The sequence below is a fragment of the Vibrio sp. RW genome, assembly GCF_027587105.1.
Classification (GTDB): domain Bacteria; phylum Pseudomonadota; class Gammaproteobacteria; order Enterobacterales; family Vibrionaceae; genus Vibrio; species Vibrio toranzoniae.
Genome location: NZ_JAPPTM010000014.1, coordinates 1 through 57,671, shown reverse-complemented (window position 1 = coordinate 57,671; position 57,671 = coordinate 1). Strand labels below are relative to the sequence as shown.

50 protein-coding genes, 2 tRNA genes, 1 pseudogene and 1 riboswitch (1 of these 54 running past the window's edge) are annotated in these 57,671 nt (G+C 43.8%); of the genes and pseudogenes, 28 read left to right on the top strand and 25 right to left on the bottom strand.

Annotated features, from left to right (window positions below; genetic code table 11):
* On the top strand, positions 1–653 hold the 3' portion of the coding sequence (locus OCT63_RS13675; protein ID WP_269983883.1) for a histone deacetylase family protein. It extends 268 nt beyond the left edge of the window; the window shows 653 of its 921 coding nt (coding positions 269–921); its start codon lies off the left edge, out of view; the stop codon is at positions 651–653.
* A gap of 194 nt (positions 654–847) precedes the next feature.
* Complete coding sequence (locus OCT63_RS13670) at positions 848–2,974, top strand: methyl-accepting chemotaxis protein (RefSeq protein WP_269983882.1); 2,127 nt, start codon at positions 848–850, stop codon at positions 2,972–2,974.
* Positions 2,975–3,051: 77 nt separating this feature from the next.
* Here the strand turns inward: OCT63_RS13670 and OCT63_RS13665 are convergent.
* The 3 genes from OCT63_RS13665 to OCT63_RS13655 form a co-directional block, all read right to left on the bottom strand.
* A tRNA-Ser gene (locus OCT63_RS13665) sits at positions 3,052–3,142 on the bottom strand.
* Between the two features lie 138 nt (positions 3,143–3,280).
* Positions 3,281–5,083, bottom strand: coding sequence for a DUF3413 domain-containing protein (locus OCT63_RS13660; protein WP_269983881.1), 1,803 nt, complete (start codon positions 5,081–5,083; stop codon positions 3,281–3,283).
* Positions 5,084–5,111: 28 nt separating this feature from the next.
* Positions 5,112–5,339 (bottom strand): YejL family protein, encoded by a 228-nt coding sequence (locus OCT63_RS13655; RefSeq protein WP_017056482.1) that lies wholly within the window; start codon positions 5,337–5,339, stop codon positions 5,112–5,114.
* Positions 5,340–5,423: 84 nt separating this feature from the next.
* On the opposite strand from OCT63_RS13655, the gene yejK reads away from it, so the two are divergent.
* From yejK to OCT63_RS21560, 3 genes and pseudogenes are all read left to right on the top strand, one after another.
* Complete coding sequence (gene yejK / locus OCT63_RS13650; RefSeq protein WP_017056483.1) at positions 5,424–6,428, top strand: nucleoid-associated protein YejK; 1,005 nt, start codon at positions 5,424–5,426, stop codon at positions 6,426–6,428.
* 106 nt (positions 6,429–6,534) lie between these two features.
* On the top strand, positions 6,535–7,962 hold the full coding sequence (locus tag OCT63_RS13645; protein ID WP_269983880.1) for an Hpt domain-containing protein: 1,428 nt from the start codon (positions 6,535–6,537) through the stop codon (positions 7,960–7,962).
* An 83-nt stretch (positions 7,963–8,045) separates the two neighbouring features.
* Positions 8,046–8,186: pseudogene (locus OCT63_RS21560) on the top strand (chemotaxis protein); the annotation flags it as partial.
* A 100-nt stretch (positions 8,187–8,286) separates the two neighbouring features.
* On the opposite strand, the gene nhaC reads toward OCT63_RS21560, so the two are convergent.
* Positions 8,287–9,723, bottom strand: coding sequence for a Na+/H+ antiporter NhaC (nhaC, locus tag OCT63_RS13635; RefSeq protein WP_161687021.1), 1,437 nt, complete (start codon positions 9,721–9,723; stop codon positions 8,287–8,289).
* 509 nt (positions 9,724–10,232) lie between these two features.
* Between nhaC and asd the strand changes: the two genes are divergently transcribed.
* On the top strand, positions 10,233–11,351 hold the full coding sequence (gene asd / locus OCT63_RS13630) for an aspartate-semialdehyde dehydrogenase (RefSeq protein WP_060467317.1): 1,119 nt from the start codon (positions 10,233–10,235) through the stop codon (positions 11,349–11,351).
* Positions 11,352–11,429: 78 nt separating this feature from the next.
* Here the strand turns inward: asd and OCT63_RS13625 are convergent, their stop codons facing one another.
* Both OCT63_RS13625 and OCT63_RS13620 read right to left on the bottom strand, forming a co-directional pair.
* Positions 11,430–12,275: an ion transporter gene (locus tag OCT63_RS13625; protein ID WP_269983879.1), complete on the bottom strand. Its 846-nt coding sequence runs from the start codon at positions 12,273–12,275 to the stop codon at positions 11,430–11,432.
* A gap of 145 nt (positions 12,276–12,420) precedes the next feature.
* Complete coding sequence (locus tag OCT63_RS13620) at positions 12,421–13,059, bottom strand: YchE family NAAT transporter (RefSeq protein ID WP_060467319.1); 639 nt, start codon at positions 13,057–13,059, stop codon at positions 12,421–12,423.
* Between the two features lie 638 nt (positions 13,060–13,697).
* Between OCT63_RS13620 and adhE the strand changes: the two genes are divergently transcribed.
* Complete coding sequence (adhE, locus tag OCT63_RS13615) at positions 13,698–16,403, top strand: bifunctional acetaldehyde-CoA/alcohol dehydrogenase (protein WP_060467320.1); 2,706 nt, start codon at positions 13,698–13,700, stop codon at positions 16,401–16,403.
* A gap of 205 nt (positions 16,404–16,608) precedes the next feature.
* On the opposite strand, the gene OCT63_RS13610 is transcribed toward adhE, so the two are convergent.
* The 3 genes from OCT63_RS13610 to sodB all read right to left on the bottom strand — a co-directional run bounded on the left by OCT63_RS13610 (position 16,609) and on the right by sodB (position 18,904).
* Positions 16,609–17,292 carry an SDR family oxidoreductase gene (locus tag OCT63_RS13610; protein ID WP_269983878.1) on the bottom strand — a complete coding sequence of 228 codons (684 nt, stop codon included), beginning with the start codon at positions 17,290–17,292 and terminating at the stop codon, positions 16,609–16,611.
* Between the two features lie 275 nt (positions 17,293–17,567).
* A complete protein-coding gene (locus OCT63_RS13605; protein ID WP_269983877.1) occupies positions 17,568–18,071 on the bottom strand; it encodes a VC2046/SO_2500 family protein in 504 nt (167 codons plus the stop codon).
* 248 nt (positions 18,072–18,319) lie between these two features.
* Positions 18,320–18,904, bottom strand: a complete 585-nt coding sequence (sodB, locus tag OCT63_RS13600) for a superoxide dismutase [Fe] (RefSeq protein ID WP_004734050.1) — start codon at positions 18,902–18,904, stop codon at positions 18,320–18,322.
* Positions 18,905–19,173: 269 nt separating this feature from the next.
* Here sodB and OCT63_RS13595 point away from each other — a divergent pair, with 269 nt between their 5' ends.
* Together OCT63_RS13595 and OCT63_RS13590 are read left to right on the top strand one after the other, a co-directional pair.
* Complete coding sequence (locus OCT63_RS13595; RefSeq protein ID WP_017056493.1) at positions 19,174–19,512, top strand: Grx4 family monothiol glutaredoxin; 339 nt, start codon at positions 19,174–19,176, stop codon at positions 19,510–19,512.
* Between the two features lie 98 nt (positions 19,513–19,610).
* Positions 19,611–20,240 carry a DsbA family protein gene (locus tag OCT63_RS13590; protein ID WP_269983876.1) on the top strand — a complete coding sequence of 210 codons (630 nt, stop codon included), beginning with the start codon at positions 19,611–19,613 and terminating at the stop codon, positions 20,238–20,240.
* A 231-nt stretch (positions 20,241–20,471) separates the two neighbouring features.
* On the opposite strand, the gene OCT63_RS13585 is transcribed toward OCT63_RS13590, so the two are convergent.
* Complete coding sequence (locus OCT63_RS13585) at positions 20,472–21,797, bottom strand: Na+/H+ antiporter family protein (protein ID WP_060467324.1); 1,326 nt, start codon at positions 21,795–21,797, stop codon at positions 20,472–20,474.
* 65 nt (positions 21,798–21,862) lie between these two features.
* Positions 21,863–22,507: a ribonuclease T gene (rnt, locus tag OCT63_RS13580; protein WP_017061178.1), complete on the bottom strand. Its 645-nt coding sequence runs from the start codon at positions 22,505–22,507 to the stop codon at positions 21,863–21,865.
* A gap of 188 nt (positions 22,508–22,695) precedes the next feature.
* Between rnt and motY the strand changes: the two genes are divergently transcribed.
* Complete coding sequence (gene motY / locus OCT63_RS13575; protein WP_269983875.1) at positions 22,696–23,577, top strand: flagellar protein MotY; 882 nt, start codon at positions 22,696–22,698, stop codon at positions 23,575–23,577.
* 111 nt (positions 23,578–23,688) lie between these two features.
* Here motY and OCT63_RS13570 read toward each other — a convergent pair whose 3' ends face one another.
* The 10 genes from OCT63_RS13570 to OCT63_RS13525 all read right to left on the bottom strand — a co-directional run bounded on the left by OCT63_RS13570 (position 23,689) and on the right by OCT63_RS13525 (position 32,255).
* Complete coding sequence (locus OCT63_RS13570; protein WP_017056498.1) at positions 23,689–24,123, bottom strand: DUF2753 domain-containing protein; 435 nt, start codon at positions 24,121–24,123, stop codon at positions 23,689–23,691.
* 212 nt (positions 24,124–24,335) lie between these two features.
* A complete protein-coding gene (gene gloA / locus OCT63_RS13565) occupies positions 24,336–24,752 on the bottom strand; it encodes a lactoylglutathione lyase (protein WP_060467326.1) in 417 nt (138 codons plus the stop codon).
* Between the two features lie 109 nt (positions 24,753–24,861).
* On the bottom strand, positions 24,862–25,497 hold the full coding sequence (gene nth, locus OCT63_RS13560) for an endonuclease III (RefSeq protein WP_060467328.1): 636 nt from the start codon (positions 25,495–25,497) through the stop codon (positions 24,862–24,864).
* 178 nt (positions 25,498–25,675) lie between these two features.
* Positions 25,676–26,368, bottom strand: a complete 693-nt coding sequence (locus tag OCT63_RS13555) for an electron transport complex subunit E (protein ID WP_029626991.1) — start codon at positions 26,366–26,368, stop codon at positions 25,676–25,678.
* A complete protein-coding gene (gene rsxG / locus OCT63_RS13550; protein ID WP_161672258.1) occupies positions 26,368–26,997 on the bottom strand; it encodes an electron transport complex subunit RsxG in 630 nt (209 codons plus the stop codon). The genes OCT63_RS13555 and rsxG overlap by 1 nt, the downstream gene beginning before the upstream one ends.
* A 12-nt stretch (positions 26,998–27,009) precedes the next feature.
* Positions 27,010–28,056, bottom strand: coding sequence for an electron transport complex subunit RsxD (rsxD, locus tag OCT63_RS13545; protein WP_161687013.1), 1,047 nt, complete (start codon positions 28,054–28,056; stop codon positions 27,010–27,012).
* Positions 28,056–30,635 (bottom strand): electron transport complex subunit RsxC, encoded by a 2,580-nt coding sequence (gene rsxC / locus OCT63_RS13540; RefSeq protein WP_269983874.1) that lies wholly within the window; start codon positions 30,633–30,635, stop codon positions 28,056–28,058. Before rsxC ends, rsxD begins: the two co-directional genes overlap by 1 nt.
* Positions 30,636–30,642: 7 nt before the next feature.
* Complete coding sequence (rsxB, locus tag OCT63_RS13535; protein WP_060467332.1) at positions 30,643–31,236, bottom strand: electron transport complex subunit RsxB; 594 nt, start codon at positions 31,234–31,236, stop codon at positions 30,643–30,645.
* 2 nt (positions 31,237–31,238) lie between these two features.
* The gene (gene rsxA / locus OCT63_RS13530; RefSeq protein WP_046222689.1) at positions 31,239–31,817 is read right to left on the bottom strand and encodes an electron transport complex subunit RsxA; all 579 of its coding nucleotides are present in this window, start codon (positions 31,815–31,817) and stop codon (positions 31,239–31,241) included.
* Between the two features lie 362 nt (positions 31,818–32,179).
* Positions 32,180–32,255 (bottom strand) — tRNA-Asn (locus tag OCT63_RS13525).
* 509 nt (positions 32,256–32,764) lie between these two features.
* Between OCT63_RS13525 and uvrB the strand changes: the two genes are divergently transcribed.
* The 3 genes from uvrB to luxU all read left to right on the top strand — a co-directional run bounded on the left by uvrB (position 32,765) and on the right by luxU (position 36,853).
* Positions 32,765–34,795, top strand: a complete 2,031-nt coding sequence (gene uvrB, locus OCT63_RS13520; protein ID WP_060467333.1) for an excinuclease ABC subunit UvrB — start codon at positions 32,765–32,767, stop codon at positions 34,793–34,795.
* A 301-nt stretch (positions 34,796–35,096) separates the two neighbouring features.
* Positions 35,097–36,485, top strand: a complete 1,389-nt coding sequence (gene luxO / locus OCT63_RS13515; RefSeq protein ID WP_017056505.1) for a quorum-sensing sigma-54 dependent transcriptional regulator LuxO — start codon at positions 35,097–35,099, stop codon at positions 36,483–36,485.
* A 23-nt stretch (positions 36,486–36,508) separates the two neighbouring features.
* Entirely contained in the window at positions 36,509–36,853 is a 345-nt protein-coding gene (luxU, locus tag OCT63_RS13510; protein WP_017056506.1) for a quorum-sensing phosphorelay protein LuxU, read from the top strand.
* A 99-nt stretch (positions 36,854–36,952) separates the two neighbouring features.
* On the opposite strand, the gene OCT63_RS13505 is transcribed toward luxU, so the two are convergent.
* Positions 36,953–37,840, bottom strand: coding sequence for a YvcK family protein (locus OCT63_RS13505; protein WP_269983873.1), 888 nt, complete (start codon positions 37,838–37,840; stop codon positions 36,953–36,955).
* Positions 37,841–38,033: 193 nt separating this feature from the next.
* Positions 38,034–38,186, top strand: a riboswitch (molybdenum cofactor riboswitch).
* Between OCT63_RS13505 and moaA the strand changes: the two genes are divergently transcribed.
* The 11 genes from moaA (at position 38,175) to OCT63_RS13450 (ending at position 48,320) form a co-directional block, all read left to right on the top strand.
* Positions 38,175–39,164 (top strand): GTP 3',8-cyclase MoaA, encoded by a 990-nt coding sequence (gene moaA, locus OCT63_RS13500; protein WP_060467336.1) that lies wholly within the window; start codon positions 38,175–38,177, stop codon positions 39,162–39,164. It overlaps the preceding riboswitch by 12 nt.
* A gap of 90 nt (positions 39,165–39,254) precedes the next feature.
* On the top strand, positions 39,255–39,767 hold the full coding sequence (gene moaB / locus OCT63_RS13495; RefSeq protein WP_010437177.1) for a molybdenum cofactor biosynthesis protein B: 513 nt from the start codon (positions 39,255–39,257) through the stop codon (positions 39,765–39,767).
* A gap of 12 nt (positions 39,768–39,779) precedes the next feature.
* On the top strand, positions 39,780–40,259 hold the full coding sequence (moaC, locus tag OCT63_RS13490) for a cyclic pyranopterin monophosphate synthase MoaC (protein ID WP_060467337.1): 480 nt from the start codon (positions 39,780–39,782) through the stop codon (positions 40,257–40,259).
* Entirely contained in the window at positions 40,256–40,501 is a 246-nt protein-coding gene (moaD, locus tag OCT63_RS13485; RefSeq protein WP_055319720.1) for a molybdopterin synthase sulfur carrier subunit, read from the top strand. The genes moaC and moaD overlap by 4 nt, the downstream gene beginning before the upstream one ends.
* 2 nt (positions 40,502–40,503) lie before the next feature.
* A complete protein-coding gene (gene moaE, locus OCT63_RS13480; RefSeq protein ID WP_060467338.1) occupies positions 40,504–40,977 on the top strand; it encodes a molybdopterin synthase catalytic subunit MoaE in 474 nt (157 codons plus the stop codon).
* A gap of 637 nt (positions 40,978–41,614) precedes the next feature.
* Positions 41,615–43,246 (top strand): ABC transporter substrate-binding protein, encoded by a 1,632-nt coding sequence (locus tag OCT63_RS13475; protein WP_161687007.1) that lies wholly within the window; start codon positions 41,615–41,617, stop codon positions 43,244–43,246.
* A gap of 116 nt (positions 43,247–43,362) precedes the next feature.
* Positions 43,363–44,283: an oligopeptide ABC transporter permease OppB gene (oppB, locus tag OCT63_RS13470; RefSeq protein WP_017054957.1), complete on the top strand. Its 921-nt coding sequence runs from the start codon at positions 43,363–43,365 to the stop codon at positions 44,281–44,283.
* A gap of 15 nt (positions 44,284–44,298) precedes the next feature.
* Positions 44,299–45,201 carry an oligopeptide ABC transporter permease OppC gene (gene oppC, locus OCT63_RS13465; RefSeq protein WP_017054958.1) on the top strand — a complete coding sequence of 301 codons (903 nt, stop codon included), beginning with the start codon at positions 44,299–44,301 and terminating at the stop codon, positions 45,199–45,201.
* A gap of 42 nt (positions 45,202–45,243) precedes the next feature.
* Positions 45,244–46,215, top strand: a complete 972-nt coding sequence (locus OCT63_RS13460; protein ID WP_017054959.1) for an ABC transporter ATP-binding protein — start codon at positions 45,244–45,246, stop codon at positions 46,213–46,215.
* Positions 46,212–47,198 (top strand): murein tripeptide/oligopeptide ABC transporter ATP binding protein OppF, encoded by a 987-nt coding sequence (oppF, locus tag OCT63_RS13455; protein ID WP_017054960.1) that lies wholly within the window; start codon positions 46,212–46,214, stop codon positions 47,196–47,198. Before OCT63_RS13460 ends, oppF begins: the two co-directional genes overlap by 4 nt.
* A gap of 183 nt (positions 47,199–47,381) precedes the next feature.
* Positions 47,382–48,320 carry a glutathione S-transferase family protein gene (locus tag OCT63_RS13450; RefSeq protein ID WP_269983872.1) on the top strand — a complete coding sequence of 313 codons (939 nt, stop codon included), beginning with the start codon at positions 47,382–47,384 and terminating at the stop codon, positions 48,318–48,320.
* A 91-nt stretch (positions 48,321–48,411) separates the two neighbouring features.
* On the opposite strand, the gene pta is transcribed toward OCT63_RS13450, so the two are convergent.
* Together pta and OCT63_RS13440 are read right to left on the bottom strand one after the other, a co-directional pair.
* Entirely contained in the window at positions 48,412–50,577 is a 2,166-nt protein-coding gene (gene pta, locus OCT63_RS13445; RefSeq protein ID WP_161677957.1) for a phosphate acetyltransferase, read from the bottom strand.
* Positions 50,578–50,724: 147 nt separating this feature from the next.
* A complete protein-coding gene (locus OCT63_RS13440) occupies positions 50,725–51,921 on the bottom strand; it encodes an acetate kinase (protein ID WP_046222695.1) in 1,197 nt (398 codons plus the stop codon).
* Positions 51,922–52,263: 342 nt separating this feature from the next.
* On the opposite strand from OCT63_RS13440, the gene yfbV reads away from it, so the two are divergent.
* From yfbV to OCT63_RS13425, 3 genes are all read left to right on the top strand, one after another.
* A complete protein-coding gene (gene yfbV, locus OCT63_RS13435; protein ID WP_017054964.1) occupies positions 52,264–52,716 on the top strand; it encodes a terminus macrodomain insulation protein YfbV in 453 nt (150 codons plus the stop codon).
* Positions 52,717–52,983: 267 nt separating this feature from the next.
* Positions 52,984–53,949: an ABC transporter substrate-binding protein gene (locus OCT63_RS13430; protein ID WP_269983904.1), complete on the top strand. Its 966-nt coding sequence runs from the start codon at positions 52,984–52,986 to the stop codon at positions 53,947–53,949.
* A 254-nt stretch (positions 53,950–54,203) separates the two neighbouring features.
* Positions 54,204–55,676: a sensor domain-containing diguanylate cyclase gene (locus OCT63_RS13425; protein ID WP_269983871.1), complete on the top strand. Its 1,473-nt coding sequence runs from the start codon at positions 54,204–54,206 to the stop codon at positions 55,674–55,676.
* A gap of 122 nt (positions 55,677–55,798) precedes the next feature.
* Here the strand turns inward: OCT63_RS13425 and dusC are convergent, their stop codons facing one another.
* Positions 55,799–56,755 (bottom strand): tRNA dihydrouridine(16) synthase DusC, encoded by a 957-nt coding sequence (gene dusC / locus OCT63_RS13420; protein WP_082710318.1) that lies wholly within the window; start codon positions 56,753–56,755, stop codon positions 55,799–55,801.
* A 203-nt stretch (positions 56,756–56,958) separates the two neighbouring features.
* Between dusC and OCT63_RS13415 the strand changes: the two genes are divergently transcribed.
* Positions 56,959–57,579 carry a YecA/YgfB family protein gene (locus OCT63_RS13415; RefSeq protein ID WP_269983870.1) on the top strand — a complete coding sequence of 207 codons (621 nt, stop codon included), beginning with the start codon at positions 56,959–56,961 and terminating at the stop codon, positions 57,577–57,579.
* The last annotated feature ends 92 nt before the right edge of the window (positions 57,580–57,671 follow it).

The window sequence follows — 57,671 nt, the reverse complement described above, 5'->3', positions numbered from 1 at the left end:
GCGAACAGCTTATAGAAAGAACACTCTATTCAAGTGGTGGAACCTGCTTGGCTGCAGAAATGGCCATCGAGAGTGGTTTAGCGATTCATCTCAGCGGTGGCTATCATCATGCGCACCGAGATTTTGGAAGCGGCTTTTGTTTGTTGAACGATTTGGTGTTAGCAGCAAAGCACGCCTTGACCTTTGAGCACGTAGATAAGGTGCTGATCGTTGATAGTGACGTACACCACGGTGACGGCACAGCGACACTCTGCCAAGACTGCGATGAGATTGTTACTCTTTCTTTTCACTGTGATAAAAATTTTCCAGCTCGAAAGCCATTATCGGATTTAGATGTGCCACTAAGTCGCGAAACCGAAGATGAAGAATTTTTGCGTTGTTTCGAGCAAGTCACCAAGCTTGCGATTGCCCATCACCAACCTGACCTCATCATTTATGATGCGGGTATCGATATCCATCAAGACGATGAACTGGGCTATTTGAATGTGTCTACACAAGGGATCTTTGAACGTGACTGCTTGATGATTGGCCTAGCGAAATCAGAATCCATTCCGATGGCGTGTGTCGTTGGGGGAGGCTATCGAACACAGCATGAAGATTTGATGCCGATTCACATGCAATTATTGAAAGCGGCTCATCATGTTTACGATTAGCTTCTCAAATTAACCACTGAAATCTCATTAAAAAGGTGATAAAGAAGAAGCATCTATTGCACCAAAAAAGACACGACTTGCACCATTTTGATACGAAGAAAGTACTTTTTTATTAATTAGTTACGTATTCGTGTGATTAATTCTGGTCTGTAAATTGCTTTACCCATGTGAATATAAAAACACAAGGGATGTAAATGAACCTGACGGACAAGGAACGCAGTTGGCTTAAGTGGTTTGGCGCAACAGGGAAACTGGCAATGCGTAGAGCCTGTTTTCTAAATCGAAGTAGGACAGAAGAGCTTGAGCAAACATTTGAAAGTATCGCTCATACTCGGGTTCAACTTCTTCATCATTGGGTGAAGAACCAATGGGGCTTTTTAGAAGACTCTGCCGTTTATTTAGCAAGTAGAACAGAAGAGCAAGCTGAAGGTACATTGTCGAGTCTTCTTAAGCGCAGCACGGACTTTTCTGAGTTGGCGATTGTCGATTCGAAAGGCGTTGCGCAAGCATCGAGTTATCACGACCATATCGGAGCTACTCTCGCAGATAAGAAGGCTTTAGTCGAAGGGGCATCGAAGCGTTATCTACACGGGCCGTATATGGACCCACGCACGTTGAATGTAGGGGCATCGAGTTCATCGTTTCATGATCAAGTCACGCTGATGTTTTATGTCCCCTTTTCTCGGGACGAAGGGACACAGCAGTTTTTATGTGGTCGTGTTCCAAATGATGTCATTGGTGACATTATTCAGAGAGAAGCGGGGCATATTTATAGTGAGTCGGGTGATAACTATATCTTTATGGTCGACTCTATTCATGACCCTCAAATTCAACCAGGTGTTGCGCTCTCTCGCTCCCGCTTTGAAGATAATACCTTTTCACATGGCGAGAACTTAAAACAAGGGATTCATACTGATTGGGGAACGGTTAAGATCCAACATCACACTGAATTTGAGATACGTTTTACGGATCCTGCCACGAATCAACTTCATCCCGGCGTCAGAGAAACCATCAAAAATGGCAGTAATCTGTTTATCGGTTATCCGGGGTATTCCGACTATCGCCACATACCGGTTATCGGTAAAGGTATTACTTTTCAACTGGACGGTTCACCAGACACCTTTGGTATGATGTGTGAATCCGACTTAGAAGAGGTCTATAGAGACCGCAGTCTCAGTTACACCTTATCTAAACATTTTATCGGCTGCATGTTACTGCCTTTGTCTGTTCCATTGCTGCTTGCTAACTTTTATAAGTTAACTCCTCTTCTGCACGGCGGTGTCATGTTCGCTTGCGCGCTTCTTGCTCTCGGTTTATTTCGTCTAGTGAGTGCTAAACCACTAGCAAATAAGGTTCATGAAATGACCGGGGTGATGCAAACTTTAGCCGAAGGTGATGGCAATTTAAGTCGGAGACTCGACCCAACCACATTCAGTCATAATGAACTTGGTAATTTGGGGCGATGGACTAACAGCTTCATCGATAACTTAGATAGTACGGTGAGTGACTTGATTCATGCGAGCCACGAAGTTAGGGAAGTCTCGGAATCGATGTTTCGTCGCAGTGTTGTGATGAAGAAAACCAGTGATGATGCCTCACAGGCGCTGAGTAATATGTTGGATCTGAGTCAGTATCAGCAGAGTGAAATCACTCATGCGACCGTTTCGGCTACGCAAATGGATACAGTAATGAAGCAAGCCGTTCTCAATGCGGAGAAGGAATACAATCAGTCGGTTGAAGGCATGGAGGTTGTTCGGAATATTGTAGAAAGCTCAGCCCACAGCGTAAATGAGGTGAATAATGAAATGACCAAAGTGTCTGACATTATAGACATCATTACCGACATTACTGCGCAGACTAACCTTTTGGCATTGAACGCGGCCATAGAGTCTGCAAGAGCAGGTGAACATGGAAGAGGGTTTTCTGTGGTTGCCTCTGAAGTGAGAACTCTGGCTGACCGTACTTCACAAGCTGCCAACCATATTAGTGACCTAATGAAAGAGCTGCATACCAAGTCTCGCAGCGCAGTGGAGTCTATGGAGCGAGGTGTTGAGAACGTGAGTAAAGGTAATTTAACTGTCGACTCGAACGCCCGCAGTGAGCAAATTCAAGCAGCAGTGGCCGATCTCTTTACGACCATGTCAAACCTAGATGAGAACAGTCAGAAAAATGGACAAACGGCAGACAAAGCCCAACGTTCTATCTCTGACCTACAACTGTCGACGAAACAACTCGCACGCCGAGTCTCGTTAATGGGTAATGCATTGGGCCGCTTAGACCAACTGATAGGCCGCTTTGAAGTGAGCCGAAAGGTGGCGTAGTGAAAAGGCTGTGTAAGTCCGACACGTAAACTTCAGATACAAAAAAGCCGCTGATTTCTCAGCGGCTTTCTTTAATGTGGTGGAGGGATAGGGATTTGAACCCTAGAACCGCTATTAACGGTTGCCGGTTTTCAAGACCGGTGCTTTCGACCACTCAGCCATCCCTCCAGTGGCGTGAATAATATAAGGGGTAGAGGAACTTGTAAACCCTTAATTTTCATAATTTTGTTTGGTTGCTTATTTTCTAATCGTTCATGGTTATAAAAAAAGGAAGCGACTGGCTTCCCTTTTATAATTGACGATCATTTAATCATTTTTTGTGTAGAAACGCTGTAGCTCAGTAAGGCCTTGCATCAATACAGGTAAGCGAGGGCTGGTATCTTTTAGGCGGTTATAGTTTTGGTCGTATAACTTGTAGTTACCAAATTTATCTAACACCGTTGTTTGCTTGTCTGTGATTAGAGCTAGCTCACGAGAGTCGCCAGCTAAAATCCATTTTCTATTACGTTCATCAAACAGATTGCGACCGCTGCTGAAATCGGTGGGGTTCGAAGATACTCCCAGTAATTCTTGCATTAGCGTGACAGACACGTCCAGATGACTCGAGCGATGAGTGTACTCAGATGGTGACTTCCCCGGCCAGCTGATAAACAGAGGAACCTGTAGTTGGTAACGACTATAGTTAGAGTTTGCACCCCAGCTATTAGTTTTAGTCTCATTAAATTCTGTACCGTGATTTGAGGTAATGATAACCACAGTATTATCGCTAAGCTCTAAACGTTCTAGTTCAGCATAAATAGTAGACAACTGCTTGTCAGCTGCTTGTGCTGATTTTTTGTAGTCAGCAGCAAAGCGTTCTTCAGTGCTTAACCCAGAATCAGAATTTAAATCGTAGTTCGAAAAGTTATCAAGTGTAGTCAGCTCAATAAAGTTGAACCAAGGACCTTTGGTTTTTGGTGACTGAACCCAATCAGACCATGCTTGAATAGCACTCTGATCATTGAGAGTCGCTTGCTCTGGCGCCACTTCACGACCACGGAAAATAATTTCTGAATACAGTGGATCTTCAAAGTTATCACCACTGAACGCAGAAAATTTATAATTATGATGCTCTAACACATCTAATAGCACGGCGCTTGAGCCTTGTGCTTTGATGCTGCTTGAATAACTACTTGGCAGGCCGTAAAACAAGCCAAAAATACCAAACATATCGTTACTTGAGCTGTAATGATTTGTGAAGTTGATTGCTTGTTGAGAAAAGGTGTAGCTATTCGGCATTGCTGTTGCGTTTAATGCATCAGAGCGAAGGTTGTTTACACTTACCATCAGGATGTTTAGGTCATCACTGCGACGGTTGTATTGAATTTTTTCTAGCGGATAGCTAACTAAATTTACGCTTTCTTTGTTCTCTTCCAAGCGCTGTAGGTACTCTTCACGATCTAACAGACCATGTTTTTCCATAAAGCTTTTCGCTGTCATTGGGTAAGACAGTGGGAAGTTGGCTTTTTGGCTTGTTATCGGGTTATAGAAAAAGGCATCAGCCCACATATAAGTGAGGTGACTGCTGATGAAACATAAAAAGAAAACTGCCGCAATTGGTCGGCCGATGTGCTTGTGAGATAGTTTACGCTGTTTACGCCAAACCCATTCAGACAGACCTAGCTGTAATAAGAAGATAAGTGGCATAACAATGAAGAGGTGTTGCAAATCAGAAGTGAATGCAGACTCCTCTCCACTAAATAAAACCTCCCACACGACAGGTGTCAGGTGGAGGTTTATATTTTGATACGTTTGGGTATCAATTAGCAGGACAGTTAAACCTATGGTCGCGAAGCAAACGGCAACCAAACGTAATAACTTCCTCGACGGAAGAACAAAAGTGAGCGGAAACAGCACTAATAGATAGAGCGCGAAGACTAAAAAGCCAAAATGACCAACCCATGATGCAGCCAAATAAAATTGACCCAATAGGGTTTCTGGCCAAGCAGATTGAGTAATATAACGAGTACCGATCAACATCGCAGCAATGATGTTGAAAAATGCAAACCAGTGACCCCAACCAACCAGTCGAGATACGCGATCGCTATATGAGTTTGCGCTGTCTACCATTTATAATTCTTTTATCCGTCAATCAAACTTAGTGAGACTTTTTATCTTCAAGAGAAGAAATCAAAGCTTCGGCAAATTTTTCAGCAATTCCTTTGCGCTGTGAAGCAGCAACGTTCTGATTTAAGACATTGGTTGCGATATTTCCAGCGATCATCAGTGAAAGTTCTGGTGAAGCTTTGTGCTTAGATAACACAGCACCTACTTCAGCTAGGATTTTTTCAACTTGATCATCTGTGTATTTAGATGTAATCGGCATAAGGACTCTAATAATGATAGTAAAAGCGGCTTATGATAACCTACTATGCACAACAACTGAAACCTGAACGGTAATATTTTCACTATGAGCCTTCACCTTTCCAACGTAATTTTACATCAACTAAGCAAGAACGATCAGGAAGAGCTGATTGTTAACTATCGTGCTGAATCTCTAGAAAACGATGCTTCATCTGAAAGCCTAGTTGCTGAACTTCATCGAGTGTTCAACTCAAAAGCAGGCAAAGGGTTTGGTTCTTTCAAATCCGACAGCGAATTCCAGCAGTCGTTGCATGAATTTCGGGCGGGAGAGCAAAGTTTCTATGATTTTTCTCAGAAAAGTGCGCTACGTCTAAAAGATGAACTTTCAAAATACCCTTTTGCTGACGAAGGTACTTTGGTGTTAGCCGAATACCAATCACTGGCAACGGACTATCTTTTTATTGGTTTGTTGCCTTCGAATCAAAGTCTGAAAGTAACGGAAGGGCTAGACATTAGCGCGACTGACTACCTTGACATTTCAAAGATGGACATCGTCGCGCGTCTTGATCTTTCTACATACGATACAGATAAAGAATCGAACCGTTACCTTACTTATATTAAGGGGCGTGTTGGGCGAAAAGTTGCCGATTTCTTCCTCGACTTCCTTCAAGCCGAAGTGGGCTTAGATGCTAAGCAGCAAAACCAGGTACTGATGCAAGCGGTAGAAGATTTTGTGTCTGATTCTAAATTAGAGAAAGAAGAAGCGATTAGCTATAAAAAGCAGGTGGCGGATTACTGCAATGAACAGCTAAAAGCCGGTGATGAGGTTCAAGTTCGTGAGCTGTCTGGCGAATTACCAGCAAGCACTGATGGCACTAGCTTCTTTGACTATACTAGTGAACAAGGCTACGAGTTAGAAGATAGCTTTCCTGCAGATCGCGCAACTATGCGTAAACTAACAAAATTTGTTGGTGCGGGTGGTGGTTTGAATGTTAGTTTTGATAGTCTGCTTCTTGGTGAACGTGTTTTTTACGATCCGGAGACAGATACACTAACGATTAAAGGTACACCCCCGAACTTGCGTGATCAATTGACTCGTAACAAGTCATAACACCTGTTCATAGATAATAGCGGCAGCGGGATGTTGTCGCTTATTTTTCGCTTTACACTCTCTGGTAACTGCAATGGTGTGAAGTCGATACGTACAAGGAATATTGATGGAACAATTAGTGGCAACGCCCCATCGCTTTAAAAAGTCTGCAACTTTCTTGGTTGTACTTCTGACTCTATGGTTACTTCCTGCGTTGGCCATCCTTCAGCTTAGCCGTTCTTACAACCATTCCCTTGCTCAAATTGAAGAACTCGGCATTCGTGTTACTGAGTTGAGGCAGTCGCTTTACTTCTCTGAGCCGCTTCGAGTCTCTCGTATTAATGACTTGGCCCTTGATGCACAGTTAGTGTATTCGATTCGATTGCAGATTGAATCTGATTTTCAACACACATTCTTTCGGCCTGATGTTAATCAGCTACTTTATGTTGTGGACCAATTTCTTGAGAAGTTTGATGAATTCATCCCAATAGAAAGTCAGGTTCAAGACCTTGTCGATAACATAAAGATATTACGCGCTGATACTGGCCTGTATCCTGAGCTAAAACCATTACTGAATGAACTCGGTGTGGTTGTTTTTGAAGCCATGTATTCCGACACTCATAGTTCATCAGCGACTTATCGAGCTTTTGATTCTATTTTGGATAAGTCTTATTCGTTAGAAGACGAAGAGAAAGATGCTATCCAACAGTTACTGGCTGACGCTTCCGTATTGTTGGGTGATTATGCTCGGATAAATTTTCTGGTTGATAAAATTAAGAAAAACTCGGTTAACGAACAGGTCATTAAACTCGAAGCTGAATTTAATGACCGTCAATTCAATCTCTTAACTGTCATGCTCGGCTTAAGTTTAGTTGCGATAATAGCGTTGATTTGGTGGGGAGTTAGCTCTAAACGAGTGATGCAAGAAGTAGAGCCAGAACTGGGTCGAGAGCCTGAAGTTAAGTCTAGTAAGGACAATGTCCCCCCGTTTTCTAGTGCAGAAGATAGATCGTTTGAAGAACATAATGACAATGTAATGTCCTCGGCTATCAAGCAGTCTGAAAATGATTCTTACCTTGCGGAAAGGGACTCACGGGACCAAAACTTCGATCTTCAGCCTCCACAGCAGCCTGGATCTGCAAGACAACAATCTATTCAGCACAACACAGAAGAGGCCCCAATGTCTGAGGGATACATTGCCAGCGTGACGGATTCAAAGCCTGAGATTAATATCGAAGAGATGTTAGACACGCTCGATGGTGATGTTGAGTCCGTAGAGTTGTTGCTTGGTGTCTTTGTACAAGATCATGCTGACGATTTCGCTAAGTTCCAATCTTTACTCATTCAAGATGAACCTGCTGCTGCTCGTGTTGTACATAGCCTAAAAGGTGTTGCTGGTAGCATTAAAGCGTCCCGATTAGCGATCATTGCCGCAAGTATTGAAATGACAATGAAACAATCTAGACCTATCAGTGAACATGATTTAGAAGAGTTAGAGAAAGCGATTGAAGCCTCTGTGAGTTCTGCTCTCGAATATTTAGATAGCTTGCATTAATCGTTCAAAAGTTGGACATGTTAAGTGAAGAGCGACTAGCGTTGGAAAAATACGGTCACGAGTTACTTTGTCGCGTTTCTTAAGAGGTCGTTGTACTGGCGATAGAATAACTCACGGAATTCATCAAGAGTGTGATTATCTACTTCATCCTATTTATCTTAGTGGTGTTCTTTGCACCATTAGGTACTGGTTATCGGTTGGGTAAACGAACGGCCAACAAATAAGTAAATCAGCAGATAAGAAAAGAGCGCTCTAGAGCGCTCTTTTTGCATTTATACCATTAACGTTTTGTTTTTACGTTCTAACGTTCTGAACGATGAAGCACTAGGCTTGTTGCTTAGTCAGCTCAGATGCTTCTTCAGTGTCAAGTGCTGGCGCTGTAGGTTCACACTTATCAACGAACCAGCCCATGTAAGACGTCACGATCGTTACGATGATACAGATAAAGCTTAGCCACATGAACGGTGCGTAAGACAGCGTCGCAACGCCAAGAATACTCGCCATGTAAATGCCGTTATCACTCCACGGAACCATACCTGACGTTAGCGTACCACCAAATTCAGCGTTACGAGAAAGGTTCTTACGTTTGTAGCCTAAACGGTCGTAGTTTTTCGCACAGATTTTTGGCGTAAGGATAAGTGATACATACATAGCCGAACCGAATACGTTACCCATGAAAGCCGTACCAATGGTGCTAGTTGCTAGTGAACCTGCACTGTTTACACGGCGCTCGAACACTTTAGCGATCGTCTCTAGTACGCCTACTTTATCCAGCAAGCCACCAAAACCTAGACCAAATACGATAACCGCAACCGAACCAAGCATTGAAGACATACCACCACGATTAAGTATCGAGTCAATGAACTCTACACCAGATGAGATAGAGAATGGTGCCCAAGCTGTATTAAATGCCGTCAGGAAGTCTATCTCTTGGATCATCACGGCCCAGATAATACCTAGTAGAGAACCGAAGCTGATCACTGGGAATGAAGGCATGCGGAATGCCAGCAGGCCAAGCACGATCAGCACTGGAACGAATGAGTAAGGCGTGATGTAGAACTGTACTTCCATTGCTTTAATCACAGAATCTACTTGGCTCATGTCAACGTTGCCCGCGTAGTGGAAGCCAAATGCGGTAAACATGATGCCTGTAATTACGTAGCTGATTAATGCGACAGGCAACATGCCTTTAATGTGTTCGACCACTTCGACACCAGACATAGATGAAGCAAGGATCACTGAATCAGAAAGAGGTGACATCTTGTCGCCGAAGTAACAGCCCGAAAGTACAGCGCCTGCGGTGATTGGTGCTGGAACACCTAGGCCTTGGCCAATACCCATCATTGCAATGCCGGCTGTACCCGCTGCGCCCCAAGAAGTGCCAGTAGCCAATGCGGTTAGAGAGCAGATGATCATGGTCGCCAAAAGGAAGATAGAAGGGTGAATAGCTTTCAGACCATAATAGATGATAGTAGGTACGATCCCGCCCGAGATCCAGGTACCAACAAGAGCGCCCACAGCCAAAAGTATCAAAACTGCGCCTAAACCATTGGATATACCTTTGAGTGCTGCTTTTTCTAAATCTTTGTATTGGTGGCCAAGACGAATACCAAGAACCATGATAATGAACCAACCAATATACAAGGCAAGTTGAATAGGAAGGTCAAGCTTTGCTGTAAAGGAAAAAGCAAGGGATAGGAATAATCCTAACGCGATGAATACCTGCAACAAGTTCGGTAGGCGGGTTTTACTCTGCTTCATAAAAGCCTCTTGTGATTTCGAGCATTTATAGTGCTTCGTTATAGTGTATTTTACGAAGTGGACACTACAGTAATTAGTTTATTATATCGAAAAAATACCTCTAAGTTGTGATATTTGACTGTTAAGTGAATTAAATTTGGTTGCATAACCTGAAAAAGTGTTAAATTCATGATTATCATATGTTGATATTTATTGTTTGTTGTTTTTATTTTGTGAAGTATTATGCTGCTTAACCTTTATTAATTAGTGGTTATTGCTATTGTAGGGCGAGAGGGCCGTTTGAAAATTGAACGTTTTATCGAGGTAAACGTTTGAATTCAATAAATAGTGAGTGTTTTGTCAGTGATAAAGGAATGGAATGCTTAACTGAGATAACTGCACTATTCATCGTGTTCACTTAAAATAAACGAAAAAGTTACACTTTTTTACAAAAAGCACTTGAGTTCTGTTTCTGAAAAACTTATAGATGGGGGGTAATAATTTTTTAATTTATACATGGAGAGTGAGAGATGAGAGTAGGTCTAGTTGGTTGGCGTGGTATGGTTGGTTCTGTACTCATGCAACGTATGGTTGAAGAGAAAGACTTCGACCTAATTGAGCCTGTTTATTACAGCACATCTCAGATTGGTATTCCTGCTCCTGTTTTAGGTGGTAAAGATGCGGGTCTACTTCAAGATGCTTTTGACATTGATAGCTTAAAACAACTTGATGCAGTGATTACTTGTCAAGGTGGCGATTATACATCAAAGGTATACCCAGCACTGCGCCAAGCAGGTTGGAAAGGTTACTGGATCGATGCGGCTTCTACCTTGAGAATGGACACCGATTCAATCATAGCTCTTGATCCTGTTAACTTGGCTCAAATACAGCAAGGTATCCATGACGGTACAAATACTTTCGTTGGTGGTAATTGTACTGTGAGCTTAATGCTTATGGCGCTAGGCGGCCTATATGAGAAAGGCATGGTCGAGTGGATGAGTGCTATGACTTATCAAGCGGCATCAGGTTCTGGCGCTAAGAACATGCGTGAGCTTATCTCGCAAATGGGCGTAATCAACGACAGTGTAAGTTCTGAGTTAGCTAACCCTTCAAGTTCGATTCTTGATATTGATAAGAAGGTTGCCGATACGATTCGTTCATCTTCCTTCCCAACCGATCAATTTGGTGCTCCTCTTGCGGGCTCACTGATTCCTTGGATCGATGTAAAACGTGAGAACGGGCAAAGTAAAGAAGAGTGGAAAGCGGGCGCAGAAGCGAACAAGATTCTTGGCCTAGATGGCCAGCCAGTTCCTATCGATGGTACGTGTGTTCGAATCGGTGCAATGCGTTGTCACGCTCAAGCATTGACGATCAAGCTTAAGCAAGACGTTCCAATGGACGAAATCGAAGAGATCATTGCGACTCACAATGATTGGGTGAAAGTGATACCTAATGATCGTGATATCACAGCGCAAGAGCTGACGCCTGCTAAAGTAACAGGGACAATGTCGGTACCTGTTGGCCGTCTGCGTAAGATGTCTATGGGGAACGATTTCTTGAACGCGTTCACTGTGGGTGACCAATTACTTTGGGGTGCAGCAGAACCACTACGTCGTACCTTACGTATTATCTTGGCTGAGAAAGCATAACTTACTGATTTACTGAAAATAGTGAGTGAAGAAGCGCCTTAGGGCGCTTTTTTTGTTTTTAATGACAAGGATTTATGTTCACTCTTGTTCTTTAACAACGACTCGCTTATCTGGGTCAGCCAATTCACTTGCACAGTGTTTGCAATACATTGCATCAGAATCATGGCCTGAACGGTTGCAGTTAGGGCACTTAACCAACTCTTTGTGAGAATTCATTTCATTGCTCAATTCTGCTGTGATAATTCCAGTAGGAACGGCAAGGATAGAATAGCCTAGTAGCATGGTTAGAGAAGCAATGGCTTTACCAAAAGCGGTTTGTGGTGTGATGTCGCCGTAGCCAACGGTGGTAATAGTAACAATGGCCCAATATATGCTCTGAGGTATGCTGGTGAAGCCATTTTCTGGCCCTTCAATAATAAAAATCAAAGCGCCGAATATCGTAACAAGAATACCGACGGTACTGAAGAAGATGAATATTTTCCTTCTTGCCATCAACAGTGAGCGCATAAGGATATTAGAGTCCTGTAAGTAGCGAATCAATTTAAGAATTCTAAATATACGCATGACACGCAATAACCTAATAACGCCCATGAACGAAGCGCCGGGGAAAAAGATAGCAATGTAAGTTGGAAGAATTGCTAATAGGTCAACCACACCGAAGAAGCTAGTGGCGTAAGATTTTGGGTTAGGTGAGCAATAGAGCCTTAACAGATATTCCAATGTGAATAGTGCCGTGAAGCTGTACTCGATGTAGCGTAACTGTTGTGACCATTCGGTCGCCACACTAGGAATTGACTCTAAAATCAGGACGATAAGTGAGGCCACAATCGCGATGATAAGTGAGATATCAAACGCACGTCCAGCAGGTGTGTGGGTACCAAAGATAATGACGTATAAATGATGCTTTATAGGCTGGCGTGACATAAGGTGAAGTTCATCTTTTGTTAAAGTTGTTAATAACCATTATACAAGCTTCATAATAACGAGGCGAGTGAAAGTCCAATCGCTTTACCCACCTCATTGATATTACATAGCTGATTGCCACTAATTAGATGACCCAAGCTAAACGTTACGCTAACCCTGGAAATAGGTTACGTAAGCCGTTGGCGATGAATTCGATACCTAATGCACCAAGAATCAACCCCATGATACGTGTAATAACGTTGATACCCGTTTGACCTAGGAAGCGAACGATAACCGGAGCTGAACGGAACAAAAGCCAAGAGCAGGTTGTGAAAGCAATAATGCTAATGCCGATGCCTACCGTATCAATAGCAGCGGGGTAGCGGGAACCGTAAACAATCGTAGAACTGATTGCACCCGGGCCAGCCATTAGAGGCATTGCCAATGGAACAACACCGATTTGCTCTTTACTGATGTATTCCGATTTCTCTTGTTTGTTCTGCTTATCTTCACCGAGTTTACCGCTCATCATCGAAAATGCGATGCTTAGTAATAGCAGGCCACCTGCAACGCGGAATGAATCCAGTGAGATGCTAAACATATCTAGGAGTAATTGTCCTGCAATCAGCGATACAATCAAGATAACGGCAACAGCAATATTGGCTTGCAAGGCTGTCTTGTTCCTCTCTTCTGGCGGCATATGGGCAGTAAGAGAAACAAAAACAGGCATGATGCCGATTGGGTTTACGGCAGCAACAAGCCCAAGGAAGAATTGCATAAAGATTGCGAGTTCTAAGCCTTGCATGAGAGCGATCTCCAGTTAGCGTACTTAATGTGGAAGGTTTGATCTGTGAATATTCTGAGCGCGTAATGTAAGGGACAATTTCAATTTGTACGAATGAAAAAAACTAACTTGAAATAGGTGATTGTTTTTAGAAAAACTAATTGAATCTCACTTTTGTATTAGTCTTGTTTCAAGTTAGTCGTTAGTGTTTCATTTTGTAACTTCTTGTTGGGTAACTGTTAGCTGTCGCACGAAATTAATAAAAGTTATGTCAGAAGCTAGCCCGTGCAATAGTATGGATATACCCTCAGTAGCACGAATATAGCTGTATACATGTAATTTAAAGGACTAAAAATGAAATTTTTTTACAGTTTATGACGCTATGTGGAAAAAACTTGTCTGTTTGATTGTTTTTTGTACGCGCGATAAGTGTGATTTTAATCTATATAAATCATGCTCTTAAGTTAAAGTTTGTGATTGTCTTACTACTTTCTGGTTAATTATTTTTGGGTAACTGATCTGGGTCAATTTTTTTCACACAATGAAATAATATACTCAGTCCTGAAAGCAATTTACTAAGAACGTTGTCGATTAAAGTTAAAGACAAGCAGCGAATTTAATAAAAAGTTTTTAATATTTATTATTTTAGGAGATCCACCATGCCTGTAACTAACTTAGCGGAACTTGATGCTCTGGTAGCACGCGTTAAAGCAGCACAAGAAGAGTTTGCAACATTCTCTCAAGAGAAAGTAGATGCAATCTTCCGTGCAGCGTCTCTTGCTGCTAACCATGCTCGTATTCCACTTGCACAACAAGCAGTTGCTGAATCTGGAATGGGTATTGTTGAAGATAAGGTTATCAAAAACCACTTTGCATCTGAATTTATCTACAACAAATACAAAGACGAAAAAACATGCGGCATCTTAGAAGAAGATGACAACCTAGGCACAATGACTATCGCTGAGCCTGTAGGTATCATCTGTGGTATCGTTCCAACAACGAACCCAACATCTACAGCAATCTTCAAATCTCTAATCTCACTTAAAACTCGTAACGGCATCATCTTTTCACCACACCCACGTGCGAAGAACTCAACGAATGATGCAGCGAAACTGGTTTTAGACGCAGCTGTTAAAGCTGGTGCTCCAAAAGACATCATCGGTTGGATCGACCAACCATCTGTAGAGCTTTCTAACGCGCTTATGAAGCACGACGGTATCGCACTTATCCTTGCTACTGGTGGTCCAGGCATGGTTAAAGCAGCATACTCTTCTGGTAAGCCTGCTATCGGTGTTGGTGCAGGTAACGTTCCTGTCGTTATCGATGAAACAGCTGATATCAAACGTGCTGTAGCATCTATCCTAATGTCTAAAACATTCGATAACGGCGTTGTATGTGCTTCTGAGCAAGCTGCGATCGTTGTTGGTGATGTATACGAAGAAGTGAAAGAGCGTTTCGCTTCTCACAAAGCTCACGTTCTATCTAAAGCTGACGCTGATAAAGTACGTAAAGTTCTGCTTATCGACGGCAACCTAAACGCTAAAATCGTAGGTCAACCTGCTCCAGCAATCGCTGAAATGGCGGGTGTTAAAGTGCCTGCTGATACAAAAGTGCTTGTAGGTGAAGGTCTTGGTAAAGTATCGATCGATGACGAATTCGCTCACGAGAAATTATCTCCAACTCTAGGTCTATTCCGCGCAGACGACTTCGAAGACGCCGTTGCTCAAGCGGTAACTATGGTTGAAATCGGTGGTATCGGTCACACATCTGGTCTTTACACTAACCAAGATACTAACGCAGACCGTATCCGTTACTTCGGTGACAAGATGAAGACGGCTCGTATCCTAATCAACATCCCTACTACTCACGGTGGTATCGGTGACCTGTACAACTTCAACGTTGCACCTTCTCTAACTCTAGGTTGTGGTTCATGGGGTGGTAACTCTATCTCTGAGAACGTAGGTCCTAAGCACCTTATCAACAAGAAAACTGTAGCGAAGCGAGCTGAAAACATGTTGTGGCACAAACTACCTAAGTCTATCTACTTCCGTCGTGGTAGCCTTCCAATCGCAATGAGCGATCTAGAAGGTAAGAAACGCGCATTCCTAGTCACTGACCGTTTCCTATTCAACAATGGTTATGCAGATGACGTAGTTAGGCTGCTTAAAGCACAAGGCATCGAAGTTCAAACTTTCTTCGACGTAGAAGCGGATCCAACGCTATCTGTTGTTGAGAAAGGCGCTGAAGCAATGAAGAGCTTTCAACCTGACGTAATCCTTGCTCTAGGTGGCGGTTCTCCAATGGATGCTGCTAAGATCATGTGGGTTATGTACGAGCACCCAGAAACTCACTTCGAAGAACTAGCAATGCGCTTTATGGATATCCGTAAACGTATCTACAAGTTCCCTAAAATGGGTCAAAAAGCTGAGCTTGTATGTATCACTACAACTTCAGGTACTGGTTCAGAGGTTACTCCATTCGCCGTTGTTACAGACGACAAGACTGGCGCTAAGTACCCACTAGCTGACTACGAAATCACGCCAAACATGGCTATCGTTGATGCGAACCTAGTAATGAACATGCCTAAGTCTCTAACAGCGTTCGGTGGTTACGATGCAGTAACTCACGCTCTTGAAGCTTACGTATCTGTTCTAGCGAACGAATACTCAGACGGTCAAGCTCTTCAAGCTCTTAAGATGCTTAAAGAATACCTACCATCAAGCTACAAAAATGGTGCGGCTGACCCAATCGCTCGTGAGAAAGTACACAACGCAGCAACAATCGCTGGTGTAGCATTTGCGAACGCATTCCTAGGTGTGTGTCACTCAATGGCTCACAAAATTGGTGCTGAGTTCCACCTACCACACGGTCTTGCTAACGCACTACTTATCTCAAACGTTGTACGTTACAACGCGAACGATAACCCAACTAAGCAGACTGCATTTTCTCAGTACGACCGTCCACAAGCACGTCGTCGTTACGCTGAAGTTGCTGACCACCTAGGCCTAAGCCAAGCTGGTGACCGTACTGCTCAGAAGATTGAACGTCTACTGACTTGGTTAGAAGAGCTTAAAGTTGACCTAGACATCCCACTGTCCATCCAAGCTGCGGGCGTTAACGAGTCTGACTTCATCGCGAAACTAGACGAGCTAGCGGTTGAAGCGTTCGATGACCAGTGTACAGGTGCTAACCCACGTTACCCTCTAATCACTGAGCTAAAAGAAGTTCTAACAACATCTTACTTCGGCCAACCATACGTTGAAGGTGAAACTTTCGAAGGTACTACAGTTATCCTTAAGAAAGCGGACCAAAAACCAGCTGAAGCGAAAGCGCCAAAAGCTAAAAAAGAAAAAGCTAACGCGTAATAAGTAAGCATTAGTTTTGAGGTAAGTTTTCGCTAGCACGAACCTTATCTAATCGGGTAAAGAACAAAGCCCCAGTCGAGAGACTGGGGTTTTTTATATTTGTTTGTTTTTTTTGGGGTGATCTACTTAACGAAGGGTTATAGCTTTTTGCCCGCGCTACCCCGTAGGTTTAAGTTGCTTGTTTTTAATTAAAATGGGAGAGGAGTTAAACCTCAGCGGCAACTACTCGCCCACTGAAGTAGTCATTAGAGATGATGTATTCAGCGGTTCTGGTTAGCTCGTCTTGCAGCTGTGCCCAATGACAACGGTTGAACTTACCGTCGGCATTGTGAATAGCGGGAACAACACCACCTACACGGATATTAAACGGGGTTAATTCTTTGGCCCAGCTGTGGGTAAAGCCCGTAATCATCGAGTTTGCACTCTCCAAGCCCGATACATCATGAAAGTCGTCGTGAGATATCACATTAACGATAACCCCCTCCTTATCCGCTTCACGTAATCTCTCTGCGCTAATCTGCCCAAATGCAAAAAGGGTCGACGCTTTCGAAGACAAATCCTCGATAAAGCTGCTGACTGGTTGGTCGCCAATCAGACTAGGCATTGGGGAGCTGATCCAATTATTTACTAATACATCAGGTGTGGTGTTGAAAGTGCGTTGGACAAAATCAAAGACATCTAAAATGGCTTGATTATGGTTATCTTCGAGTTTGTAACGGTAGACGGAGTCTGAGGCACGAGAGCATTGGAGATAGTTTTCTTCAAGTGCTGTAGGATCCTTATCACAAAGGATAACAGTGGCTCCGAGGTTAACAAAGTGGTTCGCAATCGTCCCTCCTAAACGCGATCCTGCTGATGTCACCAATATGATTGAGCTTTTTATTTCCATCTCACTACCTAAACAAATCGTCCATGTGGGATAAGGATGGGTTAAATTTTATACAATGGGTGTGAATTGGTTCAAACTAAGGTGTGCCAATTAATAAGTTTTTATGAACTTAGTGGCAAGTCACATTTTGTAGTAACTTCAAGAAGTAATCGACAACTCAAGTTTTGAGTTCACCCAAGGCCGGTGGTTCATATCACTCATATCAATCATTCTTAAACGTGAATGGAAGCGAGTACAGATGAATATAGAGCTAGAGCTAGAAAAGGAGAGTAAAGCTATACTTGAGCTTGAATTTGATACTGACGTTGGGCTGTAGATAACGCGTTATAGAGCGTGGCATGAGGCAGATCAGGGACATGCTTGTTCGCCAGTTTACGACGGTCGTGACCAGAAAAGTTTTGGTAAACCTCTTCCGGGAAGTCGGCGGTATCTTCAGGCATAAAAGCGAGCGCTTCAGGTTTCAAATAATGGCTGAGCTTTGCGCTGGCGAGACTAGCTTGATGAAAATGGTCTGATTGTTGCGCTGAAATTTCATACGACGATTGGGTCGAACGCAGTTGTTGCGGCTCTGCTACGCCAAACTGGTTACGCAGGCGATCTTCACTTGTCTCTATAACTTGGAGGGTGTCGATGGGAGTGCAATCGCGCACATCATTAGAAAACATAGATAACAGCAACGAGAAATCGGCACGGCGACCTTGCTCAACCGCTTGGCTGATTCCGATGCCGAACTTCAGTTCGTTGATGATTCCTGCTTTGTCTAAAGTATGTATTTGCATGACGCCTCTCATTTGATACACCTTTAACGGCATGGAGTCAGCAAACTTTAGTCTTTAATTACAAGCGAATAGAGAATTTATGCAGGCTGGTTGAGAAAGGTAACCATAGGTTAAAAAAGCAAGCTTGATCGGTTACTTAGTTTTGTAATCTTCGTATGAACTAGAATACGGCAGATACAAAAAAGCTCACGCCGAGGCATGAGCTTTCAATAGGTAACTCGCTATAAATAGCGCAGCTTAAGTAATAATTACTTAGCTAGGTTCTCTTCTACGAAAGACCAGTTTACTAGGTTCCAGAATGCAGCCATGTAGTCAGGGCGAACATTGCGGAAATCGATGTAGTAAGCGTGTTCCCATAGGTCAACAGTTAGAAGTGGAGTAACACCTTCTTCTGTTAGAGGAGTAGCAGCGTTAGAAGTGTTAACGATGTCTAGAGAACCGTCAGCTTTCTTAACTAACCAAGTCCAAGAAGAACCGAAGTTGTTGATTGCTGAATCAGTGAATTTCGCTTTGAATTCTTCGAAAGAACCGAATGCAGCGTTGATAGCTTCTGCAACAGCGCCAGTTGGTTCGCCGCCTGCTTTAGGAGCAAGACAGTGCCAGTAGAACGTGTGGTTCCAGATTTGAGCCGCGTTATTGAAAACACCACCAGTAGAAGTCTTAACGATCTCTTCTAGTGTTTTGCCTTCAAACTCAGTACCTGGGATAAGACCGTTTAGCTTAACAACGTAAGTGTTGTGGTGCTTACCGTGGTGGAAATCTAGCGTTTCTGCTGAAATGTGTGGTTCTAGTGCGTCTTTCGCGTAAGGAAGAGCCGGTAGTTCAAATGCCATTGATCAATTCTCCATTGATATGAAAGAGTTAACTCTTTCGATTGCTTCCAGTGATATTATTATTCATGGTTCGCTATACGGCTAACCATGGTCAATTTTCTGACTTGGGATATAGTTTAGCAAGTTTTTACTTTATTAAAAGCCCAATTCATCACTTTTATTTGAATTGCTAGCTCAGTTTTTTAGCCTTTTTTTTTATATGGTTTTTATTCTTTTGGTTTGGGGTAGAATAAAGGCAATAAAAGCCGTAATCCATCAACGAGGAAGCAATGGAAACTATCGATAAAATCAAACAGCAACTTGAAGAAAACACGATTCTACTTTACATGAAAGGTTCACCTAAGCTACCAAGCTGTGGTTTTTCTTCTCAAGCATCTCAAGCTCTAATGGCGTGTGGTGAAAAGTTTGCTTACGTAGATATCCTACAAAACCCTGATATCCGTGCAGAGCTTCCGGTTTACGCACAGTGGCCAACTTTCCCACAACTTTGGGTTGAAGGTGAGCTAATCGGTGGTTGTGACATCATTCTTGAGATGTTCCAAAAAGGTGAACTTCAGCCAATCATCAAAGAAGCGGCGGCTAAAGTTGCTGGCGATGACGCTGAGTAAGTTCTAGCCTTTGCGCTGAATAGTTAAAATGAGGGGCCTTAATCAGGCTCCTTTTTTATTGGAATTGATAGAAGAGCCGACTCGATAAGGAACGAACAATGAACGTAAAACTTCATTATGTGCATGATCCAATGTGCAGCTGGTGTTGGGGATACAAGCCAACGCTTGAGTTGTTGAAACAACAATTGCCTGCAAGCATTGAGTTTAACTACGTAGTAGGTGGCTTGGCTCCGGATTCTGATGAGCCAATGTCAGAAGAGATGAAAGGCAAGCTGCAAGCGATCTGGAAGCAGATCGAAGCTAAGCTAGGTACCGAGTTTAACCACGAGTTTTGGACTGAGTGCAAGCCTGTTCGCAGCACTTACCCTGCGTGCCGCGCTGTGATTGCCGCAGGTTTTCAAGATCACTACGAAGCGATGCTGGAAGCGATTCAACACGCTTACTACCTTCGTGCGATGTTGCCACACTGCCAAGAAACGCATCTGCAGTTGGCTGAAGAATTAGGCATGAATGTACAACAGTTTGAAAATGACCTTTCTAGCAAGTTATTGGAAAGTGAGTTGGATGACCAATTAGGTTTTAAAGAAGCGATGGGTGTGTTTTCTTACCCGACCTTAATGCTTGAAGTGAACGGCATCTTTAGTGAAGTTGAATTGGATTATCAATCGACTGAAGTGACATTACGCTCAGTGAGAAGTGTGCTGGAAGAAAACCTAACACAAGGTTAGTCATCACTTTCATAAAATTAAAAGGCCGCTATATCGTTGTCTTACTCTAAGTGCTTAGTCAAAAACTAATTCTTAGTTGTCATCCGAGAGATAACGGCCTCTTTTATAAGTATTTACTTTCAATAAAATATCGAATTAAAGTAAGTGCTTACTAGCTGATAAATTGTTTAACTATCTAACTATGCGTTATTACAGTTTAGCTATGTATTATTTCAGCTAAATACAATGTAACTACAGCGTCATCGCTGCAATCCAACCGAATACGATCAGCGGGATGTTGTAATGCAGGAATGTTGGTACTACGGTTTCCCATACGTGCTCGTGTTGACCATCAGCATTAAGACCAGACGTTGGACCTAATGTTGAGTCAGAAGCAGGAGAACCCGCATCACCAAGCGCTGCCGCTGTACCTACTAGAGCGATCGTTGCCATTGGTGAGAAACCAAATGCTGCTGCTAGTGGAACGTAGATAGTTGCAAGGATTGGAATCGTAGAGAACGAAGAACCAATACCCATAGTGACCAGTAGACCAACAATTAGCATAAGTAGTGCTGCTAGAGGCTTGTTGTCACCGATGCTGGTTGAAAGCGCTTCAACCAAAGATTCCACGCCGCCAGTTTGCTTCATTACCGCTGCGAAACCTGCCGCTGCAATCATGATGAAACCGATCATTGCCATCATGTGAACACCCTTGGTGAAGACATCGTGTGTCTCTTTCCAAGCGATTACACCACCGAAAGTGAATACCATGAAACCAGCCAAAGCACCGATGATCATAGAACCTGTCGATAATTGAACCGTTAGTGCAGCAACGATACCTGCCGCCGCTACTAGGATGTGCTTCTTGTTGATCTCTTTTGTCTCAGTAGAAACAGCCGTGTGAGACGTTTCTTTGTATTGACGAGGCTTACGGTAAGTAAAAAACACTGCGGTAAGAAGGCCGAAGATCATGCCTGCTGCTGGTAGCAACATTGCCATAGGTACTTGGCTTGCTACAACGTTTTCAAGACCGTTGTCGTGAAGATTTTTAAGCAGGATGTTGTTTAGGAAGATGCCGCCAAAACCAATCGGCAACACCATATAAGGCGTAATCAGACCAAAAGTCAGCACACACGCAACCAGGCGACGGTCTAGGTTCATTTTTGCGAATACGCCTAATAGAGGTGGGATTAAGATTGGGATGAAGGCGATATGTACCGGAATCACGTTTTGCGAAGACATGGTCACTAAGATCAACGACGCAAGGATGCCGTATTTAAGACCGGTCGATGCCGCACTGTTCTCTTTACCGTGTATGCGTTTGATCACATTTTGAGCAAGGAGATCTGTGATTCCAGATCGAGAGATCGCAACAGCGAATGTACCAAGCATAGCGTAGCTAAGTGCGATCGTTGCACCGCCACCTAATCCACTTTCGAAAGCTGCTACAGCATCGTTCACACTCATACCAGAGGCTACGCCACCGATAATTGCGCTGAACGTAAGAGCAACGACAACGTTTACGCGCATCAAAGCTAAAACAAGCATGATGCAAACTGAAATTACAACAGGATTCATATTATTCTCGGGATGTTGTGTTTTTTATGAAGGTAGTACGAACAAACGTTTACCGACTCTATTTGTTATTCTTCGTCAACAAGCGGCCAACCACCAAGGGCTTTCCATTTGTTTACTATGCCGCAAAATAACTCTGTGGTTTTTTGCGTATCATACAAAGCAGAGTGTGCTTCTTTGTTGTCAAATTCCATCCCTGCAGTGCGGCAAGCTTTAGCCAAAACGGTTTGACCGTAGGCAAGACCACTAAGAGCTGCAGTGTCAAAAGTTGCAAATGGATGGAACGGGACGCGTTTAAGCTTACAACGTTCACTTGCCGCATTAACGAAGTTCAAATCGAATGTAGCATTGTGAGCGACCATGATTGCGCGACTGCAATCTGAAGCTTTTTGTTCTTTTCTCACTAGCTTATAGATTTCTTTAAGGGCTTCTTGTTCCGACACAGCACCACGTAATGGGCTAAATGGGTCTTTAATTCCGTTAAAGTCTAATGCTGCCTGCTCTATATTTGCGCCTTCAAAAGGCTCAATGTGAAAATGAAGCGTTGATGCAGGGTGCAAGTCTCCGTTCTCATCCATTTTTAATGTAATGGCACAGATTTCTAATAATGCATCGGTTTCTGCGTTAAACCCTGCGGTTTCCACGTCGATGACCACTGGAAAATAGCCGCGAAAGCGTTTTTTTAGGGTCAGAGCCTCGTTTTCTACAGTCATGTTAGCCCAAATAAGTGTGATTAAGCCTGCATTATTGCAGATAATAGCAGTGATAAAAACTAGGGAAGGGCAATAAATCATAAATTAGCCACCCCATTTCGGCTTGATAATTGCATATTTAAACGCGAGAGAAAAATGCGGCAATTGGCTGCATTGTTAAACGAATTGCTTAAGAGATACTCCACTTTATGAAGAAACAACTCATAACAGGTTCAATGCTATTTTCGCTACTTATGTCGTCATCGGTAATGGCACAAGAAAAGCGTTACGGAGCATCTCCTCAACAGTCAACGTGGGAGATGGTGGCAAACACGCCACTAGAATGCCGCTTGGTTCACCCAATCCCCAATTTTGGTGATGCTGAGTTCTCATCTCGCGCGAGTAAAAAAATCATTTTGGACTTTGAGCTTAAAATGCGCCGCCCAATGGGTGCGACACGCAATGTCAGCTTGATTTCCATGCCACCGCCTTGGCGTCCTGGCGAAAGTGCCGATCGCATGACAACCATTAAGTTCTTCCAACAATTTGATGGATACGTAGGCGGACAAACGGCTTGGGGTATTTTGAGTGAGCTGGAGAAAGGGCGTTACCCGACATTCAGTTACCAAGAGTGGCAAAGCCGAGATCAACGTATCGAAGTGTCGTTGTCGTCGGTGTTGTTCCAAGAAAAATACAATGTGTTCAGTGACTGTGTTGCCAACTTATTGCCTTACAGCTTTGAAGATATCTCTTTTACTATCCTGCATTACGATCGCAATAGCGATCAGTTGAATAAGTCGTCACGTAAAAGGCTAAGCCAGATCGCAGATTATGTTCGTTACAATCAAGATATCGACCTTGTGCTAGTCTCGACGTACACGGACTCTGCAGACAGTAAAAGTATTAGCCAGAACCTCTCTGAGAGAAGAGCTGAGTCGTTAAGAGAGTACTTCAAGTCACTTGGTTTACCCGGAGACCGTATTCAAGTTCAAGGTTATGGTAAACGTCGTCCGATTGCCGATAACAGCTCACCAATTGGCAAAGATAAAAACCGACGCGTTGTTATCTCTTTAGGTCGTACACAGGTTTAAGCTGAACGACCCTAATTGTAAAGAGACGGGCTTTTTTGTGCTTAAAATGGGGTGCTGAAATGTAGGCGCCTTAGCCACGAACAAACGATCTGAGTTTAATCAAAAGTAAACTTAATTTAGGCGAAAGCGGGCGATAATTTCACAGTTGGTTGCGGTATCTATTTTTTCAACCATAGAGGCAATTTTAGGGTTGGGATGGCGCTTCATGAAATCGATAAGTGCTTTTTTACAGCAGCCAATAGAGTCAATGAAGCTTGAACATTGCGTATTAGGGCATTGAGGAATAAGTGTCAGCACTTTTTCTGAAGCCAATTGGAGATATTTGAGTTCATAATCTGTCTCGCCAGCCCATCGCCAAAACTGGGCGAGATTATGGCAAGAGATGACTGAAATAAGTAAGCGTTCATCGGCTTGAATATCGGTACGCTCAGTGATTTTTTCGCTTAAGTTCAATGCCTGCTTATAGTGAAGAATACTTCGTACAGGATCGTCGAGTTGTAATGCCGTATCGGCAAGTAACGTGTGTTTTTCCCATTCGCTAATCATTGTATGACCTCACTGGTTTAGAGAGGTTTAATTTAAATGATAATCATTATCATGTAAAGCTTATTAGTTCGGATTGTTACAATAAATGATTGAGCGAAAAATATGAGCGATTGCAATAAACAAAAAGCGAGCATAGTGCTCGCTTTCTACTATTGGTCAATCCACGTTTGAGGATTACTTTTAAAAGTCATCCTTGGTCTTTTAGGTTTAAATTAACCTTCTAAGCCCGCACTTGCTTGCTTGTTCTGAATAAGCTCAATCATGTAGCCATCTGGGTCTTTTACAAAGGCAATGTGTGTTGATCCTCCCTTAACTGGCCCCGCTTCTCGAGTCACATTACCACCCGCGGCTTTAATCGCATCACACGTTGTGTAGATATCGTCTACACCAATCGCAACGTGACCAAAAGCAGAGCCAAGGTCGTATTCAGACGTTCCCCAGTTGTATGTAAGCTCAATTACAGCACCTTGAGATTCGTCACCAAAGCCAACGAAAGCTAGCGTGTATTCGTACTCTTTATTTTCGTTCTTACGTAATAGCTGCATGCCCATTACTTTTGTGTAGAACTCGATAGACTTATCTAGATCACCAACGCGTAGCATGGTGTGTAAAATACGACCGTTTGACATGATTTGCTCCTAGCTTTAACTATGTATACGTTTTGTAATTCTGTTGTTGTACCGCAAGAAGAGTGCGGCATTGTTTAGCTTCTTAGCTTTTTGATTAAACCTCATTAGTCTAGATGTCTGTTTTTTCTTTAAACTCGCACAGATCTTCAATGATACAGCTGCCACAACGTGGTTTACGCGCGACACAAGTGTAGCGTCCATGAAGAATGAGCCAATGATGGACATCCAGTTTGAATTCTTTTGGAATGACTTTGAGCAGCTTAGCTTCAACATCGTCGACCGTTTTGCCCATCGCTAACTTAGTGCGGTTTGATACACGATAGATGTGAGTATCCACGGCAATGGTTGGCCAACCGAAAGCGGTGTTCAATACTACGTTGGCAGTCTTACGACCAACGCCAGGAAGGGCTTCTAATGCCGCACGATCTTCCGGTACTTCACCATTGTGTAGGTCAAGCAGCATTCGACACGTTTTAATGGTGTTTTCTGCTTTTGAATTAAATAGGCCGATTGTCTTTATGTACTCTTTTAAGCCATCGACACCTAGGTCGAAAATCGCTTGTGGAGTATTCGCCACAGGGTAAAGTTTATCCGTTGCTTTGTTCACGCTGACATCGGTTGCCTGTGCAGACAAAAGTACGGCAATCAGCAACTCGAAAGGGCTGTTCCAGTTAAGCTCAGTCTCTGGCTTTGGGTTGTTCTCTCTTAAACGCTCAAGTATTTCTATTCGTTTTACATTGTTCATAGCGACATTACTTTCAAATAGTTAGGGCTTGAGTTTCGTTATTCAATTAACTCCGAATACTCAGGCTTTATCATCGGTTACGCGCTCTTATGAGCGTCATTATTATTTGTACTTGGTCAATCTATATAGCTGCTGAGCGGTTGAGCTTCTCAGCAGGGTTTTAAGCTACTGTAACTTATCAGGCATTGGTAACGCGAGCGCGTTCAATCGTTGGTTTTTCTTGTTTTGGCTGTCTAGATTTTACTTGGTTGTCGATGATGTTTTTCAAAGCAATCAAGAAACCAACACCAATAAAGGCACCAGGTGGAAGTAGAGCTAATAAGAAGCTGTTATCAAATTGGAATATCTGGATGCGTAACATTGAAGCCCAGTCACCAAGAAGTAGGTCGGCGCCATCAAACAGCGTCCCGTTACCTATCACCTCACGCATCGCACCTAACACAATCAGTACCGATGTCATGCCAAGACCCATCCAAAAACCATCTTGAGCAGCAGGCAACACCGCATTTTTTGAAGCGAATGCTTCCGCTCTGCCAATGATGATGCAGTTGGTTACGATCAGTGGTATGAAGATACCCAAAGATAGGTAAAGTCCGTACGCGTAGGCATTCATCAGAAGCTGGACACAGGTTACTAGTGAAGCAATGATCATCACGAATACTGGGATGCGAACTTCTTTCGGTACATGGTTACGAACTAAAGAGACACAAACGTTCGAACCGACCAGAACAAGTAACGTGGCAATGCCTAATCCAAGCGCGTTAGTCACGGTTGAGGAGACCGCGAGTAGAGGACATAACCCAAGAAGTTGCACTAGGGCAGGGTTATTGGCCCACATGCCATTTTTAATTAGTGTTTTATGTTCATTCATCATTCACCACCACAATTTAGAGGTTGAGCAAGCAATGCTTGGCGATTTTTATTAACGTATTCAACCGTTTGTTTGACCGACTTTACGACGGCTCTCGGCGTAATAGTTGCGCCGGTAAACTGATCGAAATCACCGCCATCTTTGCGAACCTTCCAGCGAGCAAGATTCGACTCAGTTACTTGCTTGCCTGCAAAAGAGAGAATCCAATCACTGACTCGTAGATCAATCTTGTCACCCAATCCCGGAGTTTCTTGGTGGGAAAGAACGCGAGTACCTAAAATAGTACCGTCGATTTTCATCCCAACAATCACCTTGATTGCACCGTTGTAGCCGTCTGGTGCAATGGCTTCGATCGCGATTGCACTCGGTTCTTCGTTGAGTCTAGCAATGTAAGCTGGCATGGCTTGTTTGGTTCCAAGCGCCTCGGCTTCAACTAAGGTACAAGCTGAAAACAGCTCATTGTCATGTAACTCGTGTGGGATGACTTGGTTAAGTACTGATAGCAATTGAGCTTGTTCTTGCAGTGTTATCTGCTCTTTGGTTAGCTCGTGAGTCACCGCTACCAAACCGGTGGAAGCACACGCAAAAATAGCGAGTACTAGACCGTTTTTCTTAATTGCATTTAGCATGGTATCCGCTCCTTAGTGACCGTATGTACGAGGTTTGGTGTAGTAGTCAATCAGTGGAACACACATGTTGGCTAACAATACAGCAAACGCTACGCCGTCAGGGAAGCCACCCCAACTGCGGATGATAAAAACGAGAGCACCAATCAGGGCACCAAATACTAAACGGCCTTTCACTGTTGTTGAGGCTGAAACCGGATCGGTAGCAATGAAAAAAGCACCCAGCATGGTGGCACCAGACAATAGGTGAATGGTTGGAGATGCGGTTTCTCCGGGAGTGAATATCAAGAACACTAAGCTAAATACAGTCAAACTGCCCAGAAATGCCACTGGGATATGCCACTGAATCACGCGTTGTTTAATGAGCACAAGGCCGCCGACTAGATAAGCAAGGTTCACCCATTCCCAACCTACGCCAGCTAACCAGCTGAATTGTGGCTGAGACAGAGCTTCGGAAGCGGTGTTGCCTGCCGTTAATGCGGTTTTGAATGCATCGAGTGGTGTTGCCATTGTGGTGCCATCAATACCAAGACGCGCTTGTTGAAGAGATAACCCTTCATTATTGAAGCCAGTAAAGATCATCAAAAACGAGTCAACAAAGCTTGTTGCTTCAGCCGTTAAACTGGTCGGTGCATTCCAACTGGTCATCTGGACAGGGAATGAGATCAGCAAAACAACGTAAGCGACCATCGCCGGGTTAAATGGGTTTTGTCCAAGACCACCATATAGGTGTTTCGCAATAATAATAGCAAAGAACATACCTATCACTACAATCCACCACGGTGAGTGCGGAGGAATAGCGATACTGAGTAGCCAAGCGGTCACAACAGCACTGTAATCACGCAGCGCCATCACTGGCGGACGTTTTCTCAATAGCATTACGGCTGCTTCAAAGCTAACAGCAAGTGCGATAGCAAATACTAACTGGATGAGCGTACCCCATCCGAAGAAGTAGGTTTGAGCTAGTAGGCCTGGCAATGCACAAATAGCGACCCATTTCATCAGATCTGGGGTGCTTCTACGATTGTGTGCGTGCGGTGAGCTGGCAATAAAGAAGGCCACTACTCTTTCTCCTCATTATTCTTTTTGTCTTGCTCTTGCTGCGCCTTTCTTGCTTTAGCACGAGCAATTGCGGCAGCAACAGCTGCTTTCTTAGGATCGACGGATTCTGATTGAGCTTCCGTTTCAATTTCATCTGCAGGTTCAGGAGCGGTTTCTTGTGCTTCGACCTGCTTAGCTTGTTGTGCTTTCTTCGCCTTAGCGCGAGCTATTGCAGCGGCAACGGCAGCTTTTTTGGGATCGATTGGTTCTTGTTGAGTTTCAGCTTCAACTTCAATTACTGGTTCGGATGTTTCAGTTGTCTCTTCCTGCTTAGCTTGTTGCGCTTTCTTCGCTTTAGCACGTGCGATAGCGGCAGCAACGGCAGCTTTTTTTGGATCGACTGACTCTTGTTGAGTTTCAGCTTCAACGTCAATCACTGGCTCTGGAGCTTCTGCGGTTTCATCTTGCTTAGCTTGTTGCGCCTTCTTGGCTTTAGCGCGAGCTATAGCTGCAGCGACAGCATCTTTCTTTGCGTCGCCAGAGCTTTTAACCGGAGCTTCACTTTCGGTTTGAGCAGCTGATTCCGCTTGCTGAGCTTTCTTCGCTTTAGCGCGAGCAATCGCAGCGGCGACTGCATCTTTCTTAGCATCGCCAGAGCTTTCAGCTGGAGCATCAGAAGCAGATTCCGCTTGCTGCGCCTTCTTCGCTTTGGCACGCGCGATAGCTGCAGCAACGGCGTCTTTCTTAGTGTCGCCAGAGCTTTCGGTTGGAGCATCAGAAGTTGATTCTGCTTGCTGAGCCTTCTTCGCTTTAGCGCGAGCTATTGCGGCAGCGACTGCATCTTTCTTGCGATCACCAGAGCTTTTAGCCGGGGCATCAGCAGCAGCTTGTTGTGCCTTGCGTTCTCGAGCTTGTCGTTTACGCTCTTCACGTAGCTTCGACATTTCAGAGTTGTCTGGTTCAGCACCGTCTGCTTTCTGAGCCGCAGCTTGTTTCGCTTTTGCTTTAGCTATCGCAGCTGCAACCGCAGGTTTCACTGCTGGCTCTTCACTTGGAGCTTGTTCAGCAGCTTTTTGTGCTTTAACACGAGCAATCGCAGCAGCAATTGCATCGTCACCGTCTGCCGCTTTCATGTCTTTGCGACGGTTATCCGCGGCTTTCTTGAAGCGGTTTTCGCGTTCTGCCTTGTCACGCTCCATACGAGCGTTTTTCTCTTCGAAACGAACTTTGGCGCGCTCTGCGGCCGTCGCTTCGTCTTTTCTTGTTTTGATTTCGGCTTTTGCTTGGCGATAGTACTGAACGAGCGGGATTTCACTTGGGCAAACAAACGCACAAGCACCACATTCAATACAGTCTTTAATATTTAGCTCTTCGCACTTGTCCAACTCATTGGCTTTCGCGTGCCATTGCAGCTGTTGAGGCAGTAGAGAGGCAGGACAAGCTTCGGCACATGCACTGCATCGAATACATTCCATCTCGTAAGTGCTTGGTGAAATCTCACGACGCGTTGGTGCTAAAATACAGTTCGATGTTTTAGTGATTGGCACATTGGCGTGTGGCAGGGTGAAACCCATCATAGGGCCACCCAAAATCAAACGCGGCAGCTTTTTATCGGCTTTGTAACCAAACTCTTCAAGCAACTCATGTACTGGTGTGCCGAGCAGCGCCCAAACGTTACGAGGCTGCTTAAAGGTTTTTCCGGTTAAAGTCACAACGCGGTTAACGACAGGTTCACCGTCGATTACTGCTCTTTTAATCGAGTAGAGAGAGCCGACGTTTTGAACCAATACACCAATGTCCGCAGGAATACCACCAGCAGGCACCTCTTTGTTAGTGAGGATCTTGATGAGTTGCTTCTCACCACCGGAAGGGTACTTGGTCGGGATAACACGAATTACGATGTCTTTGTTTTTCGCTGCTATTTCAAGTGCTTTTATTGCATCAGGTTTATTGTCTTCAATACCGATAACCGTCAGCTTTGGTTGAAGGATATGTTCAACCACTTCAATGCCTTTTAATACTTCTTCGGCATGTTCTTGAAGTAACTTGTCATCAGAGGTGATGTAAGGTTCACATTCAGCAGCGTTGACGATCAAAATGTCGGTACGACCAAGGCCTGACTGAAGCTTTTTCGCGGTAGGGAAGCCTGCGCCGCCCATACCCGAAATACCAGCTTGGCGAATTACATCAAGCAGTTCGTCTGAGTTCTTAGAAGAAAAATCTTCAACCGGATGTTTTTCTATCCAAGTGTCTAAACCGTCCGGCTTAATAACCACACTGAGTTCACTTAAGCCCGAAGGGTGAGCCGTGGTTCTTGGTTCGATAACGGTAATCACACCCGATGTTGGTGCGTGTACCGGCAACGTAAAACCCGTGTCCAAGGCTGTCAGTTGTTGGCCTTTTAGCACGGTGTCACCAGCAGCAACCAATAAGTTACCTGGCTTGCCGATGTGTTGTTTTACAGGAAGAACGATTTCTTCAGGAAGCCTTGCATGAACGATGTCAGTGGTATTGGATTGTTTCTTGTTTTCAGCAGGGTGCACGCCGCCCGGGAAGTTCCAAATAGAGCCCGTGCGAATTTGTTCAATTAAAGAGATCATACTAACCCTACGCCTTAGGCTCTGACGCAGCCGCATCAGTCGCTTGGTTAGTGATATCAGTAACAGGAATGATGTTCATCTGCCATTTCCAATTATCAGTCGTTGTTGCCACTGGAATCATTTCGATACAGTCAGTAGGGCACGGTGCGACACATAGATCACAACCTGTACATTCATCTTTAATTACTGTGTGTAGAGCCTTGGTGCCACCAACAATGGCGTCAACCGGACAGGCTTGAATACACTTGGTACAGCCGATACACATATCTTCATGAATGAAAGCAACGGTTTTTACTTTGTTATCTAAGTCATGAGCGGAGTCTTCAACTTCTACGCCCATTAAGTCTGCTAGCTTCTCAATGGTTGCTTGTCCGCCAGGAGGACATTTGTTGATCTTGTCTCCGTTAGCGATCGCCTCTGCGTATGGACGACAGCCTGGGTAGCCACATTGGCCACATTGAGTTTGCGGTAAAATGGTGTCGATTTGATCAACGATAGGGTCGGCTTCTACTTTAAATCGGATAGAAGCAAAGCCCAAAATAGCGCCAAAAACAGCGGCTAAAACGGCTAGCGCAATGATCGCAATTAAAATGGTACTCATGCTTATTTCACCAACCCAGTAAAGCCCATAAATGCCAGGGACATTAGGCCTGCTGTGATCATCGCAATCGATGCGCCTTTGAATGGCATTGGAACATCAGCAACCGTAATACGTTCACGCATCGCAGCGAATAGGATAAGAACAAGAGAGAACCCCACCGCAGCGCCGAAACCATAGATGATCGACTGAATGAAGTTGTGGTTTTCATTGATGTTCAAAAGCGCCACACCTAACACCGCGCAGTTGGTGGTGATAAGAGGCAGGAAGATACCCAACAGGCGGTATAGAGTCGGGCTGGTTTTGTGAACGACCATTTCCGTAAATTGAACGACCACCGCGATAACCAAGATGAAACTCATGGTACGCAGGTATTCAATACCCAGAGGGGTAAGGATGTAGGTTTCTACTAGGTATGCAGATACCGACGCTAACGTCAGAACGAAAGTCGTCGCGAGGCCCATGCCAATCGCAGTCTCCAGCTTCTTGGAGACTCCCATAAATGGACATAGCCCTAAAAACTTCACTAGCACAAAGTTATTGACCAGCACTGTGCCAACCAGCAACAAAAGGTATTCGGTCATAATGGATTAATTCTTGAGATTCCGATCCCGATATTATCCTGCTTTGCTCACCTAATAACAACCAAGGATCACTAGGGATTTAGACACTTGGTGAAAAAAACATCAGGTAATCGTTTGATTGTTAAAAGTCACACTAAGTATAGACGGCCAATTTTTACTTGCTGAGACACGTTTATAGCGGTGGCTAAATTGGATCTTTAATGAATGGAGACAGATCTTAGCACTAGCTACAAGGCAACAATCGTTGGTTCTTTGGGTGCAGGTTTATCCCAAGGAGTCGTAAAAGGGGGACAGTATAAGAAAAAGAATAAAAGGCATCAAAACGCAAAAAGCCGTATCGAGTGATACGGCTTCTTTAAATTTGGCTCCCCTTGCAAGACTTGAACTTGCGACATACGGATTAACAGTCCGCCGTTCTACCAACTGAACTAAAGGGGAATTACTTGTGAACGGCGAGAATTCTAATAACAGTCCGTTTTTCTGTCAACAAAAAATAGCAGAAAAAAGTAAGATAAAAAACTTTACTTTCTTGAACGCCTTATTGGATTTAGCTTGGATGTAGTTATCCACCAAAATTGTGGATAAGTGTGTGTGTTAAACTTTAATAACAATAATTGAAATAAATCTAAAAATGTAACAAATGCAGCTAATCGTATGTATTTTAAGGGTTTATTTAGAGATGTCGCTATTGTATAACTTTTTTAGATTACAGCGACAATAGTAAAATAGGCGGTATTTTTAGATTTTTTGGGGAAAAGTAGTGGATTAAAAATAGAGTAATTTAGCTGAAGAGATCTTGCAGGGGCACGGATAATACCAAGTTCTAAACATAAAAGCTATAACTGATATCGAGTCTTAAGAAGCATTTCTCTAGATAATAGTTGCAACAACACTCCTCCTAGAGTGACAATGACCTGATTAAAAAAACAGTATGGAAATGGCGACCTATGAGTAAACTCTTTGACTTGGTATCGGACTACAGCCCGTCTGGGGACCAGCCGACAGCGATAACCAAATTACTAGACGGATTAGATTCTGGTTTGGCACATCAAACGCTATTAGGGGTAACGGGCTCAGGTAAAACCTTTACGCTTGCCAACGTCATTTCCCAATCTCAAAGACCTGCGATCTTGTTAGCGCCGAATAAGACGTTGGCCGCTCAACTTTATGGTGAAATGAAATCTTTTTTCCCCAATAACGCCGTAGAGTATTTTGTTTCTTACTACGATTACTACCAACCAGAAGCCTATGTGCCGACCACAGACACATTCATCGAGAAAGATGCGTCTGTGAATGCCCATATCGAACAAATGAGGCTTTCGGCAACCAAGGCCTTGCTTGAACGAAAAGACGCCATTATCGTCGCGTCTGTATCGGCTATCTACGGTTTGGGTGATCCTAAGTCTTACTTGAAGATGATGCTTCACTTGAGTCGCGGTGAGGTTATGGACCAACGTGACATCTTACGCCGCTTAGCTGAACTTCAATATTCGAGAAATGATGTCGCCTTTGAACGTGGTCAGTTCCGTGTTCGTGGTGAGGTCATTGATATCTTCCCTGCTGAATCTGACCAAGATGCAGTGCGAATCGAAATGTTCGATGATGAAGTCGACTGTATAAGCATCTTTGATCCCCTGACTGGCGCAATTAAACAAAGAGATTTACCGCGCTTTACCGTTTACCCCAAAACTCACTATGTAACGCCGAGGGAGAAAATCCTTGAGGCGATTGAGAATATTAAAGATGAACTTCGAGACCGAGCTCAATACCTAAAGGACAACAACAAGCTTTTGGAAGAGCAGCGTATTTCTCAGAGAACTCAATTTGATATCGAGATGATGACGGAACTTGGTTTCTGCTCCGGTATCGAAAACTATTCACGATACTTGAGTGGTCGTGAAGAAGGGGAAGCGCCTCCGACATTATTTGATTACTTGCCTGATGATGGTCTGTTGATTATCGATGAGTCACACGTGACTGTACCGCAAATTGGCGCCATGTATAAAGGTGATCGCTCTCGTAAAGAGACTCTGGTTGAATTTGGTTTCCGCCTGCCTTCTGCATTGGATAACCGCCCAATGAAATTTGACGAGTTTGAATCGATAGCTCCGCAGACTATTTTTGTATCAGCAACGCCAGGCAACTACGAGATCGAAAAGTCAGATGGTGAAATTGCTGATCAAGTCGTGCGTCCGACAGGTCTTTTAGACCCAGTTATTGAAGTAAGGCCTGTGTCGACTCAAGTTGATGACCTGTTGTCTGAAATCAGAATACGCTCAGTGAAAGAAGAGCGTGTTTTGGTCACAACATTGACTAAGAGAATGGCGGAAGACTTAACTGAATACCTAAGTGAGCATGGTGTTAAGGTTCGCTACTTGCACTCAGATATCGATACGGTTGAGCGTGTAGAGATCATTCGAGATCTACGTCTGGGTGAGTTTGATGTGTTAGTGGGTATTAACTTACTTCGAGAAGGGTTGGATATGCCTGAAGTGTCGCTGGTGGCAATTCTTGATGCAGATAAAGAGGGTTTTTTGCGTTCTGAACGTTCTCTTATTCAAACCATTGGTCGAGCCGCACGTAACTTGGAAGGTCGAGCTATCTTGTATGGTGATTCGATTACCAAATCAATGAGAAAGGCGATTGATGAAACTGATCGTCGTAGAGAAAAACAACAAGCTTACAATGAAGAGCAAGGTATTACGCCGCAAGCGCTTAAACGTAATATTAAAGACATTATGGAGCTGGGTGATCTCACTAAGTCGAAACAGCAGCGACAATCTAAGCAGGTTCCACTATCGAAAGTTGCCGAGCCTTCAGAAAATTACACCGTGCTTACGCCGCAGCAGCTCGATAAAGAGATCAGTAAGCTAGAAGCTGCGATGTATCAACATGCTCAGAACTTGGAATTTGAATTAGCGGCTCAAAAGCGTGATGAGATAGAGCAGTTGAGAAAGCAGTTCATTACCAACAGCTAATCTCACCCTTATTCATGAAGTTCATACCGGAAAAGTCTAAAGTAGAAAGTGTTCAGACAAAAAAACAGCCAGTAGTAAATGTTCTACTGGCCTACGTTTGTGAACAATGAGTCCACTAACAACGTCAGTTGGCTAGGTGACCCGAAGGTCAATTTAGCCGCTGCATCGTTCGTGCCATGTAGCTAATACATTGATTATTTGAAGCAGGCAAAGAAATACAGTACAAATGCTGTGGTTGATTTGCATAATGCAAAGCGGAATGCGATTATAATAAGAAATGCAAATTATAAATGGCTAGGATATGCAATCAAAAACGCTAGATAACAAATCAAAGTATTTGTTGATGGTGGAGGATACGGCTTCGGTCGCAGCTTTATATCGCTCTTATCTGACACCGCTCGAAATTGATATCAACATTGTCGGCACCGGTCGCGATGCAATTGAGAGTTTGAATCATCGAATCCCAGACCTAATTTTGTTAGATCTGCGTCTTCCTGATATGACGGGTATGGACGTACTATTTGCTGTAAAACAAAAATACCCTGAAGTGCCCGTTATCTTCATGACGGCTCACGGCTCGATCGATACGGCCGTTGAAGCGATGCGTCATGGTTCTCAAGATTTCCTTATTAAACCTTGTGAAGCCGATCGGCTCCGTATTACGGTGAATAACGCGATACGCAAAGCCACTAAACTTAAGAACAGCTCTGAAAATCCGGGTAATCAAAACTACCAAGGATTCATCGGTAGTAGCCAAACCATGCAGCAGGTTTACCGAACCATCGATTCTGCCGCATCAAGTAAGGCGAGTATTTTTATCACAGGCGAAAGTGGTACTGGTAAAGAAGTATGTGCAGAAGCCATTCATGCAGCGAGTAAACGTGGTGATAAGCCTTTCATCGCCATCAACTGTGCGGCAATTCCTAAAGACTTGATTGAAAGTGAGTTGTTTGGCCACGTCAAAGGTGCCTTTACGGGCGCAGCAACCGATCGCCAAGGCGCAGCTGAACTAGCTGATGGAGGAACTTTGTTCCTCGATGAGCTGTGTGAGATGGACCTTGAACTGCAAACCAAGCTTCTGCGTTTTATCCAAACGGGTACTTTTCAAAAAGTCGGCTCTTCGAAGATGAAGAGTGTGGACGTTCGTTTTGTTTGTGCGACCAACCGTGACCCTTGGAAAGAAGTACAAGAAGGTCGCTTTAGAGAAGATTTATACTATCGTTTATACGTGATCCCTCTTCACTTGCCGCCACTGCGTGAGCGTGGGGAAGATGTCATCGAGATCGCATACTCGCTACTAGGCTACATGTCGGTTGAGGAAGGTAAGGCTTTCGTACGCTTTGCTCAGGAAGTGCTTGATCGCTTTAATCAATACGAGTGGCCGGGTAACGTTCGTCAGCTACAAAATGTGTTGCGAAACGTGGTGGTATTGAATAATGGTAAAGAGATTACTCTGAACATGCTCCCACCTCCACTGAACCAGCCGATTGAGAATCGTCTGCGGTTGAAAGAGAAACAGAATGAAGACATCACGGTAAAAGATATTTTCCCATTGTGGATCACTGAGAAAACGGCAATCGAACAAGCCATTAAAGCGTGTGACGGTAATATCCCTCGCGCGGCTGGTTTCTTGGATGTCAGTCCATCAACGATTTACCGTAAATTGCAAACGTGGAATGCGAAGCCGTAATTACCAAACAATAAGAAAGAACGATGATGAAAGTATTAAATCAGCAAAAAGTTGATGAGCTTGCCGGTGAAATAGGGCAAGAGAATGTTCCGGTGTTGCTGGAGATCTTTTTAGGTGAATTGAAGGGATACTACGAGCACTTGGAGCTAAATAAAGATACCGATACGTCCAAGTATTTGGCCGATATCAGTCATGCATTGAAGAGCAGTGCTGCGAGTTTTGGTGCTGATTCTTTGTGTAGTTTCGCCATTAGCTTAGATGCAAAAGTTAAGCAAGCGTTGCCAGTGACAGAGGTGGATTTTAAAGATATGCAAGAACTTCTGTTATCAACGTACACGGAATATCAGCAGTTGATGACTGATCTCTAAAACGGTTGATGATATAAGCGGGTATTAAAAAGGAGCATAACGCTCCTTTTTTGCTTTTACTGGTCTCTGTCGTTTATCCCGAGCTATAAGCTATGTGCATTAAGCTAGTTGAGCCCGAATCGCTTGTTGAAGTTTTAAACGGTCATGTCGCCAATCTCGGTTAGGAGAGGCAAGGTCGGTGGTCACGCAGTTCCAAAGTCCTTCAAGTTCAGGGTGCGGCGCATTACCCAGCACGATATCAATTTTTCTCGCCTTGCAGGTACGTTCACACCATTCAAGCTGTTCTTGAAGCGTCATTTTTCCTGCAGGGCCATGTTCTGGCGAAAGGTTTTCGATGAAGATAACCTTAGCCTTGGTGTTCTCAGCAATGGCTTTCCCAATCTCAGGAAGGAGAAGAGGGGGCATAACACTGGTCAGGAAGCTGCCAGGGCCAAGAACGATACAGTCGGCTTGTTCTACGGCTGCAACGGCTTCTTTGGTTGCCGGCACTTCTGGAGACAAGTCCATCATGCGCAGTTTTTCTGTCATGTCGTCAACGTTGGTTTCCCCCGTAACCCAGCGACCATCCATTGATAACGCTGTGAGATCGGAAGGATGCTCTGTCATCGGGACGATATTGACATCAACCTTGAGCATATTTCGAATTAGGTTAATTGCTTCTAGTGGGCGAACAGAGAGGTTGTCTAATGCTGTGAGCATCAGGTTACCCAGGTTGTGGCCGTCCAGTTCACCTTGACCGCGAAAACGGTACTCAAACATCATCGAACTGATGGAAGGTTCGGTGATCAATTGGTTGATGCAGTTACGAGTGTCTCCCCAAGCGATGCCACCTTGGCAGTCTCGAATTCGTCCGGTTGAACCGCCATTATCCGTTGTTGCGACAATGCCAGTTGCGTTGTTACCAAAGTCTTTTAGTGCAGCAAGCATACGACCTAAGCCATGGCCTCCACCGATTGCTACGACTTTCTTTGAAGAGTAAATATTCATTTTTTGTTCTATTAAATTATTACTAACTATAATTTAGGTTAAATGCTTCTTGTCAGATACCTAACAAGAGTTAATTTGAGGGTTTGGTACATTTTTTTTGTTGATATGACCCGTTTTTGGTTATCAAAGCTAGATTCACGCACAAATATTAAGTATTTTATTACTCAGCTACTGTACGTATAAATATAACGTGCAGTTGCCATAACTCCGAGCTCTCGCATGCTAAGTCGCACAGTGGTATTTGCTGTACCGATACGCCTCAAGAGCCAGTGACATGTTGTCACAAGGGCTTAATTGGAAATGATTAAGCCTCCCGTGTTTGGAAAGGTGTTCCGTGGCGCAACAATTCGAAGATAGATTCCATCGCAAATTTTATTATTTGCGCTTGTCGGTTACAGACGTCTGTAACTTTAAATGTACTTACTGCTTGCCGGATGGTTATAAACCGTCAGGGCAGAAAAACTCGTCTTTTTTAAGTGTTCCCGAGATCAAACGCATTGTAAAAGCGTTTGCAGATTGTGGTACCTCAAAGATCCGCATTACAGGCGGAGAGCCGAGCCTGCGTAAAGACTTTCCTGAAATCATACATACCGTAGCTTCTACTCCAGGCATCGAAAAAGTAGCCACGACAACGAACGGCTATCGCATGGAGAAACAAGTAGGGCAATGGCGTGATGCTGGTTTAACCCATATAAACGTGAGCGTGGATAGCTTAGATTCACGTATGTTCCATCAGATCACTGGTGAGAATAAGTTTACTGAGGTTATGCGAGGCATTGATAAAGCGTTTGAGGTTGGCTATGAACAAGTCAAAGTCAACGTTGTATTGATGAAAGACCTCAACAGTCAGGAATTACCAGCCTTCCTTAATTGGATCAAAGACAAACCTATTCAATTACGTTTTATCGAGCTGATGAAAACCGGCGAGATGGACGAGTTGTTCGATAAACACCATGTCTCTGGCGTTGCGATTCGCAATCAGCTTATTGCTAACGGTTGGCTGTTAAAAGTCAAAGCTGTTAACGATGGCCCAGCACAAGTGTTTGTCCACCCTGACTACAAGGGTGAAATTGGTTTGATTATGCCTTACGAGAAAGACTTCTGTGAGAGTTGTAACCGACTGCGTGTATCTGCGATCGGTAAGCTTCATCTATGTCTGTTTGGCGACCACGGTGTTGAACTGAGAGATCTGTTGCAAGAAGATCGACAAGAGCAAGCGCTCATTGATCGAATTCAGGCTCAGCTTCAAACCAAGTCCGTTAGCCACTTCTTACACGATGGCAACAGCGGCATGACTCCAAACTTGGCGTCAATCGGCGGTTAACCCGCTACACACTCTAAAGCATTTTATCGCTTAGCCTATTTAGGCTGGGTGAATCAGTCTAATAATTGAAACATTTATATAGGTGAACAAATGGGTCACGCAGAAAGCAAATTTCAAGCAGCAAACATTGCAGTACTAACCGTTTCAGATACGCGTACAGAAGAAAATGATACGTCAGGTGGTTATCTAGCTGAGCATGCTAAAGAAGCCGGCCACAACGTGGTTGATAAGCAAATCGTTATCGACGACATGTACAAGATCCGCGCGATCGTATCTCAGTGGATTGCTGATGACAGCGTACAAGCGATCATGATTACTGGTGGTACGGGTTTTACGTCTCGAGACAGCACACCTGAAGCGCTTAAGCCTTTGTTCGATAAAGAAGTAGAGGGTTTTGGTGAGCTATTCCGTCAAGTGTCTTACGAAGAGATCGGTACGTCGACAATTCAATCTCGTGCGATTGCGGGTTTTGCTAACCACACGGTTATCTTTGCAATGCCAGGCTCTACGGGTGCATGCCGCACAGGTTGGACTAAGATCATCAAGCAACAGATGGATGCGAGCCACCGTCCTTGTAACTTTATGCCACACCTTTCTGTATAAGGCGGTTTGAGTATGAGCCAATTTACACACATTAACGCGTCTGGCGAAGCGAACATGGTCGATGTATCGGCTAAAGCGGAAACGGTACGCGAAGCGAGAGCGGAAGCATTCGTTCAAATGTCGGCAGAAACGCTTGAGCTGATTGTCTCTGGTAGTCATCATAAAGGTGATGTTTTCGCAACGGCGCGCATTGCTGGTATCCAAGCGGCGAAGAAGACATGGGATCTGATTCCACTGTGTCATCCTTTGCTACTGACTAAAGTAGAAGTTCAGCTTGAAGCAATCAAATCTGAAAACAAGGTTCGTATCGAATCTGTCTGTAAGCTTGCGGGTAAGACAGGTGTAGAGATGGAGGCGCTGACCGCAGCTTCGGTCGCTGCGTTGACTATTTACGATATGTGTAAAGCTGTTCAGAAAGACATTGTTATCGAGAACGTACGCCTGTTAGAGAAGACGGGTGGTAAATCAGGTCACTTCAAGGTGGAATCATGATTACAGTACTTTTCTTTGCTCAAACTCGTGAACTGGTTGGTGTGGACAGCGTGGAAGTTGATGCACAGTTCAAGACGATTGAAGCGATTCGTAGCCACCTTGTAGAACAAGAAGGGAAATGGGATATTGCATTGGAAGAGGGCAAGCTTCTCGCTGCGCTTAACCAATCCATCGTACCTTTGACTACGGAAGTGAAAGATGGCGATGAAGTCGCTTTTTTCCCTCCAGTAACTGGAGGCTAAATATGAATGATTCTCGAGCTATTGATCCAAGAGTATTAGTGACGGCTGAAGACTTTTCTGTGGGTGACGAATACGACTACTTGGCTCAAGGTACAGCTGCTGGAGCGGTAGTGACGTTCGTTGGTAAAGTTCGCGACATGAATCTTGGCGACAATGTGATTGGTTTGTCTTTGGAGCATTACCCTGGCATGACAGAGAAGTCGCTGAGCGAGATCTGTGATCAAGCTGAAGCGCGCTGGCCTATTCAGAAGATGCGAGTGATTCACCGCGTTGGTGACCTAGATATCGGTGATCAGATTGTTTACGTTGGTGTATCTAGTGCACACCGCGGTTCAGCCTTTGAAGCCTGTGAGTTTGTTATGGATTTCCTCAAAACCAAAGCACCGTTTTGGAAAAAAGAACGTACTACCGAGGCGACTCGTTGGGTTGATTCTCGAGATTCAGATGCAAAAGCTGCGGAGCGTTGGGGAAAATAAGCCTCTCAACATTGTGTTTGATCCAGAAGTAAACAGTAGAAAGCCGACGATTAACGTCGGTTTTTTTGTGGATACTATAAAGTTTTTGTATAAAAAACGTGGTCCTAATAAATAATTACTCGGCTAGATTGCATGTAAATTCAAAGGCTTATTTGGTCTGGATTGGTGAGTCGTTTTATCCGTTTTGGTGCAGAGCACTATGCTGTTTTGTTTAAAGTGATGACCCTCACAAATAGTGCAGTCTGTTTAGGTGATATGTGATATGCAATTAGATTTAATGTGGCATTAATGTTAATTTTCTGGCGGTGTTATAGGACAAGATGCTAAAAAAAAGCATCAATACAGATACATCAACACTAAAGGCTGTTTCTTAATAAAGTTACTCTGTGTAATTCACTACGCATTAGGTTTTTATTAGATATTTACACTGATATCATGAATATTTTGGGAAATTCTCCGATTTTTTGCGACATGTTAATAGCAAATTACTTCAATGGTTGATAGTGTGAGCCGCAATCTTTGTAAGGTTTTAGGTTTTAATGCTTAATATTTGAGCTGAATACATCTAAATCACTGCCTTTCAGTGAACCGAACAAAGAAGTCATGGATGCAATACAAAAAACTTGGAGTTTATTAAATGTACAAGAATAAAATCACTCAAGCCCTTCTTCTAGGTGCAGGTCTGGCAGTGGCTGCCACTTCTACTCTTTCTATCGCTGCTGACGTTCCAGCAGGTACAAAACTAGCAAAAGTTCAGGAACTGGTCCGCGGTAACGGTACTGAAGTTGCGACTATCGACCCTCACAAATCTCAAGGTGTACCAGAATCTCACGTAATTCGTGATCTTCTAGAAGGTCTAGTGAACCAAGACGGCGAAGGTAACACTATCCCAGGGGTAGCCGAAAGTTGGGAAACGACAGACAACAAAACATTCACTTTCCACCTACGTAAAGATGCAAAATGGTCTAACGGCGATCCTGTAACAGCTGAAGATTTCGTTTACAGTTGGCAACGTGCAGTCGATCCTGCCACAGCTTCTCCATACGCTTGGTACATGGAATATACCAAGATGGTGAACGCGAAAGACATCGTAGCGGGTAAGAAAGACAAGAGTGAACTCGGCGTTAAAGCTGTAGATGAATACACGCTTGTTGTTGAATTAGAAACAGCGGTACCATACTTCGTAATGATGATGGGCCATACCACAGTGAAGCCAGTGCATAAGGCAACTGTTGAAAAATACGGTGACCAATGGACTAAGCCAGACCACTTCGTTGGTAACGGTGCATTTGTTCCAAATCAATGGGTCGTTAATGAGCGTCTTGAGTTAGTTCGTAATGAAAATTACTGGGATAACGATCATACCGTTCTTAATAAAGTAACGTTCCTACCAATCGAAAATCAAGTAGCGGAAATGAACCGCTTTTTATCCGGTGAAATCGACTTCACGTATGATTTGCCAATTGAGCATTTCAAGCGTATGAAAAAGGAGCACCCAGAAGACCTTTCCGTCGTGGGTAATCTTTGTAGTTACTACTACTCATTCAATACTAAGAAAAAGCCTTTCGATGATGTACGTGTACGTAAAGCGATTTCTTATGCAATTGATCGTGACATAGTTGCTGGCGCCATTATGGGGCAAGGACAGAAACCAGCGTACTTCTTGACGCCGGAGATCACGGCTGGGTTTGATCCTGAGCTTCCTCAGTACGGTAAAATGTCTCAAAAAGAACGTAACGCCGAAGCGGCGCGCCTTCTTGAAGAAGCAGGTTTTGGAAAAGATAATCCTCTCGAGTTCTCTCTCCTATATAACACTGATGAGAACCACAAGAAAGTTGCTGTAGCTCTTGGTTCTATGTGGAAGAAAACGCTAGGGCTTAAAATTACGCTTGAAAACCAAGAGTGGAAAACTTACCTATCTTCTAAAGATACCGGCAACTTTGAAGTCGCTCGCGCAGGTTGGTGTGGTGATTACAACGAAGCGTCTACATTTTTAACCTTGATGGTTAGCGCTAATACAACAGGCGGCCAACATTGGGGAAATACCGATTATGACGCTTTGATGGATAAGGCTATTAATTCAACGTCAGAACAAGAACGTACCGCTCTGTATTTAGAAGCAGAAAAGCTAATGGCGAATGAGATGCCTATTGCTCCTATTTATCAGTACGTAAAAACACGTTTACTGAACCCGCATGTCGGTGGCTTTCCAGCTAATAATGCGGAAGAGAAAATCTACTCAAAAGACCTCTATATCAAAGCTCAATAATAAGCGCTTCGATTATAAAAAGTTAATATAACTATAACGATACAGACACTACATGCACAGGGCGTGCATGTAGCGTTTTTCTAATTTTCATTGTCACAGACTGAAAGAGTGAGTTTATGTTTAAATTCATTATGAAAAGGATATTTGAAGCGATTCCAACCATGTTGGTGTTGATCACTATCTCTTTTTTTCTTATGCGTTTTGCTCCGGGCAATCCGTTTTCAAGCGAACGTCCATTACCGCCAGAGGTTATGGCGAACATCGAAGCAAAATATGGCTTAGATAAACCTGTATTTGAGCAGTACACCACGTACTTGACCAATATTCTACAAGGTGATTTTGGCCCTTCGTTCAAATATTTAGATTACTCTGTTAACGAGTTAATCTCGGTTGCACTTCCCGTATCGGCAAAGGTAGGCCTTGTTGCTTTTATCTTTACGTTATTAATGGGGGTTACCATAGGGACGATAGCCGCGCTGAAGCACAACACCTGGGTTGATTACACGATTATGTCGACCGCCATGCTCGGTGTTGTAATGCCTTCGTTTGTATTGGCTCCAGCTCTTATCTATGTGTTTTCTTTACACTTAAACCTTTTTCCTGCCGGTGGTTGGCTCGATGGGTCGGCTAAATATCTCGTGCTACCGGTTATTGCGATGTCTCTTCTATATGTAGCAACCTTTGCTCGTATCACTCGCGGGAGCATGATCGAAACCTTAAATAGTAACTTTATCCGTACTGCTCGAGCTAAAGGTCTAAGCTACCGTTATATTGTTCTTAAACATGCACTTAAGCCGGCAATGCTACCTGTTGTTTCATACATGGGACCAGCGTTTGTCGGTATCATTACAGGTTCAGTTGTTGTTGAAACCATCTTTGGCCTACCGGGCATTGGTAAGCTGTTTGTTAACGCTGCGTTTAACCGTGATTATTCGTTAGTAATGGGTGTAACCATTCTGATTGGTTTCCTATTTATCTTGTTCAACGCAATTGTTGATATTTTACTAGCGCTTATTGACCCGAAAATTCGCTACTAGCAGGGACGCATGGTTATGTTGAATAAAAAAGAAAATTTAGAAGCGATCGAAAACTTCTCTGAGAGTTTGGAAATTGAAGGTCGTAGCTTGTGGCAGGATGCACGTATTCGTTTTATGCGAAATAAAGCCGCAATGATCAGTCTGTTCATTCTAACGATTATGGTGCTATCGGTAATCTTCTTACCGATGCTGGCACAGCATGCTTACGATGACACTGACTGGTACGCAATGCACGTAGGTCCAAATGCAGATCACTGGTTTGGTACCGACAGTTTAGGTCGTGACCTATACGTTCGTACGATGATTGGTGGCCGTATCTCTCTTATGGTGGGTGTGATGGGTGCATTCGTAGCGGTACTGATTGGTACGCTTTACGGTGCTGCTTCAGGCTTCATTGGTGGTCGTACTGACCGAGTGATGATGCGTATCCTAGAGATCTTATACGCGGTGCCATTCATGTTCCTCGTGATCGTATTGGTAACGTTCTTTGGTCGTAATATCGTACTCATCTTTGTTGCTATCGGCGCGATTGCTTGGCTCGATATGGCACGAATCGTACGTGGTCAAACATTGAGCTTACGCAGTAAAGAGTTCATTGAAGCTGCTCACGTATGTGGTGTCAGCAAATGGAAAATCATTACACGTCATATCGTACCGAACGTATTGGGTATTGTTGCGGTTTACTCAACGCTACTGATTCCAAGCATGATCCTTACAGAATCATTCTTATCTTTCCTTGGTCTTGGTGTTCAAGAGCCTATGACAAGTTGGGGCGCGCTGTTACAAGAAGGTTCGCAAACAATGGAAGTTGCTATTTGGCAACTGGCATTCCCTGCGGCATTCATGGTAGTTACGCTGTTCTGCTTTAACTACGTAGGTGATGGTCTGCGCGACGCGCTTGATCCAAAAGACAGATAACGAAATAGCAATCAAAAGCTATAAAAGATTAAGGAAGCAATAATGAGCTTATTAGATGTCAAAGATCTGCGCGTCGAATTTACCACGCAAGATGGTATCGTCACCGCAGTAAATGATCTGAATTTCTCACTCAACCAAGGCGAAACGCTAGGTATCGTGGGTGAGTCAGGTTCAGGTAAATCTCAAACGGTATTTGCACTGATGGGATTGCTGGCGAAGAACGGCATTATTTCAGGCAGTGCGAAGTTTGAAGGCAATGAAATTCTCAATCTGCCAGAGAAGGAACTTAATAAGGTTCGCGCCGAACAGATCGCAATGATCTTTCAAGATCCAATGACCTCACTGAACCCTTACATGAAAGTAAGTGATCAGTTGATGGAAGTACTTATGCTGCATAAAGGCATGGGTAAAGCCGAAGCGTTTGAAGAATCAGTACGCATGCTTGAAGCGGTGAAAATCCCTGAAGCTCGCAAGCGTATTACTATGTATCCGCATGAGTTCTCTGGCGGTATGCGTCAGCGTGTGATGATTGCAATGGCGTTATTGTGTCGTCCAAAACTGCTTATCGCGGATGAACCAACAACCGCTTTGGATGTAACTATTCAAGCGCAAATCATGGAATTGCTGAACGAATTGAAAGATGAGTTTAATACGGCAATTATCATGATTACCCATGATTTGGGGGTGGTTGCGGGTTCTTGTGAAAAAGTACTTGTGATGTACGCCGGTCGTACTATGGAATACGGTACGGTTGATGAAATTTTCTACGAGCCAAGCCACCCATATGCCGAAGGCTTACTGAAAGCGATTCCTCGTTTGGATACCGAAGGTGAAATTCTACCGACGATTCCAGGTAACCCTCCTAACTTACTTCGCCTGCCTACAGGTTGTCCTTATCAGGATCGTTGTCACCGTGTAATGGACCGTTGTAAGCAAGAAGCACCAATTTTGCAGCCATTTGCAAAAGATCGTCAGCGTGCTTGTTTTTCTGATTGGGAGACTTGGACAAAATGAGTAAAGAATTACTATTAGATATTAAAGACCTGAAAGTTCACTTTAGCATCGCGGCTAAGTCAGCTTGGCCATGGGCGAAACCATCAAATCTAAAAGCGGTTGATGGTGTGGATGTTCATCTTTACGAAGGTGAAACGCTGGGCGTAGTCGGTGAGTCAGGTTGTGGTAAATCAACGTTTGCACGCGCTATTATCGGCTTGGTTGAAGCAACTGACGGTCAAGTAATGTGGTTAGGTCAAGATTTAACTAAGATGCAAGAAGTGAAGCGTCGTGAGACTCGTAAAGAAATTCAGATGATCTTCCAAGATCCGCTAGCGTCGCTTAACCCACGTATGTCAGTAGGCGACATTATTGCCGAGCCTCTACAAACTTTCTATCCAGAGCTTTCTAAACAGGAAGTGAAGGACAGAGTTAAAGAGATGATGGCGAAGGTTGGTCTGCTGCCAAACGTAATCAACCGTTATCCGCATGAATTCTCTGGTGGTCAATGTCAGCGTATCGGTATTGCGCGTGCGCTTATTCTGAAGCCTAAGATGATCATCTGTGATGAACCAGTTTCAGCATTGGATGTGTCTATCCAAGCTCAAGTCGTAAATCTTCTTATGGAACTACAGAAAGAGTTAGGTTTGTCTTTGGTATTCATCGCGCATGATTTGTCAGTGGTTAAACACATCTCTGACCGCGTGTTGGTGATGTACTTGGGTAACGCGGTAGAGCTGGGTGAATCGGATGCTTTATTCGCTGACCCCAAGCACCCATACACCAAAGCCCTGATGTCTGCAGTTCCGATTCCAGATCCTCGCTTAGAGCGCAGCAAAACGATCCAGATGTTGGAAGGTGATTTACCATCGCCAATTAACCCGCCATCGGGTTGTGTGTTCCGTACTCGTTGCCCACAAGCAACCGAGATCTGCGCACAGACCAAGCCAACCATTCAAGGTAATGACGTACATGCAGTTTCTTGCTTGCATGTACAAGTCTAGAACCTATTGATATCGGTTCAGCCTGTGACAGGCTTAAGCGCAACTTGTTGATGAGTTGCGCTTTTTTTGTACCTAAACAAACCTCCTTCAAATAATTCGAACAACTAAGCCAACTTATTCTAGTTTTGAAAAAATGGGCCTTTTTTATACTAGAGAAAAGATTTGCAAGGCAGAGGTTTAGATATGGGCAAGTTAGTTGAAGGTGTTTGGCACGATGTGTGGTACGACACCAAAGAAAGCGGCGGTAAGTTCGTTCGTGAAGACGCAGGCTTTCGTCACTGGGTAGAGAATAAGCCGGACGCACAGTTTCAACCGGAAAGCGGCCGTTATCACTTATACGTATCATTGGCTTGTCCTTGGGCGCATCGCACTCTGATCTTCCGTGAGCTGAAAGGCCTAACCGATCATGTTGATGTGACGGTGGTTTGCCCTGATATGATGAGCGAAGGGTGGCAAATGGGGTTACCGGAACCTCTTTTCGGCCACACTCGTATGCACCAAATCTACACCCAAGCCAAACCGGACTATTCAGGAAGAGTAACAGTACCTGTTTTATGGGATAAGAAAACCAACACTATCGTGAGTAACGAGTCGTCTGAAATCATCCGAATGTTTAACTCAGAATTTAACGAGTTAACAGGCAACACGGATGATTACTACCCGTGGGAATTGACGAGTAAGATTGATGAGTGGAACGATTATATCTATCCGAACATTAATAACGGCGTTTATCGTACCGGCTTTTCGACAACACAAGAAGCCTATGAAGAAGCGTATGACGCCTTATTTGAAGCGTTAGATAAAGTTGATGCTCATCTTAGCGAACACCGTTATCTGGCGGGTAATAAGATTACAGAAGCGGATTGGAGATTGTTTACCACTCTAGTTCGATTCGACGCAGTGTATGTGGGTCACTTCAAGTGTAACAAGCAGCGAATAGCGGATTACGCTAATATTCAGGGCTACCTGAAAGAGCTGTTTCAGGTCGAAGGTATTAAAGAAACAACTGATTTTTACCACATCAAACGTCACTATTATTACAGCCACACAGGTATTAACCCAACCCAAGTTGTGCCGAAAGGGCCTGCACTTGATTTAGAATCGGCCCATGGACGAGGTTAGATTAATCTTAAGAGCATCAAATAACCTTAAGCATTAGACATAAAAAACCCTAGATAAGAATCTAGGGTTTTTGCTTTCTACAAAAGAAAAATTAGTTAATTACTTTTTCTTCAGCTTGAGCGGCTTGGTCTGCTTGGATAGCCGTTAGAGCTACGGTGTAAACGATGTCGTCTACTAGAGCGCCACGAGACAAGTCATTCACTGGCTTGCGCATACCTTGAAGCATTGGACCGATAGACACTAGGTCTGCTGAACGCTGTACCGCTTTGTAAGTCGTATTACCCGTGTTTAGGTCTGGGAATACGAATACTGTCGCTTTACCAGCTACTGGAGAGTTAGGTGCTTTAGAAGCAGCAACGTTTTCCATGATAGCGGCATCGTACTGTAGAGGGCCGTCAATCACTAGATCAGGACGTTTCTCTTGAGCAAGTTTGGTTGCTTCACGTACTTTATCTACATCTGCACCTTTACCAGATTCACCAGTAGAGTAAGAGATCATAGCAACGCGTGGGTCGATACCGAATGCCGCAGCAGAATCTGCAGATTGGATAGCGATTTCAGCAAGTTGTTCCGCTGTTGGATCTGGGTTGATCGCACAGTCACCGTATACAAGCACTTGATCAGGCAGAAGCATGAAGAAGATTGAAGATACGATAGAAGCATCAGGAGCCGTCTTGATGATCTGGAACGGAGGAACAATAGTGTTCGCCGTTGTGTGAACAGCACCAGAAACTAGACCGTCAACTTCACCCGCTTCGAGCATCATAGTGCCTAGGAATACTGAATCGTTTAGCTTTTCGCGAGCGACAACTTCAGTCATCCCTTTAGCGCCACGAAGTTCTACTAGACGAGCAACGTAGTTTTCGCGAACTGATGCAGAATCAATGATCTCAACGCCAGCGCCAAGCTCAACACCTTGCTGTGCAGCAACACGACGAATTTCTTCTGGGTTACCAAGAAGTACACACGTTGCGATACCGCGCTCAGCACAGATCGCCGCAGCTTTCACTGTACGTGGCTCATCACCTTCAGGAAGAACGATACGCTTAGCCGCTTTACGAGCGAATTCAGTTAGCTGGTAACGGAATGCTGGTGGGCTTAGACGACGAATACCTTGAGTGCCTTCAGATAGAGAATTAATCCAAGGGCCATCAATGTGGCTAGCAACGTGATCGTTAACGAACTCGATACGCTCTTTATCGTCCGCAGGGACTTCTAGGTTGAAGCTTTGTAGGTTTAGAGACGTCTGCCAAGTGTTACCTTGAGCTTTGAAGATCGGTAAGCCTGAAGCAAATGCTGGTGCACAAAGCTTAGCAATGCTTTCTGGGATGTCGTAACCGCCAGTCAGCAAAATTGCACCAATTTCAACACCGTTTTTCGCAGCAAGTGCCGCAGCAACGATAACGTCAGGACGGTCTGCAGAAGTTACTAGCAGTGAACCTGGCTTAAAGTGCTCAATCATGTGCGGTAGAGAACGTGCACAGAAAGTGATGCTCTTAATACGACGTTTAGAGATCTCACCTTCATTAACGATTTCAGCGTTAAGGTGCTTAGCCATATCAACCGCACGAGTTGCGATTAGGTCGATGCTCCATGGCACGCAGCCAAGAACACGGATAGGACTAGAGTTGAAGATTTGCATGACTTCAAGATTCGCTTGTTGAGCGCTATCTGCATCATCGAAGATTTCAGAAAGGTCAGGACGAGTACGGCCAGCTTCATCAACAGGAGCGTTAAGCTTGTTGATGATGACACCTTTAATACTCTTGTTCTTAGTACCGCCGAAGTTAGAACATGCAACTTCGATACGCTCTTTAAGTTGCGTAGGGTTGTCAGTACCAGGAGTCGCAACGAATACGATCTCCGCGCCAAGTGTCTTCGCGATTTCTGCGTTTACTTGGTTTGCAAATGGATGCTTACGAGTTGGAACTAGGCCTTCAATAAGCGTGACTTCTGCGTCTTTGTTGATCTTGTTGTATTGTTCAACAACAGACTCAAGAAGTTCGTCCATTTTTTCGCTACCGATCAAAGCTTCAGCTTTAGTCATCGCGATCGGCTCACCAATCTTAATGTCGCTGTTTACGCTGATAATAGTAGACGTTAGATCGGGTTGATCACCACCGCTACGAGGTTGAGCAATTGGCTTGTAGAAAGAAACACTTACGCCCTTGCGCTCCATAGCGCGAAGAACACCCATGCTAACACTAGTAAGACCAACACCAGCGCTTGTAGGGATAAGCATAATAGTACGTGACATTGACGAACACCTTTGACTATTGGAAATAAAAAAAGCTCAACGGCTATCCCCACCGATATTTAAATTGGGGTAGGAATAGAAGTTGAGCCCCATTTTCTTAGTATGAAAAGCTGACTAGCTTCAAGTGAAACTAGTCAGAAAAATCAATTAAAGACCTGCTAATTCCGCAGTGTCTTCAGCAATGACTAGCTCTTCGTTAGTTGAGATAACCATTGCAGGGATGCGGCTGTTAGCTGTAGTGATAGTACCTTCGCCGCCGAAACGAGCTTTAAGGTTAGCTTCGCTGTCAACTTCGATGCCGAAGATGCCTAGGCGGTTAAGCACCATTTCACGGATTGGACCAGAGTTCTCGCCGATGCCGCCAGTGAAAGTGATTGCGTCTAGACGACCTTCTAGAGTTGCAGTGTAACCAGCAACGTACTTAGCTAGACGGTGACAGAACACGTCCATTGCACGAGTTGCTTCTTCTTTCTCACCGTAGTTGTCTTCAACGAAACGACAGTCAGAAGTCACTTCAGTCAAACCAGCAAGACCAGACTCTTTAGTTAGCATGTTGTTGATTTCTTCAACAGAGTAACCAAGAGCGTCGTGTAGGTGGAAGATGATCGCAGGATCTAGGTCACCACAACGAGTACCCATTACAAGGCCTTCAAGAGGAGTAAGACCCATAGACGTATCTACAGATTGACCGTTCTTGATAGCGCATACAGAAGCGCCGTTACCTAGGTGACAGTTGATGATGTTAACTTCTTCAACTGGCTTGTTTAGTAGGCCTGCAACTTCACGAGTGATGAATAGGTGAGAAGTACCGTGCATGCCGTAACGACGGATACCGTGCTCTTTGTATAGGTTGTACGGTAGAGCGTATAGGTAAGACTCAGAAGGCATTGTTTGGTGGAACGCAGTGTCAAATACAGCAACGTTCTTAAGGCCAGGGAAGTTCTGTTGAGCCGCTTCGATACCGATAAGGTGAGCAGGGTTATGAAGAGGTGCGAAAGTCGCAGCGTCTTGAATACCTTTAAGAACTTCATCAGTGATAAGGGCAGAAGAAGTAAATTGCTCGCCACCGTGTACGATACGGTGACCGATAGCGCCAAGGTTAGCTTTAAGCTCAGGCTTAGAAGCAAGAATAGTTTCTACCATGAAAGATAGTGCTTCTACGTGAGCTGCGCCCGCGCCTAGTTGTGCTTCGTGCTTGCCATCAAGTTTCCACTTCATACGAGCTTCTGGAAGACCTAGACACTCAGCAAGACCAGTGAGGTGCTCCGCACCTGTTTCTGCATCAACCACAGCGAATTTAAGAGAAGAACTACCACAGTTTAAAACTAAAACTAGCTTAGACATTAATGACTACCTGTTAATTTTTCTGATCGAAATCAGTTAAGGATGAAAATTAATCTCAAGAATAGACGAAGCACGTGGGCTTGCGTACTAACCTTGGTCAAAAAAACGTTAATTTCCGTATAAAGTGAAAGCGCACTTTTTCAAAAAAGAGGCTTGAGCATTCCTTGCAGAAGTCTTCTCAAAGTTGCTTAAATTGTAAATAAGGGCAACAATGAGATTGAGGTCTGCAAATAATAGCGATATTGTGCAAATATAACAAAAAAATTTGAAATAATATTATTTTTCGTCAAATTCTTGTGTTTTTAGTTGATGATTTCAACTTTTTTTTAGTGGGAGACTCATATGAGCAATAGAGTTGGTTTAACGAGCAGTTTAAAAGATGGCCAAAAATACATGGATCTTTGGCCTGTCCGAAAAGAGTTAAACGCTATTTTCCCAGAGCAACGCATCATTAAAGCGACGCGCTTTGGTGTAAAAGTGATGCCCGCGATAGCTGCTATCAGCGTTCTGACGCAAATGGTCTTTAATAATAACCAAGCGATACCGCAAGCAGTGGTTATGGCTTTGTTTGCTATTAGTTTACCGCTTCAAGGTATGTGGTGGTTAGGCAATCGCTCAAACACTCAACTCCCGCCAGCGTTAGTATCGTGGTATCGCGAACTGCACGAGAAGATCACTGAAACGGGTTTTGCTTTAGAGCCAATGAAGCCACGCCCTCGCTATAAAGAATTGGCGATCATTTTGAATCGTGCATTCCGCCAGTTAGATAAATCGTCAATGGAACGCTGGTTCTAACAATACCTCATCGATCCCTATCGTCTGAGAACGGCTACACATCGTGGTGGCTTGTTCTCAGATGTTGTGCATTTACTTGTGCTCTCCTAGTTTGTTATCTACTGATTCATCCCGACCAATCTTTCTCACATAATTCGAACTTTGTTGTGTTTCTGTTAGATATCACTTCAAGTTATTAATGGTTGTTATTAATACTATCAGTAGAGGGTGTGATATTATTCTCTTAGATCGAACAATAACAACGAGATCTTGATGAAGGAAGTATTGATGGTTTCGGGAAAAAAAGTATTAACGGCTGCTTTGAGTGGTTTTCTGTTGCTATGGACTGGCAGCGTGATGGCAAATATCGCCAAAGTATCAGTATCGCAAGTGGTAGACCATCCTGATTTAAACGCGACACGTTTAGGATTGATTGAAGGGCTACGAGCTAACGGTTTTGAATCCGGTAAAAATTTAGAGTTTTCCTATGAGGTGGCTGATGGAAATCCAGCGCAAGCTGCGAAAATAGCTAGGAAGCTCGTCAGTGAAAATCCTCATGTGTTAGTCGGCATCGCGACACCTACCTCTCAGGCTCTGGTCTCGGCAACACGATCCATTCCTATTGTGTTTACAGCGGTGACAGATCCAATCGGGGCAAGGCTTGTAAAACAGTTGGAAAAACCGGGTCGAAATGTCACTGGCCTTTCTGACTTATCACCGATCTCTCAACATGTATCGTTAATTAGAGAACTTTTTCCTCAGGCAAGTTCAATTGGTGTCGTTTATAACCCGGCAGAAGCTAATGCGGTTGCTTTAATTGGACTATTGAGAAAGGCTACGCGAGACTTTGGTTTCACTCTCCTCACTGAAAAAGCATTGAGCGTTGAAGACGTAGAAGCAAAAGCAAAATCTGTGGCTAGGAAGTCTGATGTTATCTACGCCTTAACGGACAATACCGTCGCAAGCGGCATGGAAGGTCTTATCAAAGCGGCGAATCGAGCAGGGACGCCAGTGGTTGCAGGGGCGACGTCTTATGTTGGGCAGGGAGCTATTGCAGGTTTAGGTCTAGATTATTATGACGTTGGAGTGAAAACCGCTGACTATGTCGTAGAGATTCTGAATGGACAAAAACCTGGAAAGTTGAGTGTCAAAACTGCCCAGAGCTCTCAACTCGTTGTCAATTTGAACGCGGCTCGTAAGCTTGGCGTGACATTGCCTCGGTCTGTGATTGAGCGCGCGGTCGTTAGCCGATAAACCTCTTTAGGTCTTAATTGACGGACGATCTATCAGTTACTTTGTTAACAGAGCTTGAATAAGTTTTTAATGATTCAAACTTAATCACATTGATATCAAACAGCGTTCTTTTTTTATTAGTTTGTGAATAGTTAGCTCACCGTTAGGCCTGCTGTTAATATCAATTTACATTATTTTATATCGAGAGGGTTGTGGGTTAGTGTAATAATATTAATGGTATAAATGAAAGAAGCTAAACGCTAAGAGCAAATTATATGAAAGTAAACAGGCACTTTAGCCTTCACTTTGTCTTCGGATTTCCTGCTGTGATCGCCTTAATGCTGCTTGGTTTAATAGGTAAGAACCATTTTGATACTGTAGGAAAGGAAATCGACAGCGAATTTCACCGTATCGAAGAAGTGTTTAAACGAACGACTAAAATAGTCACTGCCTTAGATTACAGCTTTTCTAATTACTATAAATCCGGTAATCCTTTCTCCCTCGACCATAACAAACAAGTGGTTGGTGGCCTTTGCCGTATTTGGCCTATTGACGTGTTACTGCTTGCTGATGGCAAAACTTCAGACATTCCCTCTATTGATATCAACTATATGTTGGTTGGTGAGGAGTCTTTATGTTCTGAAAGCAGTGATAGTGACAGTTACATAAATGCCTCAAAAAAGATTACTTTGGCGCCTATTCTTTCATTCTTATCCCAGATTGATGAATACCACAACGGCATTTACTTTATTGATACACGTGGTTACGTTATTTCATCACCTGAAGATTTTGCTAAGGGGTTAAGCAAAGAATTGCTGTCGACAATCAAAAGTCGCCCTTATTGGCAGAAAACAGCTAACAACCCAGAGCATCTAACGCTATCTGGCCCTGTATACCGGTTTGACTCTCTTGACCGAATTATTAGTATGACAATTCCAGTATTCCACAAAGGAGCCCATCAAGGGATGTTATCGGTGGATATTGATGCTGATAAGTTACTTGCTAACTCTAATGAACATCTAGTGGGCCGAATTGATATCATTGATATCACATTAGTCAATCCGACCGATAATGCCACTTTCTATCACGAGATCGCATTGGAAGGGGTCGCGTCTCATCAAGCGATTTACTATGAGTTTGACCTTGCTAAAGAGATCGAGCACTTTTTTGTTTATGAGAAAGACAGCCTTATTGTGACTATTATCGTGTATATGTTTTCTGTAACGATTTTTTTCTACGTTAATTCCAATATGGAACGTATCTATTTTAAAGATCTTGCAGCCAAAGATCCTATGACTGGGTTATTGAATCGACGTGGCTTGGAAGTTTTTTGGAGTAGTGTAGAACATGACCAATTGTTTGCCTTAATAGTATTTGATATTGATGACTTCAAGTCGATTAATGATACCTATGGTCATGATAAAGGTGATGATGTGATTCGTTATATGTCGCGTCAGATTAGTAGTAGCATTCGAAATAGCGATGTAGCTGCAAGGTTTGGTGGAGAAGAATTCGTCGTTTATCTGGAAGGTGATGATCGAGCGGCCATGATAAGAACATTACAACGCGTTAAAAATGCAATTAGCGCGAACTCAACGGACATTATCCCTGATGGTTTCACGATATCTGGTGGGGTTTGTATTGTTGAGGCCGAACACAACAACCTCAACTTTGACGAGATATTCAAATACGCGGATGAAAAGCTGTATGTGGCTAAGACGACGGGTAAAAACCGAATCGAGTTTTAGCCATGTTATTGAATCGATGTTTGTCAGAAAGAGGGAAGCGCCACGTGTCTATCTAAACGTTTTTGTCTAGGTCATTGCGGTTTTAATAAGTAAAACACGCTTGTATCGGTAAGCGTAAATAGTTAGACAGGTTGGCGATGTGCTTCTTGATAACGCTGAAGGCGCTCTACAATGGGAGGCGCTTTCTTGAAAGTACGAATTTCTTTAAATAGTTCGTTCGCTTCAGGGTAACCTTTACTCAGGTAGACAAACCACTGCTTTACCCTATTGGGGTAGTACATGCCTTTATCCCCTTTAATTTGAAACTCTGAATAACGCAGTAAAAGTTCAATCACTCTATTCCACGGCATTTTCTGATGGTCGTGCTTAACGACATTACCAAGGTTCGGGATATTGAAGGCGCCGCGGCAGACCATCAATGAATCCACTCCTGTTGCCTTAATGCAATCTTGGCCATCTTGATAGTTCCAAATTTCCCCATTGGCAATCAACGGCAGAGACGTTTTCTCTCTTATTTGATTGATGTAGTCCCATTTGATTTCGCTGGCTTTATAGCCACCAACTTTGGTTCGTGCATGTACGGTGAGTTCGTCAGCTTTTGCTTGTTCGATAGCGTCGACAATTTCAAAGCACTCTTCAGGGTGCTCCCAGCCTAATCGAATTTTTGCGGAGACTGGAATGTGTGCGGGCACGGCTTCTCGGCAGGCTTTTACCACTTGATAGATGAGTTCTGGCTCTTTTAACAGTGAAGCTCCACCATTACTTTTGTTTACCGCCTTTGCAGGGCAGCCAAAATTAATATCAATGCCTTTAGCGCCTAAACTCGCAGCTTGGAAGGCATTTTCGGCCATCCAATTTGGGTGTTGTCCAAGAAGTTGGAGATGGATAGGCACACCTGCCATAGTTTGAGAGCCTTGATGTAATTCAGGACAAATACGGTGGAAAACATGCGGAGGCAGAAGTTGATCAACTACGCGCACAAACTCTGTTACACAGAGGTCATAATCATTGATCTCTGTCAGAATTTCGCGCATTAGGTGATCTAGTACGCCCTCCATAGGGCCAAGTATTACTCGCATATTGTTTGCTACCGAAACTGAGTGTACCGAAAATTTAAGAGGCGTGATTGTACGGTGTGCTTACAGGATTGTCACTATGAGTGTGGTGTACCTACTACTATATCTTTGCCGGTTAGATGTGATGTCGGTTTCATCGGTTAGTAGCGACATTTTAGGAGCGATGGCGTTATAATACCGAAAATGCCCCAATATCCAGAGCTTTCATGACATATCAATTATTAAGCCTACCTGAATCTATCTCAGACATTACGCCGCCGTTTATTGAAGGTGCAATCCTTGCGTCTAACCTAGCGACAAAGCCACTCGATCCTGAAGAATGGCTTGCTATTGTAGCGCCTGAAGCGGGCAAAGAGCTTGTAACATTAGTGACGGAACAGATTAACCGCCAGCATAACCTGATTCAGCGTAGTGAATACTTACTGACTGACGTTTTGGCTGAAGGTGACTTCAATGAGCAGTTCGCAGATTTTGCGGAAGGTTTCATGATGGTTTGGCCAACAGTGGAAGATCAGTGGCAGAGCGTGACGGTCGCGGATGGTACACTGCGCATGTTACAAGCGCTCCTAACAACCTTGATGTTAGCGATTGATGAAGAACAAACTCAGCAACAAATGGTCGCTGCAGGGCTTAAAAACCCACCATCGCTTACAGATTTAGTTGGTCAAGTCGATCTAATGATTTCAGAAGTAGCTATGGCGGCTGATGAAGCTATGTTGGGTAATAAATCCCAGAGCGTGAATCCATTTAAAGGCATCGGTCGAAATGACCTTTGTCCTTGTGAGAGCGGCAAAAAGTTTAAACAATGCTGTGGTAAAAAGAGCTAATCACAGTTTGTTGACGAAATTAGCTTGAGTAAGTAACACGCTTTAAGTAATAAAAAGTCGACCTTTGGGTCGACTTTTTAGCTTCTGAACAT

What these genes read in the sequence shown, in the direction of transcription:
- OCT63_RS13605 (WP_269983877.1), bottom strand. Translation starts at nt 18,071, where the DNA reads ATGCAAATACATACTTTAGACAAAGCAGGAATCATCAACGAACTGAAG.
- OCT63_RS13415 (WP_269983870.1), top strand. Translation starts at nt 56,959, where the DNA reads ATGACATATCAATTATTAAGCCTACCTGAATCTATCTCAGACATTACG.
- oppC (WP_017054958.1), top strand. Translation starts at nt 44,299, where the DNA reads ATGTTGAATAAAAAAGAAAATTTAGAAGCGATCGAAAACTTCTCTGAG.
- rsxB (WP_060467332.1), bottom strand. Translation starts at nt 31,236, where the DNA reads ATGAGTACCATTTTAATTGCGATCATTGCGCTAGCCGTTTTAGCCGCT.
- rnt (WP_017061178.1), bottom strand. Translation starts at nt 22,507, where the DNA reads ATGACTGTAGAAAACGAGGCTCTGACCCTAAAAAAACGCTTTCGCGGC.
- OCT63_RS13505 (WP_269983873.1), bottom strand. Translation starts at nt 37,840, where the DNA reads ATGAATATTTACTCTTCAAAGAAAGTCGTAGCAATCGGTGGAGGCCAT.
- OCT63_RS13430 (WP_269983904.1), top strand. Translation starts at nt 52,984, where the DNA reads ATGGTTTCGGGAAAAAAAGTATTAACGGCTGCTTTGAGTGGTTTTCTG.
- OCT63_RS13440 (WP_046222695.1), bottom strand. Translation starts at nt 51,921, where the DNA reads ATGTCTAAGCTAGTTTTAGTTTTAAACTGTGGTAGTTCTTCTCTTAAA.
- moaD (WP_055319720.1), top strand. Translation starts at nt 40,256, where the DNA reads ATGATTACAGTACTTTTCTTTGCTCAAACTCGTGAACTGGTTGGTGTG.
- yfbV (WP_017054964.1), top strand. Translation starts at nt 52,264, where the DNA reads ATGAGCAATAGAGTTGGTTTAACGAGCAGTTTAAAAGATGGCCAAAAA.
- uvrB (WP_060467333.1), top strand. Translation starts at nt 32,765, where the DNA reads ATGAGTAAACTCTTTGACTTGGTATCGGACTACAGCCCGTCTGGGGAC.
- OCT63_RS13670 (WP_269983882.1), top strand. Translation starts at nt 848, where the DNA reads ATGAACCTGACGGACAAGGAACGCAGTTGGCTTAAGTGGTTTGGCGCA.
- OCT63_RS13425 (WP_269983871.1), top strand. Translation starts at nt 54,204, where the DNA reads ATGAAAGTAAACAGGCACTTTAGCCTTCACTTTGTCTTCGGATTTCCT.
- dusC (WP_082710318.1), bottom strand. Translation starts at nt 56,755, where the DNA reads ATGCGAGTAATACTTGGCCCTATGGAGGGCGTACTAGATCACCTAATG.
- moaE (WP_060467338.1), top strand. Translation starts at nt 40,504, where the DNA reads ATGAATGATTCTCGAGCTATTGATCCAAGAGTATTAGTGACGGCTGAA.
- rsxG (WP_161672258.1), bottom strand. Translation starts at nt 26,997, where the DNA reads ATGCTAAATGCAATTAAGAAAAACGGTCTAGTACTCGCTATTTTTGCG.
- luxU (WP_017056506.1), top strand. Translation starts at nt 36,509, where the DNA reads ATGATGAAAGTATTAAATCAGCAAAAAGTTGATGAGCTTGCCGGTGAA.
- rsxC (WP_269983874.1), bottom strand. Translation starts at nt 30,635, where the DNA reads ATGATCTCTTTAATTGAACAAATTCGCACGGGCTCTATTTGGAACTTC.
- OCT63_RS13625 (WP_269983879.1), bottom strand. Translation starts at nt 12,275, where the DNA reads ATGTCACGCCAGCCTATAAAGCATCATTTATACGTCATTATCTTTGGT.
- OCT63_RS13610 (WP_269983878.1), bottom strand. Translation starts at nt 17,292, where the DNA reads ATGGAAATAAAAAGCTCAATCATATTGGTGACATCAGCAGGATCGCGT.
- moaC (WP_060467337.1), top strand. Translation starts at nt 39,780, where the DNA reads ATGAGCCAATTTACACACATTAACGCGTCTGGCGAAGCGAACATGGTC.
- OCT63_RS13570 (WP_017056498.1), bottom strand. Translation starts at nt 24,123, where the DNA reads ATGATTAGCGAATGGGAAAAACACACGTTACTTGCCGATACGGCATTA.
- sodB (WP_004734050.1), bottom strand. Translation starts at nt 18,904, where the DNA reads ATGGCATTTGAACTACCGGCTCTTCCTTACGCGAAAGACGCACTAGAA.
- nhaC (WP_161687021.1), bottom strand. Translation starts at nt 9,723, where the DNA reads ATGAAGCAGAGTAAAACCCGCCTACCGAACTTGTTGCAGGTATTCATC.
- OCT63_RS13645 (WP_269983880.1), top strand. Translation starts at nt 6,535, where the DNA reads ATGGAACAATTAGTGGCAACGCCCCATCGCTTTAAAAAGTCTGCAACT.
- OCT63_RS13620 (WP_060467319.1), bottom strand. Translation starts at nt 13,059, where the DNA reads ATGCAAGGCTTAGAACTCGCAATCTTTATGCAATTCTTCCTTGGGCTT.
- OCT63_RS13595 (WP_017056493.1), top strand. Translation starts at nt 19,174, where the DNA reads ATGGAAACTATCGATAAAATCAAACAGCAACTTGAAGAAAACACGATT.
- OCT63_RS13460 (WP_017054959.1), top strand. Translation starts at nt 45,244, where the DNA reads ATGAGCTTATTAGATGTCAAAGATCTGCGCGTCGAATTTACCACGCAA.
- adhE (WP_060467320.1), top strand. Translation starts at nt 13,698, where the DNA reads ATGCCTGTAACTAACTTAGCGGAACTTGATGCTCTGGTAGCACGCGTT.
- rsxA (WP_046222689.1), bottom strand. Translation starts at nt 31,817, where the DNA reads ATGACCGAATACCTTTTGTTGCTGGTTGGCACAGTGCTGGTCAATAAC.
- OCT63_RS13660 (WP_269983881.1), bottom strand. Translation starts at nt 5,083, where the DNA reads ATGGTAGACAGCGCAAACTCATATAGCGATCGCGTATCTCGACTGGTT.
- oppB (WP_017054957.1), top strand. Translation starts at nt 43,363, where the DNA reads ATGTTTAAATTCATTATGAAAAGGATATTTGAAGCGATTCCAACCATG.
- moaB (WP_010437177.1), top strand. Translation starts at nt 39,255, where the DNA reads ATGGGTCACGCAGAAAGCAAATTTCAAGCAGCAAACATTGCAGTACTA.
- OCT63_RS13475 (WP_161687007.1), top strand. Translation starts at nt 41,615, where the DNA reads ATGTACAAGAATAAAATCACTCAAGCCCTTCTTCTAGGTGCAGGTCTG.
- gloA (WP_060467326.1), bottom strand. Translation starts at nt 24,752, where the DNA reads ATGTCAAACGGTCGTATTTTACACACCATGCTACGCGTTGGTGATCTA.
- oppF (WP_017054960.1), top strand. Translation starts at nt 46,212, where the DNA reads ATGAGTAAAGAATTACTATTAGATATTAAAGACCTGAAAGTTCACTTT.
- motY (WP_269983875.1), top strand. Translation starts at nt 22,696, where the DNA reads ATGAAGAAACAACTCATAACAGGTTCAATGCTATTTTCGCTACTTATG.
- yejK (WP_017056483.1), top strand. Translation starts at nt 5,424, where the DNA reads ATGAGCCTTCACCTTTCCAACGTAATTTTACATCAACTAAGCAAGAAC.
- asd (WP_060467317.1), top strand. Translation starts at nt 10,233, where the DNA reads ATGAGAGTAGGTCTAGTTGGTTGGCGTGGTATGGTTGGTTCTGTACTC.
- nth (WP_060467328.1), bottom strand. Translation starts at nt 25,497, where the DNA reads ATGAACAATGTAAAACGAATAGAAATACTTGAGCGTTTAAGAGAGAAC.
- OCT63_RS13655 (WP_017056482.1), bottom strand. Translation starts at nt 5,339, where the DNA reads ATGCCGATTACATCTAAATACACAGATGATCAAGTTGAAAAAATCCTA.
- OCT63_RS13450 (WP_269983872.1), top strand. Translation starts at nt 47,382, where the DNA reads ATGGGCAAGTTAGTTGAAGGTGTTTGGCACGATGTGTGGTACGACACC.
- OCT63_RS13555 (WP_029626991.1), bottom strand. Translation starts at nt 26,368, where the DNA reads ATGAATGAACATAAAACACTAATTAAAAATGGCATGTGGGCCAATAAC.
- pta (WP_161677957.1), bottom strand. Translation starts at nt 50,577, where the DNA reads ATGTCACGTACTATTATGCTTATCCCTACAAGCGCTGGTGTTGGTCTT.
- luxO (WP_017056505.1), top strand. Translation starts at nt 35,097, where the DNA reads ATGCAATCAAAAACGCTAGATAACAAATCAAAGTATTTGTTGATGGTG.
- OCT63_RS13590 (WP_269983876.1), top strand. Translation starts at nt 19,611, where the DNA reads ATGAACGTAAAACTTCATTATGTGCATGATCCAATGTGCAGCTGGTGT.
- OCT63_RS13585 (WP_060467324.1), bottom strand. Translation starts at nt 21,797, where the DNA reads ATGAATCCTGTTGTAATTTCAGTTTGCATCATGCTTGTTTTAGCTTTG.